39 protein-coding genes, 2 tRNA genes and 1 pseudogene (1 of these 42 running past the window's edge) are annotated in these 57671 nt (G+C 47.4%); 27 read left to right on the top strand and 15 right to left on the bottom strand.

Translation table 11 applies throughout. The features are described from left to right. Together FVR03_RS05190 and FVR03_RS05185 are read left to right on the top strand one after the other, a co-directional pair. A protein-coding gene (locus tag FVR03_RS05190; protein ID WP_147920700.1) for an amidohydrolase family protein crosses the window boundary here: on the top strand, positions 1-439 show its end. 2585 nt of this gene lie to the left of the window's left edge; only the last 439 of its 3024 coding nucleotides appear in the window; the start codon falls outside the window, past its left edge; it ends in the stop codon at positions 437-439. 228 nt (positions 440-667) lie between these two features. Then, the gene (locus FVR03_RS05185) at positions 668-1972 is read left to right on the top strand and encodes an amidohydrolase family protein (RefSeq protein WP_147920699.1); all 1305 of its coding nucleotides are present in this window, start codon (positions 668-670) and stop codon (positions 1970-1972) included. A gap of 620 nt (positions 1973-2592) precedes the next feature. Here the strand turns inward: FVR03_RS05185 and FVR03_RS05180 are convergent. Further along, positions 2593-3606, bottom strand: a complete 1014-nt coding sequence (locus FVR03_RS05180; protein ID WP_147920698.1) for a hypothetical protein — start codon at positions 3604-3606, stop codon at positions 2593-2595. 826 nt (positions 3607-4432) lie between these two features. Here FVR03_RS05180 and FVR03_RS05175 point away from each other — a divergent pair. The 10 genes from FVR03_RS05175 (at position 4433) to FVR03_RS05130 (ending at position 20650) form a co-directional block, all read left to right on the top strand. Further along, the gene (locus FVR03_RS05175) at positions 4433-7222 is read left to right on the top strand and encodes a TonB-dependent receptor (protein ID WP_255474066.1); all 2790 of its coding nucleotides are present in this window, start codon (positions 4433-4435) and stop codon (positions 7220-7222) included. Between the two features lie 508 nt (positions 7223-7730). Then, a complete protein-coding gene (locus tag FVR03_RS05170; RefSeq protein ID WP_147920697.1) occupies positions 7731-8576 on the top strand; it encodes an MBL fold metallo-hydrolase in 846 nt (281 codons plus the stop codon). A 505-nt stretch (positions 8577-9081) separates the two neighbouring features. Further along, the gene (locus tag FVR03_RS05165) at positions 9082-10428 is read left to right on the top strand and encodes a hypothetical protein (protein WP_147920696.1); all 1347 of its coding nucleotides are present in this window, start codon (positions 9082-9084) and stop codon (positions 10426-10428) included. Between the two features lie 2 nt (positions 10429-10430). After that, the gene (locus tag FVR03_RS05160; protein ID WP_147920695.1) at positions 10431-10844 is read left to right on the top strand and encodes a hypothetical protein; all 414 of its coding nucleotides are present in this window, start codon (positions 10431-10433) and stop codon (positions 10842-10844) included. Between the two features lie 3 nt (positions 10845-10847). After that, a complete protein-coding gene (locus FVR03_RS05155; RefSeq protein ID WP_147920694.1) occupies positions 10848-12299 on the top strand; it encodes a hypothetical protein in 1452 nt (483 codons plus the stop codon). A gap of 263 nt (positions 12300-12562) precedes the next feature. Continuing rightward, positions 12563-12859, top strand: a complete 297-nt coding sequence (locus FVR03_RS05150) for a GIY-YIG nuclease family protein (protein WP_147920693.1) — start codon at positions 12563-12565, stop codon at positions 12857-12859. Between the two features lie 255 nt (positions 12860-13114). Continuing rightward, complete coding sequence (locus FVR03_RS05145; RefSeq protein ID WP_147920692.1) at positions 13115-16549, top strand: hypothetical protein; 3435 nt, start codon at positions 13115-13117, stop codon at positions 16547-16549. Between the two features lie 460 nt (positions 16550-17009). Then, positions 17010-18002 (top strand): hypothetical protein, encoded by a 993-nt coding sequence (locus tag FVR03_RS05140; protein WP_147920691.1) that lies wholly within the window; start codon positions 17010-17012, stop codon positions 18000-18002. Positions 18003-18187: 185 nt separating this feature from the next. Next, a complete protein-coding gene (locus FVR03_RS05135) occupies positions 18188-19978 on the top strand; it encodes a hypothetical protein (protein ID WP_147920690.1) in 1791 nt (596 codons plus the stop codon). 12 nt (positions 19979-19990) lie between these two features. Beyond that, positions 19991-20650, top strand: coding sequence for an OmpA family protein (locus FVR03_RS05130; RefSeq protein WP_147920689.1), 660 nt, complete (start codon positions 19991-19993; stop codon positions 20648-20650). Positions 20651-20936: 286 nt separating this feature from the next. Here FVR03_RS05130 and FVR03_RS05125 read toward each other — a convergent pair whose 3' ends face one another. Then, positions 20937-21092 carry a transposase gene (locus tag FVR03_RS05125; protein WP_147920688.1) on the bottom strand — a complete coding sequence of 52 codons (156 nt, stop codon included), beginning with the start codon at positions 21090-21092 and terminating at the stop codon, positions 20937-20939. 532 nt (positions 21093-21624) lie between these two features. Here FVR03_RS05125 and FVR03_RS05120 point away from each other — a divergent pair. Together FVR03_RS05120 and FVR03_RS05115 are read left to right on the top strand one after the other, a co-directional pair. Then, a complete protein-coding gene (locus FVR03_RS05120) occupies positions 21625-22419 on the top strand; it encodes a hypothetical protein (protein WP_147920687.1) in 795 nt (264 codons plus the stop codon). 46 nt (positions 22420-22465) lie between these two features. After that, complete coding sequence (locus FVR03_RS05115) at positions 22466-24310, top strand: DUF5723 family protein (protein WP_147920686.1); 1845 nt, start codon at positions 22466-22468, stop codon at positions 24308-24310. A 266-nt stretch (positions 24311-24576) separates the two neighbouring features. Here FVR03_RS05115 and FVR03_RS05110 read toward each other — a convergent pair whose 3' ends face one another. Then, on the bottom strand, positions 24577-26622 hold the full coding sequence (locus FVR03_RS05110; RefSeq protein ID WP_147920685.1) for a M13 family metallopeptidase: 2046 nt from the start codon (positions 26620-26622) through the stop codon (positions 24577-24579). A gap of 307 nt (positions 26623-26929) precedes the next feature. Beyond that, positions 26930-27487: pseudogene (cysC, locus tag FVR03_RS05105) on the bottom strand (adenylyl-sulfate kinase). A 178-nt stretch (positions 27488-27665) separates the two neighbouring features. Here cysC and FVR03_RS24920 point away from each other — a divergent pair. The 3 genes from FVR03_RS24920 to FVR03_RS24275 all read left to right on the top strand — a co-directional run bounded on the left by FVR03_RS24920 (position 27666) and on the right by FVR03_RS24275 (position 28362). After that, positions 27666-27794 carry a hypothetical protein gene (locus tag FVR03_RS24920; RefSeq protein WP_255474065.1) on the top strand — a complete coding sequence of 43 codons (129 nt, stop codon included), beginning with the start codon at positions 27666-27668 and terminating at the stop codon, positions 27792-27794. A 97-nt stretch (positions 27795-27891) separates the two neighbouring features. Then, complete coding sequence (locus FVR03_RS24280; RefSeq protein ID WP_187270046.1) at positions 27892-28068, top strand: hypothetical protein; 177 nt, start codon at positions 27892-27894, stop codon at positions 28066-28068. 78 nt (positions 28069-28146) lie between these two features. Further along, entirely contained in the window at positions 28147-28362 is a 216-nt protein-coding gene (locus tag FVR03_RS24275; RefSeq protein WP_187270045.1) for a hypothetical protein, read from the top strand. A gap of 173 nt (positions 28363-28535) precedes the next feature. Here the strand turns inward: FVR03_RS24275 and FVR03_RS24915 are convergent, their stop codons facing one another. The 10 genes from FVR03_RS24915 to rlmD all read right to left on the bottom strand — a co-directional run bounded on the left by FVR03_RS24915 (position 28536) and on the right by rlmD (position 44982). Further along, positions 28536-28703 carry a hypothetical protein gene (locus tag FVR03_RS24915; RefSeq protein WP_255474064.1) on the bottom strand — a complete coding sequence of 56 codons (168 nt, stop codon included), beginning with the start codon at positions 28701-28703 and terminating at the stop codon, positions 28536-28538. Between the two features lie 157 nt (positions 28704-28860). Next, positions 28861-29010 carry a hypothetical protein gene (locus FVR03_RS24910; protein ID WP_255474063.1) on the bottom strand — a complete coding sequence of 50 codons (150 nt, stop codon included), beginning with the start codon at positions 29008-29010 and terminating at the stop codon, positions 28861-28863. Positions 29011-29040: 30 nt separating this feature from the next. After that, positions 29041-29568 carry a GreA/GreB family elongation factor gene (locus FVR03_RS05090; RefSeq protein WP_147920684.1) on the bottom strand — a complete coding sequence of 176 codons (528 nt, stop codon included), beginning with the start codon at positions 29566-29568 and terminating at the stop codon, positions 29041-29043. Positions 29569-29768: 200 nt separating this feature from the next. Further along, complete coding sequence (gene hrpB, locus FVR03_RS05085; RefSeq protein WP_147920712.1) at positions 29769-32324, bottom strand: ATP-dependent helicase HrpB; 2556 nt, start codon at positions 32322-32324, stop codon at positions 29769-29771. Positions 32325-33175: 851 nt separating this feature from the next. Then, the gene (locus FVR03_RS05075) at positions 33176-34705 is read right to left on the bottom strand and encodes a pectate lyase family protein (protein ID WP_147920682.1); all 1530 of its coding nucleotides are present in this window, start codon (positions 34703-34705) and stop codon (positions 33176-33178) included. Positions 34706-34904: 199 nt separating this feature from the next. Next, positions 34905-36251 carry a DUF3826 domain-containing protein gene (locus FVR03_RS24270; protein ID WP_187270044.1) on the bottom strand — a complete coding sequence of 449 codons (1347 nt, stop codon included), beginning with the start codon at positions 36249-36251 and terminating at the stop codon, positions 34905-34907. A gap of 260 nt (positions 36252-36511) precedes the next feature. Continuing rightward, the gene (locus FVR03_RS05065; RefSeq protein ID WP_147920681.1) at positions 36512-38545 is read right to left on the bottom strand and encodes a RagB/SusD family nutrient uptake outer membrane protein; all 2034 of its coding nucleotides are present in this window, start codon (positions 38543-38545) and stop codon (positions 36512-36514) included. Positions 38546-38568: 23 nt separating this feature from the next. Continuing rightward, positions 38569-41880, bottom strand: a complete 3312-nt coding sequence (locus FVR03_RS05060) for a SusC/RagA family TonB-linked outer membrane protein (protein ID WP_147920680.1) — start codon at positions 41878-41880, stop codon at positions 38569-38571. A 1104-nt stretch (positions 41881-42984) separates the two neighbouring features. Next, the gene (locus FVR03_RS05055) at positions 42985-43353 is read right to left on the bottom strand and encodes a hypothetical protein (protein WP_147920679.1); all 369 of its coding nucleotides are present in this window, start codon (positions 43351-43353) and stop codon (positions 42985-42987) included. Between the two features lie 204 nt (positions 43354-43557). Beyond that, a complete protein-coding gene (gene rlmD, locus FVR03_RS05050; RefSeq protein ID WP_147920678.1) occupies positions 43558-44982 on the bottom strand; it encodes a 23S rRNA (uracil(1939)-C(5))-methyltransferase RlmD in 1425 nt (474 codons plus the stop codon). A gap of 414 nt (positions 44983-45396) precedes the next feature. Here rlmD and FVR03_RS05045 point away from each other — a divergent pair, with 414 nt between their 5' ends. Further along, positions 45397-46209, top strand: a complete 813-nt coding sequence (locus tag FVR03_RS05045; protein WP_147920677.1) for an SDR family oxidoreductase — start codon at positions 45397-45399, stop codon at positions 46207-46209. 309 nt (positions 46210-46518) lie between these two features. On the opposite strand, the gene FVR03_RS05040 is transcribed toward FVR03_RS05045, so the two are convergent. Beyond that, positions 46519-47211: an SH3 domain-containing protein gene (locus FVR03_RS05040; RefSeq protein WP_255474062.1), complete on the bottom strand. Its 693-nt coding sequence runs from the start codon at positions 47209-47211 to the stop codon at positions 46519-46521. A 116-nt stretch (positions 47212-47327) separates the two neighbouring features. On the opposite strand from FVR03_RS05040, the gene FVR03_RS05035 reads away from it, so the two are divergent. The 9 genes from FVR03_RS05035 to FVR03_RS04995 all read left to right on the top strand — a co-directional run. Continuing rightward, positions 47328-47400, top strand: a tRNA-Lys gene (locus FVR03_RS05035). Between the two features lie 158 nt (positions 47401-47558). Continuing rightward, positions 47559-47631: transfer RNA gene (locus tag FVR03_RS05030), tRNA-Lys, on the top strand. Positions 47632-47804: 173 nt separating this feature from the next. Then, positions 47805-48761, top strand: coding sequence for a TolB family protein (locus FVR03_RS05025; RefSeq protein ID WP_147920675.1), 957 nt, complete (start codon positions 47805-47807; stop codon positions 48759-48761). A 420-nt stretch (positions 48762-49181) separates the two neighbouring features. Then, positions 49182-51149: an ATP-binding protein gene (locus FVR03_RS05020; protein ID WP_255474069.1), complete on the top strand. Its 1968-nt coding sequence runs from the start codon at positions 49182-49184 to the stop codon at positions 51147-51149. A gap of 4 nt (positions 51150-51153) precedes the next feature. Next, positions 51154-51780, top strand: coding sequence for a response regulator transcription factor (locus tag FVR03_RS05015; protein ID WP_147920673.1), 627 nt, complete (start codon positions 51154-51156; stop codon positions 51778-51780). A gap of 310 nt (positions 51781-52090) precedes the next feature. Continuing rightward, the gene (locus tag FVR03_RS05010; protein ID WP_147920672.1) at positions 52091-52567 is read left to right on the top strand and encodes a DUF4126 family protein; all 477 of its coding nucleotides are present in this window, start codon (positions 52091-52093) and stop codon (positions 52565-52567) included. 339 nt (positions 52568-52906) lie between these two features. Then, positions 52907-53557, top strand: a complete 651-nt coding sequence (locus tag FVR03_RS05005; protein WP_147920671.1) for a DUF4403 family protein — start codon at positions 52907-52909, stop codon at positions 53555-53557. Positions 53558-53805: 248 nt separating this feature from the next. After that, a complete protein-coding gene (gene hemN, locus FVR03_RS05000; protein ID WP_147920670.1) occupies positions 53806-55176 on the top strand; it encodes an oxygen-independent coproporphyrinogen III oxidase in 1371 nt (456 codons plus the stop codon). A gap of 485 nt (positions 55177-55661) precedes the next feature. Next, the coding region (locus tag FVR03_RS04995) for a heavy metal translocating P-type ATPase (protein WP_147920669.1) at positions 55662-57671 on the top strand (2010 nt) is incomplete at its 3' end.

Genomic DNA, 57671 nt, shown 5'->3' with positions numbered 1-57671 from the left:
GGCCATTAATTCCGATGATGCCGAAATGGCACGCCGCCTGAACCAGGAAGCCGCTAAGAGCATTAAATACACCGGCATGTCGGAAGAGGATGCCTTGAAGCTGATTACTTTGAACCCTGCCAGACTCCTGCACCTCGACGAGCGCATGGGTAGCCTGAAACCAGGCAAAGATGCCGATGTGGTGCTTTGGAACGAGCACCCGCTTTCTATTTACGCCAGACCCGAAAAGACTTTTGTAGACGGTATCGTTTATTTCGACGCTGAAAGGGACCTGCAACTGCGGGCAGACCAGGAGAGGGAGCGGATGCGCCTGACGCAGAAGATGTTGGCAGCCAAAGCCTCCGGCGAAAAAACGCAGACCCCAGCCAATAAAAAAACTACCGTGCTGCATTGCGAGGAGCATGAGGAGGAAGAAGGCACTTCTTATTTGGCTTATTAAGTGCATGTAAGTTTTTATGTTGAGTGGTGAACCAATTATTCAAATGAAAATACCCTTCAGAAGGATTTTTATCAGCATTTTGCCAAGGGTCTACTCAACCAGTTTTTTGCATGGAGTTAGTATTACGCCAAATTCAAACATCAGAAAATAATAAAATTATAGCTCAGCTTATTTCAATCTTAGAACCATGCTGAAATACTGGGTTTAACAATACAAAAAATGCAACACATGAAATATTTAGCAGCTTTTGTAGGCTTACTTTTAAGTATGCCTGCGCTGGCCCAGGTGCCGGCTCCCGGACAATCGCAAAGCAAACCTATATTGCTTTCTGGTGCTACCTTGCACGTTGGCAATGGCACTGTTATAGAAAATGCTGCCGTAGGCTTTGCCAATGGCAAAATTACCTATGCAGGCCCTAAAAGTGGTGCCAGCTCCGCCAGCTACGAGGTGGTAGATGTAACGGGCAAGCACATTTATCCGGGCCTTATTCAGCCAAACACAACGCTGGGTCTGGTCGAGATAAACAGTGTGCGCGCCACCATCGATACCCGCGAGGTAGGGGAACTGAATCCTAATATAAGATCGGTAATCGCCTACAATACGGATTCCGATATCATCCCGACTATACGGGCAAATGGTATCCTGATGACGCAGCTAACGCCGGTGGGTGGCACCATTTCCGGGCTTTCGTCTATTGTGCAGCTCGATGCCTGGAACTGGGAAGACGCTATTGTGAAAGCGGATGAAGGCATACACCTGAACTGGCCCACCTCGCTGCTGCCCCTCGACAACATACCGAACCCCCGCTACGCCGAGATGAAGCAAAAGCGGGAACATACCCTGTTGGAGTTGCAGCAGATGCTGCGCGATGCTGCTGTGTATAAAGCTGCGAAACCAGAGAAAGAAAACCTGAAACTAGCCGCCTTGGCTGGTTTATTCGATGGGTCCAGAAAGTTGTACCTGCATGCTAATTTCGCCAAAGACATACTGGAAGGCGTGAATTTTGCGAAGCAGCAAGGGGTGAAGGAAATCGTGCTGGTGGGCGGAGGAGATGCCGTAGCCGTAACTGATTTTCTGAAAACCAACAATATTTCAGTTATCTACTCCGGGGTGCACCAGCTGCCGAACCGCGACGACGATGACATTGATCTGCCGTACAAAACGCCTTTTCTGCTGCAGCAGGCCGGTATTCCGTTTGCCCTCGATTATGACCTGAGCATACATGGCATCCGGAACCTGCCTTTTATTGCCGGTACTGCCGTAGCCTATGGCCTTAGTAAGGAACAGGCGCTAAGCTCTGTTACCTTAAACACAGCCCGGATTTTAGGTATTGCCGACAGGGTAGGTTCTGTGGAAGTGGGTAAAGATGCCTCGATCATCGTGTCGAATGGCGATATACTGGACATGCGCACCAACGATGTAACGCATGCCTTTATCCAGGGCCGCCAGGTAGACCTCAACAACAAGCAGAAGTACCTCTACGACAAGTTTAAAAACAAATATGAGTCGGAAGCGAAGCAGGTGCTGAACTAACTTTACCCTTGGCCAATGAAACAGTTTTTTCCTTCGGAAGGCTGATTTCATTAGAATAATTTGATTGCTGGTTATTTAATACAAGAATGTGAAGATGAAAAACAGGCAAATTGAATATGTGATGGAGAGGATGAATGGGAAAAACTATTTCATAATTACTGATGTTAGGCACTAATGCGACCAGCAAAGAAATAGTATTCCCAGAGCAACTCGAGACATTAGCTGGTGCTATAGTCTCAACTAAGAGCATAAATTTCCAGTTCTTGGGTTGAGGGACTTTGCAGGTTTCCGGTGCCGCAGGCAGCCTGAGCGGGAGCGAGCCTAAAAGGGGCCCCTGCACCCCTGGCAGGAAAGATGCAGCAGCGCGATGCCCGAGAACGAGGCCCCGCGGCCTTAAGCGCTCGGAGCTAAACAATGGAACATGCAGGGCTAAGGGCACCGGATGAAACTGGTACCAAATGTATTAGAACCAACTAACAGGAGACTTCCTGATAAATGTGCGTAACTTCAGTTAATTTGCAAAAATCTAGTATCTAAAATCTGATAGTAGATCTGACAAAAATAAAAAGGGAAGCAACAACTGCTTCCCTTTTTATGTTTGTACTTTAGTACTTCAGCTATTACTGCAGCAGCAGCGGCATGCCGGCGCCTGATCTAACTTCAACTAACTTAAAGTTGCCGTACTGTTTCTTAAGCGAAGTCGGGCCGTTGCAGGTCATCGGAATCGTTTCTTTGTCTTTGCGTTGGGTTTCTACTACCAGCGCTTCGCCAAAACCTGCAGCATTTTCGAGCTTAAACATGGTACCTGGTTTCACGCCTTTTCCGCTGTAAACAACTTTGGAGGCTGCCCCCTCTTTTGCTTTTACGGTTATGTTGGCCGGGTTGGAGCCTGTGTACTGCATCCACACAGAGTTGATGCTCTGGAAGCAAAAATCATCTACACCTTCACCTTCAATACAAAGCTGCAAACGAGCTATAGCACCAGAACCTGATTTTTGGCGCTCATAGCCAAATGTTACAATTACTTTGGCTACACCTGGTACGTTATCAAAAGAAACAAAACCTAAGCCTTTATCTCCTGTTACCGGCAATGGTTTTTCGTCGAGTAGCTGACCGGTGCTGCTGAAAAGCTGCACTTTAGAACCTGCCTCAGATTCTTCTATATCGGCTACAACCAGTGTTTTCATGGTAACAGAACTCACCGGCGTAAAATCCAGAATAACGCGGCCGCCGGTTTCGTTGGCTGCCAGCCCAGATTCGTCGCCAACGGTAAGCAGACCATAAACGCCAGCCATTTGTGTATCGAAGGGGTTAAGTAAATTAGTGGCAGGGTCTTGCGGATCGAGTAAAACAGCCGAAGTTTCGTTCAGATACTTGCCGTTATGGCCTCTGCGCTGCGCCTTAACCGTGAAAATGGCTCTGTTTTCTTCAATTACATCTACAGCACGCGGCAACTCGCCTGTACCGAAAGACTGAATTAAATTACAGGTAGTGGGGTCGAAACCAACCAGGTCAGACTGTTGCGAAACTTTTAAAGATTCGTTTGGCGACAGTTCTTCGTCTTGTTGGGTACAGCTAAAAAGTGACAGGCAGGCCACAGCTGTAGCCACAGTTGAGTTGAAGAATGTTTTCATAAGCTTGGGAATTGTACAAGAGGAATTAAAGAGGTAAGTAAAAATATTTTCTGAATGGTTATACTACGACTCCTTTTACGCAACAACCATTATTTGTTTTTCCTTTTTTGGGAATTCTCCTTAAAAAAAGAAATAAAAAGAACAGGGAACAGCCCGAGAAAAGGCCGTGTTTCTGCTAAACTTCATCTAAACCTCAGCAGCTCTTTTAGATTTTGCAAAGGCATAACTTAGAGAATTGTGATCTTCTAACACCTATCATCATCCTTCCCACAGGTGTATAAGGATAAATTTTAACAACTGCTTGTTGATTGGTAGTCAGAACAAAGAACATGCTGTGCCGTGGGTGGGGCAAACAATTTTAAAGCCTGGTTGTAGACCAGAGGTTAAACAACTGGCCGTAAAGCTGCTAGTTAGAAACTCATAGTAAATTATTAGAATGAAATAGCCCTTCCAAAGCTTTTATAGCCAGTTTGCCTCAAGGGTAGATCAGGTTACAGAGAAGGCCTAAAACTATAAATTAATGCAACTCATCGCCTAATATTCTTTCGCTTTTTCACCACCAGTTCCTGCTGCAAGGTTCAAATGCTGCATAATTTTTAGTTCTTTAATATTTGTTTATATTGATAAAAAATATAACTTTAGTAAAGCTGCCGGGAATCTTTATTTAGTGCGAAAAGCTCCTTTTATAAGAGATATAGATTTTCAGGTAAGACTTTTCATATTGATTATACAGTAATTTATATCACCTCTACGCTTCCTGTTGCATCTGCTTTCCTGTTGCTTCTCCTCTTGTAGTACTTGCAGATTTACCTTAACCAAACAGCTTATGAAACATATGTTACACTGGCACCTTATCCTGTTTTTTTTCTCTTTAGCTTCAGCCTTTAACCAGGTATCAGCCCAGGCACCTGTTACCATAGCCGGTCAGGTAACCAATGCCAAAACAAGCGAAAGACTGGCAGGCGTTAATGTGTATGTAAAAGGCAAAGTAACCGGCACCAGCACCGACTCCCGTGGCGCCTTCTCGCTTACCACAACTACTGCCGCGCCTTTTGCACTGGTGTTCTCCATCGTAGGCTTTACTCCACAGGAGGTCGTTGTTTCAGAGAGTCGCAGCAACCTGAACATCAGCTTAAGCGAGGCAGCCTTACTCGGCTCCGAAGTGGTGGTGTCGGCATCGCGGGTGGAGGAGAGTATCCTGCGGTCGCCGGTAAGCGTGGAGAAACTCGATAGCAGGGCGATTCGTGAAACACCTGCCGCCAACTTCTACGACGGCCTGCAGAACCTGAAAACTGTGGACATGATTACCACCAGTCTCGGGTTTAAGATAGTAAACACCCGCGGGTTTATGAGTACCAGCAACAACCGGTTCGTGCAGTTTATTGATGGCATGGATAACCAGGCGCCAGGCCTGAACCTGCCGCTCGGCAATTTGGTTGGCCTTTCTGATCTGGATGCCGAAGGAGTAGAGATAATTCCAGGTGCTGCCTCAGCTCTCTACGGCCCCAATGCCTTTAACGGTGTGCTGTCCATGACAAGTAAAAACCCGTTCGATTACCAGGGCTTCAGTGCTATGGTGCGACTGGGCGTAAACCACATTAACGATTCGGAAGTGGCGGCCAAACCGATGTACGAGGCTATGTTTCGGTATGCAAAGGCGTACCGGAACCGCTTTGCCTTTAAAGTGAACCTTGCTTACATGACGGCACACGACTGGCATGCCAACAGCACCGAGAATGTAGATCCGCTCACGTTCCGGCAGCCAGGCACCCCGGCCACGAACCCAGCGTACAACGCCCTGAATGTGTATGGCGATGAGGCTGTAACCAGCTTACCTATTGGTGCGGGAGGTGCACCAGTACGGGTAGCCCGAACAGGCTACAACGAGCGCGACCTGGTAGATTACGATACCTACAGCCTGAAAGCTGATGCCGCCCTGCATTACCGGCTGTCAGAAAAAGCCGAGGCTATTTACCAGTATAAGTTTGGGGCCGGAACATCGGTTTACCAGGGTGCTAACCGTTATGCTATCAAGAATTTCAGGTTGCAGCAGCACAAGCTGGAGCTGAAGGGGGCACACTTTTTTGCCCGTGCCTACGCTACCCTCGAAAATGCCGGCGACTCCTACGACTCCCGTTTTCTGGCGCTTAACCTGAACCGCGCCTGGAAAAGCGACCAGCAATGGTTTCAGGAGTATGCGGTGGCATACCTTGGCTTATTTGAGCAACAGGGCATTACCCCTGGCGACCATGCCGTGGCCCGTAACTTTGCCGACCGTGGCAGGTTAGTACCAGGCACCGCCGAATACGACCGGGAACTCACCCGCATTGCCGGTACCCCCGATTTCAGGGTGGGAGCGCAGTTCAAAGACCAGACAAAAATGTACCACACCGAAGGGCAATACGACTTCAGCCAGTACACCGGCAGCCTGCTCGATGTGCAGGTAGGTGGCAGTTACAGGCTCTATGACCTCAATTCGGATGGCACCATTTTCAGCGACACCACCGGCAACGATATTACCATGTACGAATACGGGGCCTATGTGCAAGGCAGCAGAATGCTGCTGAAAGACAGGCTAAAGATTACAGGCTCGGTGCGTTACGACAAAAACGAGAACTTTGACGGGCGCTTTACACCACGTGCATCGGCTGTATTCTCGCTTGCCGAAAACCACCATTTCAGAACCTCTTTCCAAACCGGATTCCGCAACCCGACTACACAGGATCAGTTTATTTTTCTGAATGTGGGGCAGGCCATTCTGGTAGGAGGCGTACCCTCCAACAGCAGCGGCTTAAACTTGTATGGGCCAGGCTCCAACAGCATTGGGCTATCGGCGGTGCAGCAGTTCGGAACCAGAGTGGCGCAGGCAGTGGCCAGCGGTGCCGGTAGTGCTGAGGCGGTGCTGCAGAATACGGCAGTTTTACAGCCTGCCACAGTGGCTTATGTGCAGCCGGAGCAGGTGCAGGCTTACGAAATTGGCTACAAAAGCCTGCTGTTCAACAAATCGCTACTGGCCGACCTGAACTACTATTACAGCACCTACCAAAACTTCATTCTGAGCACCACCGTGGTGCAGACGCAAAGTGATATCCGCACGGAACCACAGGCCGCTGCCTTCGATGTGGCTCTAGGCCGCTACCAGCCTTACCAACTCTACACCAACGCTGCCCAACGCGTGTCGGCACAGGGAGCAGCCATCGGGCTAACTTACTCCTACAAAGGGTACAGCCTTGGGGGCAACGCAAACTGGAACAAACTCGACCTGGGCAAAAACGTAGATCCGGACCAGGTGCCGGCCTTCAACACACCCGAGTGGAAATACAACCTGCTGCTGAGCAACCGAGATGTTTACAACAACATTGGCTTTGCACTTACTTACCGTTGGTCTGGCTCCTACAACTGGCAATCGGCTTTTATTGCAGGCATAAACGAAGCCATTATCCCCAGCTACTCCACCCTCGATGCCCAGGTGAGTTATAAAATGCCTGCGCTAAAATCTATTCTGAAAGTAGGAGGCTCCAATGTTACCAATAAAAGGTTCAGGCAAGTCTATGGCGGCCCTACCATTGGCGCGCTTTACTATGTGTCCTTTACTTTCGATGAGTTGCTAAACTAGTGCTTCGCCAAATTAAAAATTAGAAATTAGAAATTAAAAATTAAAAATTAAAAATAATCATGGCGCGAGCGTCCTCGCTCGTGTCTGTTATTCAAAGGCCTCTGGCCGTTAAAAAATTCAAGTTTAATACATCTTCTTATAAGCATCAAAATGGAGGTGCACTAGCCGCGAGCAAATTATTCGAATGAAAAAAGGCTTCCAAAGCTTTTTGGTACTTTTTTGGTCAAGGCTATAGTTAGATTAAGGAAGCGCCAGATTTCCAGGCGAGTTGCGACGGAAAGTTTTTTCAGATTTTTTTTGACTTCTATCGCTTTGAGAACCAGCATAGGAGCCGCTAGATCCGGTAAATTTTACTACGAAATCGCTTGCTGTACCTCCCCGGAAGGTGAACTTTAGCTATAGGGCTGCTTGTAGTAACTTCACAGGGGCAGCCGCAAAATCCCGTGATGCTAAATTGCGGCCGTGCCAGGTTGAATTAAACCTGAAAATCAGGTTACTTTGTATTTCTATGGAATTGTACATCACATCGCTAAACTCGGGAAGTAACGGAAATTGCTATTATGTAGGCAATGCAGAGGAGGCTGTTTTAGTGGATGCAGGTATTTCGTGCCGCGAAACCGAAAGACGCATGGCGCGGCTGGGACTGAGCATGAGCAAGGTAAAGGCCATTTTTGTATCGCATGAGCACTCTGACCACATTCGGGGCATCGAGGTGCTGGCCAAAAAACACAGCTTACCAGTATACATCACCCACGACACAGAGCGCTTTTCCAGGCTGAACCTGAGCAGCGTACAAACCATTCCGTTCAGAGCCTATGAGCCGGTACAGGTAGGGGCGCTATCGGTTACGGCCTTTCCTAAGTTTCATGATGCTGCTGATCCACACAGCTTTATCGTTAGCTGCCAGGGGGTGAAAGTGGGCGTGTTTACCGACATCGGCGCGCCCTGCGATCACGTTATCGCACATTTCCAGCAATGCCATGCCGCCATTCTGGAAGCCAACTACTGTGAAACCATGCTCCAGAACGGGCACTACCCTTACCACCTGAAGCGGCGCATCAGCGGCAACAAAGGCCACTTGTCGAACAAGCAGGCGCTGACGCTTTTTACCGGCTACAAGCCCTCGTTTATGAGCCACCTGTTGCTCGGCCATCTCTCCAAAGAAAACAACTGCCCCAAACTGGTGGCAGAGCTTTTTGCCAGACACGCCGACGGAACCGAAATAGTAGTAGCCTCCAGGTACGCAGAAACACCTGTTTATACCGTTCGCAGCTCCGGTTTCACCTCCACAGCACCCATTGCCAAACCTGTAGCAGCAGCAGTAAGCGTTTCCACGCAGCTTTCGCTGTTTTGATATTTCCCATCTGAATTCCTGCTGTTGGTCCGAATCACGGATTACCTGGATAACGCAGATTACGCGGATATATAGCCGGTTTTTTATCTCTCTATAAATTCTGTGTAATCACGAACTTCTATGATTCAGATAATTAAGCAACAGGGACCAACAAACATCCAGCAGCAATTTTTCTAATGAAAATAGCCTTCCGACGCTCAAATGCAGTCTCAGGTATCAAGGCTTTTTCTGGTTAGATGTATTATAAGGCATTGATTTGTAAATCTTTAAATAGATTGTCTTCATAATATATAATAGCTATTGTATCTAATCGTTTAAGAAATCGTTCATAGGATTTCCTGAAAGTGAAAAACAAGCCGGAAGGAAGGCCGAATAAACTTCTGTGCATTAGTAGATCAGATTAATTTTGATAGATTTACAAAGAGGAAATGTGTTGCTGAGCGGAAACTAGCTTTTTAACACAAAACAAATAATGTCCAGCATCTAACATCTTACTAAAAAATAAATGCCTATAACAAAGTCTGTAAGCAGCCTTTATTTGCTGCTGAGCCTGCTGCTGGTTGTTTCTGGTTGCTACAAAAAAGAAAGTAGCGGCGAAGAAACCGGGGAGGCTACTGCTACAGTTGAACAGAAAGACGAGCCGCGCACTACGACTACGGCGCCAGCCGAAAGTTCTAAAGTAGATGTAAACCTGTACCTCGAGGTATCGAACGGCATGAAAGGCTTTATGCCACCTGCCGAAGCCGGAAGAAAACCCACCGAATTTCAGAGCCGCTTAAATAAAATGATTTCTGAAGTGCAGGACGGCATTTATGTGGATTCTAAAAGCTATTACCTGGCTAAGCAAGACAACCAGGGCCGCCCGGTGCTCGACAGCGTTTCTTACAGCACGCTGAAAAGCACAGTCGTGAGCGGCATTAAAGCCAATGTACTGGGCACACCCTTACCGGCCATGTTACAGGCCGCCCTCGAAAAGTCGGTGGCACAAAACACTGTCAGCATCATCGTATCAGACTTTATTCATGGTCCCGACCCACGCGACCAGGGACAGTTTATTTCCCTGGACTCCGACATCAGGAGCAGCCTGAAACTGGCCGAGCACAAAGGGCTGGTGGTGGCTGTACTGGCCGATGCTTCTTCGTTTTATGGTTCTTACTATCCGGCCGTAAAGAAACCGGCTGTCAGCAAAAAACTCGATGGCGAGGAAATACCGTACTACATCTGGGTAATCGGCAAGCAGCAGGAAGTACAGGTGGTTACAAATAAGGTGCTCCGGAACCTGCCGGCGCAGCAGGCTTACTTTGGCTTCGGCTATACTACATTGCCTTACTCTGCCGTTTTAAAGTCGAAACAGTTCAGACCGGCTGGCGTGGTGTACTGCACCTCCCGCACTGCCGAAACCTGTACTTCCGTAAATATACAGCCGCAAAAGGACGAGCCGGTGTCGTTCACTATTGGTGTGGACCTGAACACGCTGCCTGCCTCTATGCAGGAGCTGGCCTACCTGAAGCGCAATCTGAAACTGGCAGCAACCGGCTGCCGGGCAACTATAGGCGACATTTCAGCCGCAACGGAAGACACCAAGGCCATACCTGAACTGGCTGGCTATACGCATTTTGTGCAGGTAAACGTGCCGGAGCTAACCGCTAACAAAGGCACACTGGCCCTGCAACTGCAGCAGGTGGTGCCCACCTGGATCGAAAACTGGTCGACCGAAAACGACAACGATCCGGCAGCAGACCCAAAGAAAACCTACCAGTTCAACAAAATAATAGATGGCGTTCAAGCCTTGTACCGGGATCAGCGTAAGCACGTATTCAGTTTAACCATGGATTTTAACAAAGCAGATTAAGTATGATACAGAACTTTTTCGCGGGGCTTTATGAGCTCATTTTAGGCCGGCCTATGCCTGCAAACTTCACGAACGACTACCGCGAGGTGGTTTTTCCGAACACAGGTTTGCAGCTTTTTATTATCTCGCTGGCGCTGGTGGTTATTTATTATTATGTGCTGAACCGCATGATGAGTACAGGCTTTTACAAAACCCAGCATTGGGTGCTTTTTCTGGTGCTCAATGCTATCATCGCGTTTATCATACCTATTGTTCAGGTTAACAGCAATGGCATCGAATCGCACTCCTATACCTACATGTTTGCCTTTGTGAACATGGTGTATAGCCTGATTTTATTTTTCCTTTTCTCCATTCTCCTGAAAAGAGGCTCCGTGCAGGCATGGACAACCCCCATGAAATGGCCTCATAAACGATAACCTATGGCAAAGCTTTTTGTATTCGGAATTGGCGGCACAGGCTCCAGAGTTATCCGCTCGCTGGTGATGCTGATGGCCGCTGGTGTCAAGATTCAGAACTGTGATAAAATAGTACCGATCATCATAGACCCTGACACGCAGAACGGCGACATGAACCGCACGGTCGAGTTGCTCAAAACTTACAAGCACCTGCACGACGGACTTGGCAGGAGAGAAGAAGGCTTCTTCCATACCGATATCAGCACCCTCTCCAGCATTGCCGGCGATGGCACAGGCAAGATCAGAGACAGTTTTGTGTACGACTTTGGCGGCATCAACAAACCGTTTAAAGACCATGTGGGCTACAACCAGCTCGACATAGACAGCCAGGCGCTCGTGGACCTGCTGTTTACGCCTGAAAACCTCAGCAACAGCCTCGATGTGGGTTTCAGAGGCAGCCCGAACGTGGGCAGCGTGGTACTCAACGAGATCATCGACTCGCCGGAAATGCGCTTTTTCGCCTCTAACTTTCAGGCCGGTGATCGTATTTTCTTTGTGAGTTCTATTTTTGGAGGAACTGGTGCAGCCGGTTTCCCGCTGCTGCTCAAGAACTTTAAGGATGTGCATACCACGCTTCCCAACGCGGCCAGCCTGAACAGCGCCCTGACTGGTGCTATGGTGGTACTGCCTTACTTCTCTTTAGAGCAACCTGCAGCCGGTGTTCAGGCCGATTTTATTGACTCCAACGCTTTCACGACCAAAGCCAAAGATGCGTTGTCGTACTACCAGCACCACCTGGGCGGCGTAAATGCTGTGTATTACATGGGCGATACGCCTGATAAACCGTTGGAGAACAACCCAGGCCGTGCCAGTCAGAAAAACGATGCGCACCTGGTGGAGCTGCTGAGTGCCCTGGCGATTGTAGACTTTATGGATTACTCCGATAATGAGCTGTCGGGGGCGGAGGTGTACCATGAGTTTGGCCTGCGCGAAGACGTGAGCCATGTGCAGTTTTCGCACCTCGACCAGGAAACCCGCGACCGGGTTGCCAAGCAGTTGATCCGCTTCCACTACTTCGAACGCTACTACACAGCCCACATGCCCGACGATGCACAGGCGGCTTATGCCAAAGGCGTAGACCTGACCAGCGCCCTCCGAAACGAGCCGATCTTTAAAGAGCTGAACAAGTTCCTGACGCACCCCGATTTTGGCTACCAGACCTGGCTAAAAGAGCTGAACCGGAAAGACAGAACTTTTGCCGCGCTCAACATAAACGAAACGGACTTTAACCGCATGGTGGCCGACAAACAGATAGAGACAGGTTTCCTGAACAAAGGCATTCACCAGGGCGCCTTCGTGAAAGAACTGAACCGCGCCTCCGAATCCATCTCCGACCGAGATGCTTACAAAGCGACAATCAAAGCCTTTGAAGCTGCTACGGAAGCATTGGTAGACAGTAAGCTGAAATACGCTTAGGTCGCGCTGCGCTACTCCAAATTAGAAATTCAAAATTAGAAATTATTCGACCTGAGGGCAGCCGGCTCAAAAGACCTCGCAGCGTCTTCCAGACCTGCGAGCGTCTGAGGGAAGTACAGATGCGAAGAGGACTTTTACTTTCTTTAAATTGTCATCCAAAAAGGATCTTGTGGGCGAGAAACAGAAATGTTATCTATAATCACACATTCTCTCCCATTGTCATCCTGAAAGGATCTTGTGGGCGAGATGCATGAACCGGAGCTATGAAAGATCACAACTATTTCGTTTACATCATGACAAATCCTGGTAAAAAGGTGCTGTACGTTGGTGTAACGAATGATCTGAGCGTAAGACTGGAGCAGCATAGGCAGAATCGGGGAAAGCCTGACTCCTTTGCCGGACGCTACTATTGCTATAAGCTGCTGTACTACGAGCGTTACACTCACGTACAACACGCGATTGAGCGGGAGAAAGAGATAAAGCTTATGAGCAGAGAGGACAAGCTGGATTTGATAAAACAGGAGAATCCGTTGCTGATGTTTCTGGAGGTACGGCAGTAGCTATCGTTTTCGGATCTCGCTCACAAGATCCTTTCAGGATGACAAAGGCGGGGAGCAGTATTCTGCTATAGGCTTAAAGTCTACAACCTAAAAAAGCCTTCGGAAGGCCATTTTCATTAGAATAATTTGTAGTAGAAAGTGAAAATTAGCTTCAATTTACGAAGTTGGATAAAGATCAGTAGCAGAAGAAAGATAGTCTTATATCTTATGTACTGATACTTGTGTCCTTTTATAAAATACCTAAACAGACTCAATATGCCGAAAGTACTTCGTCTTCATAAAACCGGATCTAACGTAGAAGGTTGGGCTAAAACAAGCCAGATAACCAGTACCGAAATTAAAGATATAGTAGATGGTGCAGGTGGCCGGGCTCAGAAGATAAATGCCTCCATTCCGACTCCTTTTGCCCGCATGCACCTCTTCGAAACAGCTTTCGAATTTGTGCGGCAGGGGGTGGCCGATACTAACAGCAGCATCTACCACAAAATGGTAACCCACTTCTGGGACCTGTGGGAGCTGCTCTACAACCACGAAAGTTACGCCCAGGCCGGCAACAAAATTATTGTCAGGCGCTGGAACAAGCACCAGCAACTGGCAGCCATGAAAGCGAACACTGGCACGAACCTGCTGGGCAAAACGCTGGAGCTGTTCCTGAACGACAGGCGCTTCCAGGGCATCGAAGATATCTTCCTTTTTTACTTCGAAACCAGCAACCGGCACATGCAATTGATAGGCGGAACATCACCGCTTACCTTCCTGTTTGTGTCGCCGAGTGTGCAGCCGCTTTCTATTAACAGGGCGCAAAATGGTGGCACTTACTTCGATAACCGCTATGTGGGGCTACAGGAGCGGGCACATGATTTCAAAGAATATGTGCATAAACTCTTTGCTTCCAATGCAGCTTATATTCAGGCTTTTCCGGCAGTGTATGGCTCACTGGACGAAGGCATGCTCCGGAGCCTGGCTATGTCTGGGGCAGTAGGAACCAATGCATTGGCAGCTGACTTTGCGCCTCTTGTAGATTATCAGCAGAACCCGGTGCATGTGGGGCACTTAACGTTCCTGGTGCGAAAAGACCAGACAGCCGTTACGAGCAGCGACCTGTTCCTGCGGCCTACGAACCCGGCTTTTGCAGGCGAACGCCCTATTGTGCTGAAACCGGATCTGCGGCTGGCACCAAACGTGAAATACGTGAACAACCTGGCCTGGCCTGCCAACACCAGCGTAGGCTATTCCGATAGCAAAGCCATTCCGAACCGCTCGTTACCTGGCGTAGGCTTTAACTACCCCTACATCACCATAAACGACCTGCTGCAGGAGACGTTGGTGCAGGTGCCTTACGAGGTAAACACCGACCGTTTCTACAGTGGCACGGTGGTGTACCAACCGGGGGTTACCGAAAAATCATTCAATTACCTGCTGCCCATCACGAGCCTGTATTTTGAGTTTTTTACGGCGCAGGACCTGGCCAACCACCTGACTTTTTACATTGATGTAAACCATGTGCGGGTTACGCTGCAGGTGCCAACGGAGAGTGGCAGCGTGGTGTACGAGCGCAGTTATTACGATAATCCGCTAAACCCCAAAGATGCCAACGGGGAATTGATACCGGAGAAAGGACATATTCTGAAATCAAGGGTAGGGTTGGGTATTTTCCCGTTCTACAAGTTTACCGACGCCACCGCTTACAACGACTTTTATAAGGTGATGCTGGTAGATGAGGACATCGATCCGCTGTTGCTGAACCGGAACCACGATCTGTCGTTTTTTGCGGGCGGCAAGCAACTGGAGGCTGGGGGCGGCATTATATCTGCCACAGCACATCGGCGTACCAAAAAGAGCAACAGCAGCGCCGGCAGCACCTATTACGAAATTAAGGGTACACACTTCGACTTTGCCGAGTTCACACACGCAGGCGTAGACATTTCGGGAAGAGCCCTGATCGTGCCGCGTTTCCAGGAAGTGCAGCAGGGGATACAGAACTTTACTTTTGCTGTGGATTTTGGAACCTCCAACACCCACATCGCCTACACCTCCGGTGCGAACCAGGCTCCGAAAGAGTTCTCCATTACGGCCAACGATCTGCAACTGGTTATGCTCAACAAGCCATCCGACGACCCTTCGCTCACCGATTACCAGCGTTTCCATAAGCGCGGCTTCGGCAGGTTGTTTGCCGTGGAAACACTGCTGAAGCGGGAGTTCATTCCGCTGATCATCGGCTCCGGTGGCTCCTTGTATTCCTTCCCGACCCGCACGGCTACCTGCGAATCGATTGATTTTGAGAACCAGATTCCGAATTTGTTCGGGAATATCAACATTGGCTTTTCTATTAATACCGAAGGCACACACCAGGACCAGTACAAGCAGACCTACCATACCGACCTGAAGTGGAGCGAAACGCTGACCAACACCGGCAAACGGCGCATCGAAGCGTTTTTTACCGAAATTATGCTGCTGCTCCGCAACAAGGTGGTGCTGAACCATGGCAACGTGGCCAATACCAAAATTGTATGGTTTGCGCCGCTGAGCTTCGATGAATATTCGCGCAACATGTTCCAGAACGTGTGGGATGGCGTGTACAACAAAGTATTCCGCAACGACAGAACAACCGTGTGCATCACCGAATCGGTGGCACCTTATTATTTCCTGTCCAGAACGGGTGCTGTGGTGCCAAGCCAGGATGAGAACCTGATAAACGTGGATATAGGCGGTGGTACTACCGACGTATTGCTGTTCACCAACCGGAAACCTTCGCACAGCTCCTCCTTCCGTTTTGCCGGCAACGATTTGTGGGGCGATGGTTTTGCTACCGTAAAAACCAGTAAAGACAATGGCTTGCTGCAATATGGCGTGGCGCATGTGCTACGCATTCCGCTCACCGAAGAAGGCAAAGAGTACCGCAAGTTCCTCGAAACAGCCTTAGATAACCCCGACTTCAGCTCTGCCGATATTACCAGTTTGCTGTTCAGCTACGACAAAGAACTGCACTACAGCTCGCAGCTGTTGCAGGCCCGGCAGCTGCGCCTGATGTTCTACCTGCACTTTGGCGCGCTGATGTACCACCTGGCGCAGCTTGTGAAGCAGCTCGATGTGCAGACACCTCGCTACATCTGCTTCAGCGGGCAGGGCAGCTTGTACATTAAACTGCTGAGTGCCGGCAACAACCTCTCAAATGTGGAGCGCTATGCGAAGCTCGTGTTCAGGAAGGTAACAGGGCAGGAGCCACCGGCCAACTTTAAGCTCGTGTTGGTCGATAACCCGAAACAGGTAACGGCTAACGGAGGCGCTATGGCCCTGGAAGGTACCAACCTCTCCGACCTCACCGACATTCCGATTATTCGTCCGACTGGTGCTGCTACCGAAGAAGACGCGCTGAAGCCGGTAAACAAGAGCCAGATCACCGGCACGCTTCGCCAGGAAGTGCTCGACAACGTAATGGATTGCCTCCAACTCCTGCTCGACGATAACGATGTGGCACCGCTCATGCGCTCTATGGGCGTGGAGGTAGACCCGCTGCAGGTGCTGGACTTTATGAAAGCCAACATGCAGGACAGCCTGACCATGGTGCTGGAAGACACACTCCGAGGCCTGAGCGACCGGGAACTGCTGCCGGAGACGATGTTCTTTATGCCGCTCAAGCAGTCGCTTTACCTCTTGTCGAAAGAACTGTACCAGCAGCAGCAACACTAGCTTTTTAGATGTTAGATGCTAGATATTAGATAATAGATTTTTTTGAACCTGGTTTTGATGTCCGATCTGCTTCGGCCAGACACTCGCAGGAGCTGCGCTCACTGCGAGGTCTTTGCTGCTCATTCTCATGTTAACCATTTAACAATCAGATTATTCTAATAAAATAGGCCTTCCGAAGGTTTTTTTGAGACACGAGGCTGAGGGTGCTTACTGGCAAAGGCTGCTCCCTAAGCTTTTCATTATTTTTAATTTCTAATTTTGAATTTGGCGTAGCCCACTAAATTATTCTGATGAAATTGACCTTCGGAAGGAAATTTGCCGAAAATGGCTCAAGGGTAAAAAGCCAATTTAAATAACGACTTTTGTAAAACGAACCGGCACGAGTGGCAACCAGCTAATTGGTAGCGCTTTCACATGTGGCCTTTTTAGAAAATAAACTTCATAACTAAGCAAGTGGTGTATGGAATACGCATCGATTATAGTGAGCATTATAGCTGTTTTAGTGGCTGTTGTAGCCTTACTCAAAGTAAATACTTACAACAGAGCTTTATCTGGTAAACTGGAGCGGCTGAAAGACCGCAACAGTATTCTGGAGCATCAGCTGAGCGAGATCCGTGGAATGGCCAGCAGAGGGGGTGGCAAGCGCCAGGAGTCTGCTCCTGCGGCTAAACCTGTACAGCAGACTTCACGCGTGATGACAACCGTTCCTGGCAGAACCGCTGATGCGCAGCAGGAGACACAGCAGGCCCGACAGCCCAAAAGACGCAACGAGTTTAAAAAACCGCAGCAAAACGACCAGCCAGAGCAGCAAGCACCGCAACAGCGGTCACGTAGTGTGGCAAGCGATGAGCCTGGTGCTGCAGAAATAAATATTGCCAGTTCTCCAAGGGCCCAGCACAGAGAACAGCGCGAACCACGCGAACAGCGGGAGCCAAGAGGGCAGCAGGGCGAGCAGCGGGAACGAAGAAACCAGCGGGAGCAACAGCCGGACCGTACAGAGCCGGAGTTGGAAAGGCGAAACCAGCGGAATCAGCAGCAGGAGCGGGCAGAGCCGGAGCTTAGAGACCAGCGGGAGCAACAGCCGGAGCGTAAAGAGCAGCGGGAGCAGCAACAGGAGCGCAAGCCGGCAAGAGCCACCAGGCAATATGCCATTATTCCGGAAGACGGTGTTATAAAGCAGCACCAACTGCAGCAGCAACCCGACTCCGACAGCTACCTGGAAGTAGACACGCCGCAAGATGGCAACAGCAACACTACCCGTTACCGCTTCAACCTGTCAGGTAACCAGGCCTTCGTTATCTCTCAGGGAATTGACCGGCTGGAGAATGCCTTCAGCTTCGAAAAACCCTCTAACCGCAAAGTAAGCCAGGTGGTACTGCAAGACGATGGCATTCTGGCCAGAGTCGGTAATGGGTGGAGAATTCAGGAAAAAGCAAAAATCGATTTCAGATAAGACACTTCGTTTTAATTTTGAATGAGTGGATGAGTGAATTACAACTTTGAAAGAGTGATTAAATGGATGAATGAATTCTTACATTATGAAAGAGTAGAGATGTGATTTGAAGATTTAAGAATTTCCAAATCTTCAAATTTTCAAATCTAATATCCACTCATCCACTCATTCAAAATTTAAAAGCCATGGAAGGTATATTTCTCATTGAAAGTATTTTAATCCTGATTATTCTGGGGTACCAGTTGTACGTGTACAAAGGGAACAAACTGAAGATCAGGGCGATTGAGGAGCTGTACCCTTCGGAGCACCAGTTGGCTTTAAAAGAAAGTGTGTTTACGCCAGGCGAAGGTGCTGGCGCTGTGAGTGGAATCTCTGTCAATCAGCAGTGGGAAGAACTGCTGGCGGGCAAGCCGTTTAAAGAATACTCGCTGCTTAACCCGGTGCTCATCAGGGCAATTAAAGTTGAAAAAGATGAAGTCCGGATTGATGCCCGGAACGGGGAGGCGGTGCAGCAGTACAATGTGGCAAAAGACAGGCTGCGGAAGCTGCTCGAAGATGGAAAGATTCTTTTCCCGGATGCTACCGGTCAGCAGCCTCCAACACCCACTGAGGCAGCAGGTCTTAACCAAGAGCCAGTCGCCTTCGATTTGCTGGAGGTAAGCAACCCATCACCTACTTTCAGCAAAATTATCAGGAGCACCAACGAGTACTTGAAACGCAACAAAGGAGCCGCCGCTGATTTCGAAATATTGAAAGATGTGTCGGAGCGGCACTCGGAGTCGTTGGATGCAGAGGTACAGGCTACAATTGCCACACCGTTGTATGTAGGTTTGCTGGGTACTTTTTCGGGGGTAATCATTGGCTTGTCGAGCCTGGTATGGAGTGGCCTCCGGGCACCAGAGGCAGCAGAGGGTGTTGAAACACTCTCTCCTTTCATTACAGATCAGAACATTCCGTCGTTCCTGTTTGGTGTGTTAATTGCCATGGCCGGTAGCTTTCTGGGGCTTCTGCTCACGCTGATGGGGAACCAGGCGCTCAAAAATGCCCGCAGCAAGCGCGACATGCAGAAAAACACCTACTACACCTTTCTGCAGACCAACTTGCTGCCCAAGCTCAACTCCGACATGGCCGCCAGCCTTGGCAACCTGAAGTCGGTACTCGATTCGTTCAACAAAGATTTCCTGGATAAAATTTTAGGTTTCCGGCCCATTGTAGATAGCCTGACCGAGAACATCAGTGTGCAGAAGGAGTTTATTCAGAAGCTGGATGAGATTGGCTTTACGCAAATGGCAAATGCCAACATGATGGTGTTTGATAAGATTAAGGAAAGCGAAAAGCTCTTCATGAACTTTATGAAATACCAGGAGGCCCTGAATCAGTCGGTGGAGAAAGGTGCTGCGCTCACGAACAACATAGAGCAGGTGCTCTCGCGGCTCACAAGCCTGCAGGATGGCTTTGACCAAGTGCCGGGTTACCTCCAGAAACACGACGAATCCATACAGCGGCAGATCAACTTTTTTGGCAGGCACGAGCAGGAACTAACCGACATCGCCAGCCGCACCGAACAGTATTTCGATAAAGCCGCTCTTAAACTCACCGACCTGATGGAAGCGCGCCTGCAACACCAGGAGCGGGATGCACAGAATGCCTACGCCAAATGGCAGGAGCATTTCAGGCTGCTAAACGAAGACAACGTATACCAGCGCATTGTAGATTATATGCGGCCTTTCGAAAACCTGAACCAGCAGCAAAACAACCTGAACACCCAGCAGCGGCAGCTTTCCGACAATATTGGTGTTACAAACGAACGACTCCTTCAGAAACTGGAAACTGACTCCCAGGTTCAGCAGCAGATGCTCCAGCAGCTACGGGAACTGAATGCTTTCCTGGTGAAAAGTGCAGAACCAGGACCAGTGAAGGCTGCTTTCCAGAAGATTTTTGGAGGCAACAGCAGCAGCAATCGCAGAGTTGGTTAACCAGGCAGGCGCATGAGCAAAGAGAACAGAGACTTTTTCTGGCCCAGCTACGTGGACCTCATGACGGTGCTTTTCATCGTAATGCTGGTGCTGTTTGTGCTAAGTTTTAAAATGTTCCAGAGCAAAGACTACGAAAACCGCAACACGCTTGCCCGCCTGGAGGTACAACTGGAGGAAAAGAAAAAGCTCGATGAAATTAAAGCCGCCCTGTCGCGCCTCGATGCCAAGTATTTTCAGTACAACGAAAAGTACAAGCGTCACGAGTTGCTGGTAAACGTGCTGTTCGAGCCTAGCCGCGCCGAAATACCGCAGGTGGCGCTGGCACCTTTGCGCCGAGCAGGAGAGGAACTGAGTCAGGTGCTGAACTCCATTGAGGATGACGATGTAAAGTACCTGATCGTGATTGACGGCCGCGCTGCCAGCTACCCTAAAGGTGACCTCCGCAACATAACCGAGCGCGACTATGCCCTGGAACTGAGCTACCGCAGAGCCCTTGCGCTGCTAAAGTTCTGGCGCAGTGCCGGCATTAAACTACCCGAAGACAAGATTGAGCTCATCGCCTCCGGCAGTGGTTTTGAAGGAGCAGGCAGAACAGGCGACGAACGCGACCGCCGTTTCATCATCCAGATTCTGCCCAAGGTGGGAACACTGGATGTGAAGCAGGTAAAATAGCAGAATTCAGGCCACTGGACCCTTGAGGCAAAACAGGCTGAAATACTTTTGAAGGCCATTTTTATTGGAATAATTGCTGATAGCTTACATGGTTTATTTGTTGTTCTGCAGAAGAGCAGCAAAGACCTCGCAGCTCCTGCGAGCGAATTATGGGCGTCGCAGAAGAACAGTTTAGAACCATTTCAGGAAAACCAGCAACTACCCTTGAGGAATTGCAATGTTTTTCGGAGACTTTTTTAGGCAGCCACAGCTTGGTCGAATAACAGGTTTTCATACTGGCAAGGTGTCAGTTACCTGATGGCGAACTTTCCTTCTGCCGCCATTTGCTCAGCCGGGCAGGATCGATTCCTAACTCCTCGGCTACCTCTTTTACTGATCCCATCGCATAGGAAAGGTCAATCGCCATCCGTTTGAAGGAGGCGTCAAATATACGTCGTTCCATCTTAGTCAAATGTAAGTATTAAATTAAATCTGCCTTAAAAAGGTCTCCAAGCAAAGGTAGTAACTCCACGTCTAACCTGTAACAAGAGGTAAGTATATGGAGTCTGATCAGAAACTTAATTCTAAGCTCTTCCTGTTTAAAACAATTTAATATTGAAAATACCCAGAACTGGGTATTGTAGTAGCCAGCAATAATTTAAATATTTGTACAAAATATTTAAATTATATAATAATTAAGAGTCGTTGACTTGCTCAGTATATTATTAAGGCCGGAAGTTTAATAACCATCTTTCAGAGTAAATCAATAATGAGCTAAATCAATTCGAAGCCCTCTTTGTATAGAAATGTATTGCTGCAAGCCTCTAAACTAGAATTGCAATGGGCTTTGCTGTTTCTAAGTAATTGGGAACGGCTCTTAGATACATTTAATCCTCGATATGCTAGGTTCTTTATAAGAACACGGCAGGTATAAGAACTACAAAATAACTCATAACAGCATCTCCAAATTAATTTACAATACTTATAACTTCTTCATGAAACAAAATTTACATTTTTTTCTTCTTTTCGGACTGCTCATGTTGCTTACAGCTTGTGAGGAAGGTGTTTTGGGGCCTCGGCAAACTGTTTGTCTTGAGGTAAGGCAGGAAAATAATTCTGGTTCTACTATCGATAGGCAATATAACAACCAGCAGCTTTCTGAAATATATGTACTTCAAAATGGAAATATCCAGTATTACAACCAGTTCTTTTACAACGACAAGGGCCAGGTTATAGAAAACCAATATTACAACCTGCAGAATTCCAACGAGTCTCCACCTGAAATTATAAGCTATAACGAGAAAGGGAATTGGATTAAGTCTTCTTCTACCTACGCCAATGGTGATGAAATCTATTACATAATTGAATATAATGCACAGAATCAGATGAAGAAGCTAACCTCTTCTTCTAGAAGGTCGGGTGCAGTTACATTAAACTTTACGATTGAGTACGAATGGGAGGGAAGTAATAATGTTAAACGCACGTATGTTTCTTCTGCCATGCGGCAGGTGATTGTGTACGAGTTTGACCTGAACCGGCAAAACAAGCGGCGTAAGGAGCAGGAAAAAATTGCGTTTATGTCGTTAACTGTGGCTCATAACAGGAACATGTACCGAAGGCAGACCACTACCACCACCGACATTGCCTCCGGAAGAGTTACAGAAACGGTATCGGACTTTTTATATGAATACAATAGCCAAGGTTACCCTTTGCAGCTAACCCGAACCAGTACCACAAATGCTGCCGCGCCTGTTACCAATACCACTTCATTTTATTACGACTGTGAGTAGTTTTCGATTGCTCATGTATCCTACTCAACTTCATAAGCCGCGTTATATGATTCGATATATACTTTTTTCGTTAGTACTGCTGCTGCCTTCCTTCCGGATGCAGGGCCAACACACACTAGGTATGGCAGGCAGTAATTTTGCCGGTAGCCATGCCACCTTCCTTAATCCCTCCGCTATTGCCGACTCGCGATATGGTTTTCATCTTAACCTGGCAGCTGGCCACCTTACATTTTCAAACACTTATTTTTATAATACCGGACCCAATGTGCAACTCAAAAGCCTTCTACTGCATGGTGGGAAAAAAGTAGTAGAGGGCGATGAGCTGGGTAGTCAGTCTTATTTCCAGGAGCGGCTCGACGGGAAACATAAAATGGCGCACTACGGTATAGAACTGCGTCTGCCTTCGGTTATGCTCAAACTCGGCTCACGCCACAGCATCGCCGTAACAAACAGGTTTAGAAGAGCTGCGCACGCTAATAATGTTTCTGAAGACCTTGCCCGGGCTATCGGGTTTGGCATAGGAAATAGTGCATTACAGAACACTCCTTTTACAAACAGCGAAGCCTATTTTAACACCAATGCCTTTACAGAAACAGGCTTTACCTATGCCCTTGTTCTTCATTCGCAGGAGCAACGGTTTCTGAAGGCAGGCGTTACTATCAAAAAGTTAACAGGTATGCATACAGCACACCTGCTGGTTTCGGAGGCGAACTACAATCTGCAGCGAACACAATATGACGAGTCTGTTATGCAGTTTCAACAGGGGAGAGCCAGCCTCGGCTACTCCGGCAGCAATTATAGCACAAAAGTCAGAGACTTAGTAGATGCATTTAAAGGAACCAGCATGCCTGGCTCTGGCTGGGGAATGGACGTTGGCTTTACGTATGAGCACCGGCCTGATTATGCCGCCTATCAATACACAGTTAATGGAAAAGAGCGAACTGACCACGGAGAGAATAAGTACAAATACCGCATTGGAGCCTCTTTGTTAGATGTTGGCAACATAACCTACAAAGAGCCGGGGGTGCGCCTGTATGAAGTTGCGCGTCAGAACTTAACAATAGGCAGCTACACATTTGAAGGTGTAAACGTGAACCAGCTGGGGCCAGTATTAGAGGAGGCTCTTGAAGTGCAGGCAAGTGAGCGTAAAACAGAAATTGTATCGGGCCTGCCTACTGCTCTTCATCTCAACTTCGACTACCGGCTAACGCGTAACGTGTTTGTAAATACTGCTGTTCTTCAGAACCTCAGGGGTAAAGAGGCAATAGGGATGCGCCAATACTCTGTGCTTGCCGTTGCGCCACGCCTGGAAGGGCGAAAACTGGAGTTAGCGCTACCTGTCTACCTCACCAACAACTACCGCGACCTGGCACTTGGCGCCATGGTACGTTTTGGTCCGTTTACTGTTGGTTCCAATAACCTGAATGCACTTCTTTCGAGCAATAAAGCTGTAGGCCCGGACCTCTACTTCGGGATGGGTTTTGGCATTGCTACTGGCGGAAAGCGGCAACGAATAGAAGATAAAGCCAGGAAAAGGGCAGCAAAGGAGCAACGGAAAGCATCTAAGGCCGGTCTGAATTCTCCTGCTGTTCCGACTCCGGGTTCACCTGCCGAGCCAATAAAAACCGCTCCTGCTGACTCAGTTTCAGGTGTAGAAAGGAAACAGGTTAATGTGCCGGTGGAGGAGCCCCTTACCATCCCAACGGTAACGCCGTCAGAAACTGAGAATATGAAGGCCATACCGGAAGCAGCTCCAGAACCTGAGTCAGTTCCTGTGCCCGAGCCTGAGCCAGTTCCGGTTATTAAAATTGAGAACAGCAATGAGTCTGAAACGGTAAGCAGCTTAGATGCTACACTGGTAGAAACACCAGATTCCAGGACAAGCTTTTGAAGCAGAGTAGCAAACAAAACCTATCGATGATTACACAACTCATTTTTCCTTTCTGAGAAGGGTAATCGAGGATAAAAATTCTACTTATAAAAAAAGAACCTGTTCCATTAAGAACAGGTTCTTTTTTTATAAGTACCAGCACAATTTATATTTATACAATCTTATAGGATCTGTTTCATTTAAAACATTGATAAGCAGAGCAATGAATTAATATAAATCTTGTGTCGTGATACTTGTGTCCTGTTATTTAAGCTGATAAATAATCGTTACCAGATCTTAACGCGCTTCTCCGGAGCAAGGTAAAGCGAGTCGGTTGGTTTAACATTAAAGGCCGTATAGAATTCCGGAATGTTGCGGACGACACCATTTACCCTAAATTCGGCAGGAGAGTGCGGGTCGGTGTTTACCTGGTTGCGTAGCGACTCTTCACGGGCTTTGCTCAGCCATGCCTGGCCCCAGCCAATTAACACACGTTGCTCTCCAGTATAACCATCCAGAACCGGGGCCTCTTTACCATTCAGGCTTTTTTTGTAGGCTTTCATGGCAATGCTTAAACCACCCAGGTCGCCAATGTTTTCGCCTAAAGTAAATTCTCCATTTACGTTCAGGTCATCAAAAACCTTGAACTCGTTGTACTGAGACACCAGAGCACCGGTTCTCTTTTTAAATTCCTGCTGGTCGTTTTCTGTCCACCAGTTTCGCATTACGCCATCTCCATCAAAGGTGCTTCCCTGGTCGTCGAATCCGTGCCCAATCTCGTGGCCAATTACGCCGCCAATGGCACCGTAGTTTACGGCATCCTCGGCGCTCATATCGAAGAAAGGAGGTTGCAGAATGGCAGCCGGAAACACAATCTCATTTAGTGGTGGGTTATAATAGGCATTCACCGTTTGTGGCGTCATCATCCATTCGTCCCGGTCAACTGGTTTGCCAAGCTTGTTTATATTGCGCTTGTACTCAAACTCGGTAGCACGTTCCATGTTGCCATACAGGTCGTTCTTGGCCACTTTAAGGTCGGAGTAGTCGCGCCACTTGTCTGGGTAACCGATTTTAGGCGTAAACTTGCTGAGCTTGTCCAGCGCCTGCTTTTTAGTGTCTTCGCCCATCCAGTCAAGCTCCTTAATACTCGATTCGTAAGCTTTCAGCAGGTTGTCGACCAGCGTGAGCATACGTTCTTTGGCTTCGGGCGGAAAGTGTTTTTTTACGTAGACTTTACCTACAATCTCACCCAGGTTGTTGTTCACCTCATCTACCGCACGTCGCCATTGCGGACGTTGCTCTTTTGTGCCATACAGTGTTTTGTTATAAAAATCGAAATGCTCCTGATCCAGTTCTGAGTTAAGAGCTGTGGCAGAACTGTGCACCAGGCTCCATTTCAGGTAGTTTTTCCAGGTGTCGAGTGGCGTGCTTTTTACAATGTTGTTAAGTGCCTTTGTATAATTTACCTGTGTAATCACGATGCTGTCTACCTGCTGCACCTCTGCTTTTTGCAGCATGGTATTCCAGTCAAAATCAGGCATCAGGGTTTTCAGGTCTTTGGTCGCATACTTGTTATAGAGGCCTACAATGTTGCGGGTTTCCTCTTTTTTCATGTGCTGGGAGGCGAGCTTGGTTTCCAGGTCCAGAATCTGCGAAGCCTTCGTAGCACTGTTTTCGATGCCGGCAATCCGGAGCATATTATCCACGTGCTTCACATATTTTCCCCGGATGTCTTTCGATTTAGCATCGTTCTGTAAATAATACTCCCGCTCCGGTAAGCCCAGGCCGCCTTGCCAGGTGTAGAGCATATATTTTGTAGGATCTTTGAAATCTTCCATTACGCCAATGTTGAATGGAACCATATTGCCCGAACGGTTAGCATAGGCAAAATAGTCGGCCAGTTGGTTCTGATTGGTAATGGCATCGATCTTACTAAACTCAGCTGCGAGAGGGGCTAAGCCAATAGAATCCCGCACCTTGGTGTTCATATAAGATTCGTAAAAATCGCCTATTTTCTGCTCGTCTGAGCCATCGGTAAAATTTCCGGAAGCAGCTTCTTCAATTATAACTTTTACATCTTCCTGAGCCTTATCGTTCAGCATATGGAAAACTCCAAAAGACGATTTATCAGCTGGAATCTCGGTATTTTTGGCCCAGTTGCCGTTTACAAACGCCGTAAAGTTGTCGCCTGGGTTTACGGTGGTATCCATGTTGGCTACCAGAATACCGGACTTCAGTTCCCGGCTGGTTTCTTTTGAATTGTTACAGGCCGTCACCCATAACAAGGAGGAGGCCAGTAGCGGAATCCCGTAGGATTTTTTGATTTTTAGCATAGTTTATGATGAATGTTTTAAACTTAGGTGAAGCTACTTTTAACATGGCTTTGGTTTGCCCTGTTCAGATAGTATATTAAGAGTCTAATATAATCAGAATATTACAGTTTTCTAAAACCAGCACCTTAAAATTAAGAACGAGGTGTGAGAGGACTAATACCCCAGACTGTTGCCGTAGCTCCAGCCTTAAATCGTTATGTAGGGAAACACTAAAGTCTTTCTTTTACCCTTGGCAGTTTTCTTATTAAAATCCTTCAGAAGGCCATTTTCATTAGAATAATTCACCCACTCATTCACTCATTCAAAATTAAAAAACCGCCTGTGGCAGTTGCAGGTGCCTGAGTTGTGGCTCCACATGCCGAATGAGCTTCTGTAGCGATTCCTCTATCGATTCGGTATCTGTCTGCAGTTCCAGGTCGGATGCTGTAGGTGCTTCGTAAGGGGAGCTGTTTCCGGTGAAGTGCGGAATAAGACCGCTCCGGACTTTCGCAGAAAGGCCTTTGGTATCGCGCTGCTCGCATACTTCCAGGGAGCAATCTACAAACACTTCTGTTACTCTGATTTCTCAAGCAATCTGTTTTATAAGGTTTCTTTCTTCTTCGTAAGGCGAAATAAAGGCGCACAATACAATTAAACTAGCATCGAGCATGAGTTTAGCTACTTCTCCCACACGCCGCAGATTCTCTTTCCTATCCTGTTCCGAAAAGCTGAGGTCTTTGTTTAACCCGTTTCGCACATTGTCGCCATCCAGCAGATAAACTTTGTACCCTTTATGGAACAGGTAGTACTCCAACTGCAAAGCCAAGTTGCTTTTACCCGAACCCGATAGCCCTGTGAACCACACCAGCCGGGGCTCCTGTTGCATCCGTTGCTTTCGCTTTTCATAACTAACCTCCGATTGTTGCGGGAAAAAGAAGTGCATGGGCGTTACGTTTGGGTTTACTCATGAATAAAGATAGCTTCTGAATGAAATATTGCCTCCTTGTACGCCAAAACCCGGCAAGAAGTCGTATAGGAGGCAGATAATATTTTAGTCGTACTCTATGAAAATACTGCAAGGCGCCTCCCCAAGTGCGGCAACTTCTGGCTGTAACAAATACTACAGCAGCTATTTCAGACAACCGGCCACGACACCACCAGCTTTATTCAACGGCAACCAATTTATGAGCTAGCCAAAACCTGGGACCTGAACTCCCGAGCCAGGCCGACATCGATGCGCTGGACATAGCAGACCTGCACTACAGCTACCGCATCAGCAGTATTTTCAGGATGCCGGTAGAGAACCTGAAAAGTTACCTTTCTCAAACCAACCACGTCTGGACACGCTCGCCCATCTGCAAAAGTAGCGGAGAACTGTTCAGCCACTTCCACAAGAAAGTATACATTCTGCGCGACCGTGCCCTATCGGCGGCTAAGTATTACACCTCGGCTTATATGCTGAAATAGTACCCACAGGAGGAGAAAGATCCAAAAGCTTTTCTGAAGAAAAACTTCGATAAACTGCTGCACGAGTGGGTATGGCACGTGTACGATCACCTGCGCCTGAGTCAGCCCTACAACATCCACATCGCTTTTTACAAAGGTTTCCTATTCGATTTTAAGGAGGAGCTGGACCGGCTGTTGCAGCACCCTGGCGTTGAGCTAAGCCAGACCGAGCGGCAGGAAATGGAGAAAGCCATACACTTCGACACGCTGAAAAAAGAAAATCCGAAGCACCTTAAAAAAGGCGCCTCCGGCTAATGGATGGATCAGCTAACGCCAGAGCAGGTAGAGAAGGCCGCAGACCAAACGTTCCACAACCAAAGCTAACGGTTCTCGCCCCCAAGATCTTTACATGATGACAAACTAAAAGTGGGAGGGGAAATTTTTGGGACATGATAAATACGCTGTAGTATAACACCTTCATGCAACTTTTACCATACCCCCAGCTGCCGGCCAACTGTTTTTAACTGCCCGATGTGGTAGCTGTTGTGGTGAAGCGCCGTCATGTCAGCCCAGGCAATGGTTTTGCCATTTTGATGCACTTCAAACAGCTGCTGTTCCGGGTTCCGCACAACAGCTATAATTATCCTGAAGTTCATTCTCGAAGTCCCTGATGGCCTGTTGCCACTCCTCATCGCTGGCAGGTTGGTGGTTTTCGGGCCAGTGCACATCAAGCCAGACTTCCTGGTTTTGCTGCGGGTTCTGCATGAACCGGAGCAGGGTTTGCTGCCGTGTCCGCAAGTGGCCCAGTAAGATTCAGGCAGAAAAATGAAGCCCATCTAACAGAATAGCGGCTTTTTTATAATCAAATGCACGGAGCAGGATCACGTTTGGAGCGAATCCGCCAGTTAGCAGCTCCACCAGGTGCTCCCGCAGAAGGGTATCGGGGTGAGTTCGGGTTGTCATGTAGTTAGGTACATAAATCTGAGGTTAATATCAAGCCTGTTGTTCGTAGGCAATAGCGGTTACTTGCACTTCTTCTTCGGAGCGGCCAAGCCGTAACGTAACTGTCTGGCCTACGCGTGCGCCGGAAACTGCTTTTGCAATGGGCGCAACAAATGCTATTAAGCCATCTGTTACAGAAGCTTCGTCTACGCCTACAATCTTAAATGTTCGGGTGGTGCCGGGTTTGCCCCCTCGTATGGTTTTAAGAGAAACGGTTGCTCCGAACCGGACTGCATCGGGTTGCTGCTCCTGTGGCTCAATTACTTTTGCGCTGGCGATGCGGGCATTTAAATCGCTCCGCCTGCCGTTCAGGATGCTCAGTTGCCTGGATCTGTTGGCTTCGTCTTCGCGGTTTGCTTCTACTTTTGTCCGCTCTGTTTCCAACTCCTCCAGCTCCTTTCTGAGTAAGGCCAGGCCACGCGGTGTTACATAGTTTGGTATGCCCGCTGGCAATGCCGCTCGCGGTGGGATCAGGGGCGGTTCTCCTGCATCATCTTCTTTTACAAATGCTCTGCTCATAGCCTCTAAAACGAGGCACTGCAGGTGCAGGTTGTTCTAGCCTGAGAAGCATAATAAGTCTTATGATTTTTCTAATGATTTTGCCCTCCAGAAGCATTTTGTCTGATTTTATGCTAAGGGTGCGAGCTGCAGAAAAAGTACCAGCTGAAAAAGGCAGAGTAGCGACATCAACTTTTAACTCATAACTCATAACTCTTAACTCAATTAAGCGGATTTGGTCTTTTCTTAGTACCTCGGATGGGTGTGGCAGAAAGTGGATCATCGGGCCAGTGGTGTTTAGGGTAGCGGCCGCGGAGGTCTTTGCGCACGTCGAAGTAGCCGGTGGTCCAGAAGCTGCGCAGGTCGCGGGTAACCTGTACAGGGCGGGAGGCAGGAGAGAGCAGGTGAATGAGCAGTGGTACTTTGCCACCGCCAATCCGGGGCGTGTCGAGCATTCCGAAAACTTCCTGCAGGCGCACCGCCAGCACTGGCGTGGTAACATCAGAATAGTCGAGGGCGATGCGGGAGCCGCTGGGCACCTGCAGGTGCGATGGCGCAAGCCGGTCCATTTCCTGCCGCTGCTCCCAAGATAAATCAGCCAGCAGCATCTCATTAAAATCTAGTCTTGCCACCTGCTCCAGCGAGCGCAGGCCCAGCAGGTGCGGCAGAAGCCAGTCCTCAGCAGAAACCACCAAAGCTGCTTCCGATACATCGGGCCAATGCTCCGGTGCCAGCTGGTGCAGGAAAGCCAGCCGCTGTCGGGTATTTTTTGCCAGCTCCGACCAGGGTAGCCGATCAATTCCTTTTTCCAGCAGGGCTTGCAGCAATGCTATTGCCACCAGTTCCTGGTCTGGTTGAGCGAGGGCAGTTTCTTCTAAAACCAAGGCACCTAATCGGGTAAACTGCCTGGCAACCACCCGTTCTGTGGCAGCATCCCAACGGACTTCCTGCAGCTTCTCCAGTTGCTGCGCGAAATGGGTCAGGATGTCGGCTTTGGCAACAGGGGCAGCCAGCAGCACACGTGGCTGCCTGCTTAGGTCGAGGTGCGCCACGGCGTAAAAAGTTTCTTCGGCAAAGAGCTCTGTTGGCAAAGCAGCCCGCTGACCAGTTATAAGCCGCAAACGCCCGGATGATTCCCGTTGTGCCAACCTGTCGGGGTAGGCTAGGGCGGTGAGGAGCCCTACCGCCTCCGGCTGCGACGGGCTATCCGGCAGGCGCATGCGCTGACGCAGATTACGTGCCTGCTCCCGCACCCGCCGTAGCGTGTTCTCATCCGCCGTGAAGCCTGGTGTATGCGGTCGCTTACCTGCCAGTAGCTCCAGGCGCAGGTGTAGGTCCGGTAGGCCGTTTACGTTTGAAAAATCCATGGGTTTTAGAACATCGCGTTCCGAGAGCAAGGCAGCCAGGTTACAGGCGGTGGTACCGAAGCCAAGTTCGTGCCCGCGCATAACCAGGTGGCCCAGGCGCGGGTGCAAGCCCAGCGAAGCCAGCGCTTTGCCATGTGCCGTGGGGTTGCCAATCGTGTCAATGGCTTCGAGGCGGCGCAGCAGGTCTTGTGCCAGCGCCATGGCAGCTGCAGGCGGTGTGTCGAGCCACTTCAGGTCCGATGCCTCTTTTGCTCCCCAGAGTGCCAGTTCCAGGGCCAGGCTGCTCAGGTCGGCTTCGCAGATTTCGGGGTCTTGCCGGAGCGGCAGCTGCTGCTGGTCGGCCAGTGTCCAGAGGCGGTAGCAGACACCGGGCCCCAAACGCCCGGCACGGCCACGACGCTGGTCGGCAGCCGCCTGCGAGACAGGTTCTGTAACAAGCGTGGTGAGGCTGGTGCGAGGCATAAATTTAGGCGCACGGGCAAAGCCGCCATCAATTACAACTTTTACACCTTCTATGGTTAAGCTTGTTTCAGCAATGCTGGTAGCCAATACGATTTTGCGTCTGCCTTTAGGGGCCGGTTGTATGGCAGCTAACTGTTTCGAGAGGCTCAGGTCGCCGTGCAGCAGGTGCAGATCGGTGTTGGTCGGTAATTTTTCTTCCAGCTGCTCTGCCACCCGGCGCATTTCGCCCATTCCCGGTAAAAAGACTAAGATATCGCCTTCCTGTTCTTTTGCTAGTGCTTGCCTGATGGCTTTCGGTACCAGGTTGGTCAGGCGTTGGGCAGGTCTTGTGCCGGCAGCAGCCACTTCGGCAGGAGAGAGGTATTGCGTTTCGACCGGGTAAAGGCGCCCCTCGCTCCGGATAACGGGTGCTTCTAGCCAGTTGCCAATGGCGGCGGCATCGAGCGTGGCGCTCATAACGAGCAGGCGCAGGTCGGGGCGCAATACGGCCTGCGCATCGAGGGCCAGGGCCAAACCCAAGTCGGCGTGCAGGCTCCGCTCATGAAATTCATCGAAAATGATGGCGGCAACACCTTCCAGTGCCGGGTCTTCCTGCAGCAGGCGCGTCAGGATGCCTTCGGTTACGACTTCGATTCTGGTCTTTTTAGAAACGGCACGTTCCATACGAACCCAATAGCCTACTGTTTGACCAACCGGTTCATTTAGCAAGTCGGCCATGCGTTGTGCCGCGGCTCTGGCAGCCAGCCTTCGTGGCTCCAGCACCAGTATTTTTCCATCGTTTCGCCAAGCCGACTCCAGCAGGGCCAGCGGCACCAGGGTGGTTTTACCGGCACCCGGAGGCGCTTCGAGCACAGCACGTTCGGTGGTGTCGAGCGCCTGCAGCAGCCGGGACAGGGCTTCTTTTACGGGCAGGTCGGGCAGGTTCTGGAACAGGTCTGAAGTTGGCATCACACCTCAAAAATCGGAATTCTTTTTGAGATTTGCTTGGTGGTGGGAGGTAAGGACCATGCAATTTTGAGAGATTTTCACAGTCATTCTGAGCTGGGGGCGGAGGTTTTCGATTGTCGAAGAATCTATTTCATGCCGTCTTGTACTTACTAAGTCATCAGTTAAAAATAACTGCCTGGTTTAATCAAGCTACCTAACTGCAAAAGAACAAGCAGATAGGCTTCGATACGCTTTTTTGCCGACTGTGAAATCAGACACTTTTTATCATGATTAAATACATTCAAGTAAGTCTTGTCGGATTAGGATAAGAAGATGCAATTGATTAGAATTCCGAATTATTTTAGTAGAAACCGGCCTCCGGATACATCTTCTGCTGCTGCTTTTGCCGAGATATTTTTTGTCTGAAATTTTAAGTAAGCCCTTACCTCAAGGATTTTTAGGATGGAAGGATCAGTAAGGTTTTTTGAATTAGAAGCGAACTTTTTGCTGAGGAATTCTTTTCTGATTTTTGTTTAATCTTGCCAATTATTCTAATAAAAAATGCCTTCCGGTGCAGGCTTAGCTGTTGCTGCAATGGTTGAAACACACTTTGCAGAACATAATAACGATCCATCATAAGAATATGAGAGACCTGTATCCGCAGAACTATATGAAACTAATTGAGGCCGCTAAGGCGTGGTTAGTCGGGCGGATGCCCCGCAGCATGATACATTTCTTGGTTCTTGGTAATGACAGGGTTGTATCTTAAGGCAAAGCCCAACCTCTTTTTGAGATTGAGCTTGCTAAGCTGTCTAATTCAGAACATTCTTCTTCAAGAATTTCTGGACTCTGATTTTTTCAAAGTAAGGTGCTTAACTAATCGTATCGACGTTGTTGCCGAGATTGCGGTAATTGATTTTTTCCTGAGGATTAGTACCATTCAGGTATTCTTCAACATTGGTATATCCATCGCCGTCAGAATCTATCGCGCCATCTTTGGGATTTTTAGGATCAAGCTTGTATTTGATTTCCCAATCGTCAGGCATGCCATCGCCATCGCTATCAACAGGTACCTTGCCAGGATCGTATGTCAGGTTTGGATAACCTCCGACTTCGGATACGTCTTTAATGATACCGGTTTTAGTCATCGGTTTTCCAGTGCGCACCATTTCTGTAACCCGGGTGTCCACAGCATCACGTTTGGGTAAAGTAGCTCCGGCCTTCGCTAATACAGACTCAAAAGCGACTTCGGCTGTCTGGTGTGGTGCCACTGGCCATCCTTCGAACGGGGTATTCACACGGGCGAGGTTCTCGGGTCCGCGCATACCAGCCCAGTTGTTGTTGGTTACATCTTTGTTGTCGTGCATCGTATTGCCGGCAGCATACCATTTGCCTGGGCGGTTGGCTGCTTTAGCGTACCAGTCACCTTCGGCCCATGCACTACCGGGAGAGTACATACTACGTTCTTCGATGCGGGCAAAGACCGCGCGCATATTTTCATTTGTAGCAGGCCCCGGTTTGAAATAATTGTTGATGAGATTGACCATAGAAGTTTCGTCTCCACCATCTATTGAACGGTGCTGCCAGTTGAAAACAACATTGTAGCGGAAATCAAATGGCCCTGACATACCTATCGATGGATTCCGAGCCGTGTTGCTGGCGAAGAGGTTGTGATGGAAGGTAGAGGGGTTTCCTCCCCAGGTGCCACCGAAAGCATGGCCTCTGGCATCGAGCGCTTCGCTGGAAATAGTCCATTGAACGGTAATATGCTCTGCGGGATCTTTTATTCGCGTGCTGCCGTCCAGCGATGGTCTCATGTGCCGGTAAAGCGAAATGTTTTCGTCCATTCCCCAGCTTGTAGAACAATGGTCGATGATGATATGATGGTGCGGATTCCCTCCTATATTATCATCCCCTTGTCCTCCGGAAGGAATGCCACGGCGCACACGCAGGTGGCGGATGATCACATTGTGCGTGTTGATATTTAGTGTACCGGCAATACAAATACCATCGCCCGGAGCGGACTGGCCTGCAATGGTGATGTCAGGATGATCGATATTAAGATCTCCATTGACTTTGAGCGTGCCAGCCACACGAAATACAATAATACGTGGCCCTTTTGTTTCTAATGCAGCACGCAGGCTACCCGAACCGCTGTCGTTGAGATTTGTGACGGCAATAACTTTGCCTCCGCGCCCTCCGGTGGTAAACATGCCTCCTCCCCATGCTCCTGGAAATGCAGGAATAGCAGCTTCGGGCAATCGCGGTGGGTGTGGAGGTATTTGTCCGGGTTCAGATTGCCCGGCGGCAATCTTGCCTTTCTGCGCATTTGCGTCTACACCTGGAAATAAAGAAGCAAGTAAAAGCAAGCTCGCGGTGGCAATTTGGTAGGATCTTTTCATTTTCGTTTAATTCTTAACAGAATGTTCCATTAGTTTATAAATTTTACCTGTGTATAATAAAGCCATCTAAACCGGGCAACATTTACGCTTAACATGGTATCCCCGGAAATGTAAAAAACATATAGAATAATCAATTATGTTGTTTGTAGGGCTGATACGGCTATTGACAATTGTGAGGTGTGCTGCTTCTTCGATTGCTTTATTGCTGCCCTTCCCTTTCTACAAAAAGCCTTTTTTCCAGATCCTCCGTAGCCTTCCGCAGGTTGTATCCCTCTCTAGATAAATAGTTGTTCGCTCTTCCCCTGAACTTTATGAACCAATTAAGTCTGCCCTTCTCGTCTAACACATTCATGGCATTGTCCCGCGCTTCCAGCAGGTAACTATAAACCTGCTTCTTCTGGTCATCTTTGAGGCCAGGTAATAGAGCCAAAAAATGCGAATACTCCTCCTGCAGCCTGTTATCTGTCATCTCATTTTTCACGGTTTCAACCTGACTGGAGTCAATAAAAGCGGAAAGAGTCTGAAAAAATAAATTACGTTGGCTAGCAAAGTAAACCTGATACTTAGCCCAAATATCAGCAGCTTCTTTATCCCTTTCCTCCTTGCTTTTCGGAAGCTGGGTTGTGGCATCCATTTTAGCATCCCTTTCCTCTTGAATCTCCTGTACCCGTTGATACTGAAGGGCAATCAAATTCCGCACATGTTCTTTCTGAATGTCGTCTGTAAGGCGCAATGTTCCGGCAACACGATTGGATTGGGCAATTTCCAAGACATCTGAATTTGTATTCCTGCGCTCGGCCCAGTTGGCTCCTTCTTTCTTCAGATCGAACCCCTGCGCGGCTAGATAGTTTGTTATTTTGCCTTTGTAATTTCCAAACCATGCATGCTTTTCTTTGGATGATCCACCATCCATGGCGTATTCCCTTGCCTCCACTAGGAAGGATTTGATCGTCTCCTGTTGCTCACCGGATAAATAGGGCAGCATCAACAAATAGTTGCGGTAGGTGATAGGAACAACATTATAGGTCATCCCATCTTTCACCTGCTCTACCTGCTCAGCAGAAAGTTCAGCAGACAGCCTTGACAAGTATTTGGTGTGCAGTCTGGCTATTTTGGCATCGGTCTTCTGTTCTATTGCTTTTGTGCGTTTAGCGGTGGCCTCTTTGTTATCGCCAGCTTTTTTTTTTGCTTTTTCGATTTCGGCGTCACGGCTGCCCTGGATGTCTCGCAGGTTGCGGTACTGCTGCGCTATAATATCCCGTACACGAATGCCCTGGGATGGGTCAGTAACTCCCAAAGTAACTACTATTTTTTCAGCGCGCTCCTTTACCACTTCAGTGTAGGCGGCTTCCTCTTCTTTCGCCTTCTGTTTGTCTTGCGCCAAAGCAGGTACTGTTAATAGGAGCATCAGTCCCATCATAAGTGCAAAGCCGTTCGAGTGCCAATTCTGTTTATTCATCAGTTTTTTGAATTTCTGTACTAATTTATTTTTGTGCTGAGCAGGTAGAACCTCTACTGCAATTACCGCAAAACTGAAAAGGAGCAAGATCTATAATGTAAAGTTGTGGGGCAGCTATTGTATGCGGTTCCCCACGTTCCTTATCAATCTTGTTTAGAATTGAATTTTCAAGCTTAGTGTTTTTTAGCAGTTTTACATGCCACGTTAGCCAAGAAGATTAATAGCGGTAATTATTTATTTTTTTATCAGGTAGAACATGTTCTGTAAAACAATGGGCAACTACCTGTTGGAGGTTTAGCTCCTCAAGATATTGCCCATTGCTATGCTTCCACAAGTGAGGATTTGTGTTACCTCAGAGGATCAAAATCAGTATTTCCGGTTAAAGCTGGCCAACCTTTTGTTTGTTGAAGGTGGGGAGAAGAAGTTAAAATATTTTGGTGAATTCCGAAGAAATAGTATTCATCGTACCAGGTAAACTTCCAGTTGTTGTTTGTAGGGTCTAAATTATCTCTTTCTTTCACAACAAAGTGGTTGTCATAGAGGTAATCAAGGTATTCGTCTTGGTTTGAAATACCTGCAGGATAGGCAGCTGGCTGGCGATCTATAACAGGAGCACCGGTGCCAGTTACTACTAACGGATTAGTTGTACCTACATGTGGTGTGCCATCTGCTTTTTTTACATAAATCCAATAACCTGTTCGTCGGGTACCGTTTAATGGTTTCATTCCTAATCGCGCCAAAGTATTTACTCCCGGGTAATTGTCGAATAACATCCAGCGTCTTAAGTCCCAGAACCTTTTACCTTCATAGGCAAATTCAATTTGCCTTTCGTGCAACACTGCAGCAAACATTTGATCGCGGCTGGCCATAGCACCACTTAAACCGTAAGCACCATCTTGATTTTCGATGCCTGCCCGTTCTCGTATCTGTTTAATTCCTTCTAAACCTTCCGCTAAACGGTTGGTACCAATAGCAGCCTCGGCCAGGTTCAAAACAACTTCGGCAAATCGCATTTCCATATAGTCGGTCGTGCTGAGGGCAAAGTTGCCATTAGCATTATTTGCCGCCGGGTTAGTAGCTTTGCGTAAGTAAATTCCGGAACTGTTCGGGTTGGTTTCTGTATAACGGTCCGGCTCTAGTGTATTAGCTCGGGCTGCAGTACTAAACCAGGAGTAAGTCCATGTTCTATAATTAGGGTTGCCACTGTATGGCCATAAGGAACCATTGTATGCAAAAGTTTTATAAAAGCGCGGATCTCTGTTTTTATAAAACTTCTTTTCATCGTAGGTGTAAGCAGAAGTAGGATCTCCCATCATTTTGCCGTCTTTCATCGGGAAAGCATCTACCATCTGCTTTGTTGGTGAAATAGAACCACCTCCAAGTATTTCTCTTGGGCGGGCAGCTTGCTCGTGACCATTGTTCCTTCTGGTAAGGTCTGATGTTAAGTTATTATAATTATATACTATTACAGCCTCAGGGTTATTGCTCTGCACAAACCACATATTTTCCCAAGCCTGTCCGGTGGCAAGGTTGCCTTGTTTGAACAAACTTTTACCAGCTACTTCCAGCATCTCCTTTGCCTCCATGTTGGCAACATACGCTCTTTCCCAGCGTTGCATATCATCCGTGCGGTTAAACAGCGGGCTTGCCCATGTTAGCAGCACCCTACCTTTGTAGGCTGCAGCGGCTCCTTTCGTTATTCTGCCCCAACCATTGCTAGGCCAGGCATCCGGTAGCATAGTCTGCGCATCATCCAAATCTTTAATAATCTGTTCTAATGTTTCGGAGGATGAATTACGAGGCAAAGCGTTCGGATTATTACCTTCTCCAAGGTAGGGGCTTTGAGCAGTTAAAACGATCGGGACACCACCATAGAGCTTGAGCAGCTCAAAGTACTGGTACGCTCTCCAGAACAGCACTTGCCCTTTTAACGGGTTGGTAATTTCGGGCGTAAGTCCATGTTTATCTATTTCATCCAAAAAGAGATTAATTTGCCGCAGCCTCGTCCAGGTGTTATTCTGAGTACCCGTTCCCTGTACTCTTTCCCCGAAGTACTGAAGCGCATGGTTCTGATTAATAGCAATGGCACCCCACAACCTATTAATGTCCGTTTCACCGGCCATTTCCTCAGTAGTTTTAGTATACATATCCGTAAACTGACCTCTAACTCCTGTCTGGTCGTGAATAAATGGTTGCCCGTTATTATCAGGCTGAAACATAAAGTAGATATAATCTACATAAGCTTGCGCCGTTACGGGTTGCTCAAATACCTGCTCATTAATCCCTGTCAAGTCTCTTTTTTCCTGTAAAAAATCGTCTTTACAGCTGGCAAGAGCAAGCATGCAAAAAATGAGCGCGTGTATAATATTATATTTTTTCATAATAATAGTTAGCCAACAATGAATTAAAGTGTAAGGTTTATACCCAAAGAATAGGTTCTTAATACCGGGTAATTATCCCAGGCTCCCTCGCTGTTTCTGTAGGTATATGGATTATAAAAATTAATAGGATTGATGCTTGTAAGTACAATGCGGGCTCCTTGCACATGCAGCGCTGAAGCCACATTCTTCGGTAAGCTATAATTTAAGTTAAAGTTGCCCATACGTATTCTGAATGCGCTTACACGCCAGAATGCAGAAGTAGGCGTTGTGCTAATAGCAGTATGAAAAGGGTTTGGTAAGCTACCTGTTGGATTTAATTCCGGATCATAAATGTCGTTCCAGTATCCAGGAGCGTTTTGGAATAAATTGCTGATGTCGCCTTGTATCGCACTTCTGCCATCTATCTCACTCCAACCACCGAAAGAACCTACTAAAACTGCATCGAAACTAAAGCCTTTATAACCGGCTTTTAGTGTTATACCAAAATTATAATTACTAGAAGCTCTTCTTAATAATCGAATCTGGTCATTATCATCTATAATACCATCTGGTTCTGCAAAGGTTCCGTCACTTTGCAGCGGCCCTCGAACATCACGGTAGTAAAGCATGCCAGGTCGTAAGTTGGCTACAGGCTGGCCAAATACTTGGGTTACGTTGTACTCCTGCACATAAGCTGCAATTTCTTCCTGGTTTCGGAACATGCCCAGGTGGTCGTATCCCCAAGTGCCTATATCAAGAGATTCTCCAGGTCGTGGTCCTCTCCAGGGGTAAAGTAAATCAGTTTCGTTAAAGTCATGTTTAAGTACCTTGTTGTCATACCAGGCAAATCGTGTGTCAATACCATATCTGAAGTCATTGCCTATAGTAGCATTCCATCCTACACTTACTTCCGTTCCATAAGTATTTATAGCAGCAAAATTACGTGCAGCTGGTGTGCCTCCTTCAGTTACCGGTATATTACTGCTAACACTCCTGAACATGTCAGTAGCTCTATTATAAAAACCTTCGAGTGTAAGCGAAAGACGGGAGTTCAGGAAGCTGGCATCTATACCAAAATTTTGATTAAACTCGTCGGTCCATTTGGCATCCGGGTTTGGCGTTACTTCCATTTTTATACCGGTACCTTTTGGATCATTGTCGCCAAAAACAGGGGCTTTGCCTCCCTGAAAGGTGTAGCGCTGGCGCCATTGCCAAGGATTGGTATCATCTTTCCCAATTAAGCCTACTGAATAGCGTATTTTAAGTAGGTTAACTGCTTCAGAACGAAAGAAATTTTCTTCTGAAATTACCCAACCTGTACCCAATGAGTAAAACTTACCCCAATAATTTGCAGGAGCAAATTTTGTAGAAGCATCGCTTCGGAATAAGAAGTCTGCCAGGTACTTGCCATCGTAGTTGTAGTTAACGCGGCCAATGTACCCTAATGTACCGGATTCGTATCCGTTGGTTCGCCCATCTATAGCACCAAAAGCCGTATTAAATTGGCCATTAGTTCCTAGCACCGGGTCTTCTTTCCAAACATCTTCCATCCATGATTCTGACTCGGCACGCTCTGCGGTAGCAAAAGCGCTGATAGAGTGTTTTCCGAACTGCTGGTTGTAGCTAAGAGAAAAGTTGATTTGATTTGATGAAGCCGTATTATTTGCAAAACGAACACGGTTATCGTTGGTGAACCTGGTGGCTACCGGGTTAGTGGCCCCTTCGTAAATATGTCCGCGGGAGCCGGTTTGGGTAAAATTGTATAAAAAGTACTGGCTTCCGATCATGGCACTTCTCTCATTTGTCATGTTCCTGGCATAAGTACCCCTGGCTTTTAGACCTTTCAGAAATGGCATTTCGTATTCCGCATAAATATTTAACATAGTGCCCTGGCCACTAATGTCACGGTAATTATCATTATTATTCATTTCAAAGAAATGATAGGCCGATAAGTTATTACCGCTACCGGGTAACCTCACAGGCAAACCATCCATGTACATGGGTACGTAACGCGGCGCTCTAAGCAGGTTGCGGTAATCGTTCTCAATGTTTTCTCCACCAATCTTGCTGTTCATGGTATGAGAGTTCTGGTAGTTGCCGGAAATTTGTAAACCAGCCTTTAATCCTGCTGTTACATTTACATCGGCTCCAGCTCTAAATGTCCATTTGTTGTAGTCTAATTTCCCGATGTTACCGTCTTGCGTATAATAAGCTATGTTGGCAAAATAAGTAGCTTTATTAGCCCCACCACTTACATTGAGTGTATGTCGCATGTTATAAGATGGTTTCCAGGCGGCATCTAACCAATCGTGGTTAATTGTTCTGAAATGTTCCAGCTCATCCTCTCCAAAAAAGTAGCGGTTATCTGCAATGGGTCTGTTAGCCCCATTAGGACCATTTAATATATTTATATACTGACCTGTTTCGTATGCGCTTAACATTTTAGTTCTGTAAGCCTCGTCGTTAACTGCATAAGAGCCGCTGTAGGTAATCCGCGGAGGTCCTAACTTGCCACGTTTGGTAGTAACTATAATTACACCATTAGCTGCTCTGGAGCCATACATAGCAGCAGAAGCGTCTTTTAGAATTGATATACTCTCAATTTCAGAAGGGTCCAGGGTGTTAAAAAAGGTAGCATCCGGCGCACCTTGTGAGGTAACCTGAATCATATCATCAATTACATACAAAGGACTCGTATTAGGACTGTTGCTAATAGACACCGGAGCCCGTACAGTTAAGTTTGCTTGTGACCCAGGCCGCGCTGTACCACCACTTACACCTAGCCCCAGTACACGACCTGTTAAGGCAGCGCCCAAATTACCTAAAGGTAAATCTTCTATTTCTTCAGCTCTGATAGCATCTATTGCTCCGGTAGTCGCACCTCTTGTAGTCGTACCACCATAGCCTGTTGCTATAACTTCCACCTGCTTTAGTTGGTTATCTGCCGCACCCAATGTAACAGCTATAGTCGCTCTGCCGTTTAAAGCAACTTCTTGTTTCTCAAATCCCAGAAATGAAAACAATAATACAGCTTTGGGATCCTTTACAGTTAAAGAGAATTTTCCTTCCGCATCAGTTAAAGCAGCGTTGGGAGTGCCTTTCTCAATTACTGTAACACCCGGTAGTGGAGCACCACTTGCATCAGTTACAGTACCAGTAATAGTGTTCGTCTGAGCTTGCTGGAGGGAGGTAGCTAGCGCAATTTTTCCTTCCTTAATTGGTACAAACGAATTTGCGCCAATATCATAACTGTAGGCATGTGCACCTGTTAGCAACCCAAAGGAGAGGGCTGCCTGTAACAAGGTTGTGCGCCTTAACTGTCTTAAAAAGACATGGCTCTTAAATTGTGTCTGCATTTGTTGTAAAATTTTGGTTCATATAATTTATTAGAAACAGGAGTCCTGTGTTACTCATTGGATGAGTATCAAATTTTGTAGTTTACAGTAACTCATTTCTGCCAGTTATCACTCACAGAAATGAGTTATTATAGGAGTTAGATTCGGGTGGTTATAGGCAATGGGTTTTAATTGTTTTTACTAGATAATAAGTTTAAAAATGCTGCATGTGCTGCGAACAAAGTTTGGCGCTTTCTATCATAATCTGAATAGCTTGAATTAGCTACTTAATTGTATACTTTATTATTCTTACTGATAGAAGTATGCATTTGGAACTAGTAACAATCATTTGTTATTTTTCAATTCATAAATGTAAAAACTAAACATCGTTTGTTAGTATATAATGTTGGCAAATCATTATACAAAATTATCTTAAATCAGAATTTTCTCCTGGAAAAACTGCAATTTCCACAGATTGAAAGAATAGAATTTGGTTAATACAGGTAAATTGAGAATTTATATATAAATCATTTTTGAAAGAAAATAACATCAGTTTACAGAAGAAATGATCGGGAATTAAGGGACTCCTTACGTGCTTTTGCATCCATAAAAAGATCAGAATATTATCTGCCATGCAAGCTTCAGGAAACTTTTCATTAGTTGTTCCCAACATTCTTAAAGCTTCATGTCTGACCTGTCATGTTGGATAGCCTTTACAGGCTGGGCACTAAAATCAGAAGGACGCAAAATACTGTAAACTAGGCTTTATATCTGCTCCTGTTGGAGCAGATGCTAACCATAATAATTTAGGTGCCTGGAGGTAGTGTAGGCAATTAGAAGCAAGTTCGGGCATTCTAAATTCATAGTATTACTTGCAACAGGTCGAATACGTTATGAGGAATGAGGAAGCCTACCTGGTCGCTTGCAAAAAAGCAGAAATGTTGGCAGGAGGTGATTAGAAAAGGGGGGAGAATCTGTCAGCTATTACAGGAGAACGCCGGAATTGGCAAGTGAAGGTTCCTGCGAAAAATTATTCTAATGAAAATGGCCTTCCAGAGGTAATAGTAGGCACCAACTGCCAAGGGTAAACAGTTGGTGCGAGTTATGAAAAGATTCTCTGAAAACTTAATCTTCCGGGAAAGGAATAAATACAAAATTTGTAAAATCTTCGTCTACCACAAACAGGCAGCAGAACTCGTCCGGGTCTCTGTAGGCGGCAGTAAAATCTTCTATTTTATCTTCGGCCACGAGCTTTCGTTGCACAAAGTCTTCGAGGTAAGAAGCTGAAATATCCCACTCCAGCGCCAGTTCCTCCTTGGCCAGAAACAAAGAACCTACCGGCACCTGGGTGCGGCTAAACACAAAAATCGGGTACTTGGATATCTGGCGTTTACGCACCTGGTACGAAGCCTCTCGCAACGTTTCGGCCACCAACACAAAATTCTGGGTGATGGTGCCAAGGTATTTTCCATTTAATTCCGGATCGTTTTCCATGTTTTTTAGACAATAGATTGTAGATGTTAGATGCTAGACTTTTGTATCCCCGATGTACTACAGGGGCTGCTAAAATAAGGAGTTACTGCGCGAAAGAATTAGAAGGTTATATTTTCCACCTTGTTTACGCGCTTCTCGCCTACATGATTCTTTCCAGGATGACGATGTTGCTACTACTAACTCTAAACTCATAACTTTTTACTCTTAACTAGTAAACGGTTTAGCTTTCAGCAACACAATATTTTCTACGTGGTGTGTCTGCGGGAACATGTCTACGGGTTGTACGCGTAGTACGTCGTATTTGTCGGAGAGCAGCTCCAGGTCGCGGGCTTGTGTGGCCGGGTTGCAGCTTACATACACAATGCGGTCGGCATGTACCTGCAGCAGTTTCTCTACCACATCGGGGTGCATACCGGCGCGCGGCGGGTCTGTAATTACCACATCGGGCCGGCCATGGCGCGCAATCAGCTCATCCGACAGAATGTCTTTCATGTCGCCGGCATAAAACGTAGTGTTGGTGATGCTGTTGATTTCTGAATTGATCCTGGCATCTTCTATGGCACTGGGAACATACTCAATGCCTATAACTTGGCGGCATTGTTTTGCCACAAAGTTAGCGATGGTGCCGGCACCAGTGTAGAGGTCGTATACCAGTTCGCTGCCGGTGAGGCCGGCAAACTCGCGGGTTAACCTATAAAGTTCATACGCCTGCTCCGAGTTTGTCTGGTAAAACGATTTCGGGCCAACGCGGAAGCGGATACCTTCCATGTCTTCATGAATATAGGGAGAGCCTTTGTAGCAGATTACTTCCTGGTCGTGGTAAGTATCGTTGAGCTTAGGGTTCACGACATACTGCAGTGAGGTAATTTCAGGGAAACGCTCATGCAGCATGTCCAGCACGCCAGAGATAACCTCCGGTTCGTCCCATTTCACGAGCAGTAGCACCATCAGGTCGCCAGTGTTGGCAGTTCGAATAACCAGGTTGCGCCAGAAACCTTCCTGCTTCACGGCATCGTAAAACGGCAGGTCCAGCGCCAGTGCATAGTCGCGCACCGCCAGCCGGATAGCGTTAGACGGGTCGGGCTGCAGGTAGCAGCGCTTGATGTCGAGAATCTTATCGAAGCGCCCTGGTATGTGAAAGCCGAGTGCGCGGCGCTCAAATTCCTGGCCTGAGTTTATCTGTTCGTTGGTGAGCCAGCCATTCCAGGAGAAAGTAAACTCGAGTTTATTGCGGTAATACCTGTCTCTGTCGTTGCCCAGAATCGGGTCGAAGGGCGGGAGAGTAACTTTACCAATACGCTCCAGGTTATCCTGCACCTGCTTTTGCTTGTAATGTAGTTGCGTGTCGTAGCTGAGGTGTTGCCACTTGCAGCCGCCGCACACGCCAAAGTGCTCGCAAAACGGCTCCACACGCAAGTCGGAGTAGCTATGAAACTGCACAGCACGGCCTTCCATAAAGCTTTTCTTCTTTTTGGTAACCTGAATGTCCACCACGTCGCCGGGAGCCACGCCGCCTACAAAGATCACCATATTGTTGTGGCGCGCCAGGCACTTGCCTTCCGCCACCATTTCCTCTATCCGGATCTGTTCGATGAGTTCGAACTTCTGCTTTTTCTTCTGTTTTCTCACGATGGTGCAAAATTAGGGAAAATTTGGGAGGAGTGTTTAAGATTTGAAAATTTGGAGATATGATGATTTGGAAATGATTGGAGCAACAGCAGCTTTGGAAGGCAGAATTATAGACGGCGACATAATTTATCGGAATCCGAAATGGTATTGCTCCTTAAAAAAGGACACAAGTATCACGACACAAGACTTTTTTTATCTTTTGGGTGAAATGAAAATAATATGAGCTCAAATTCCAGCAAGAACTGTCACTGTCTATATATAGGTCCAATTACTGTATGAAGGGAACTGCCAGGTGCCTGCTGCTGCTGAATGGGTGAGGTAGATTGAAAGGAAGCAAGGGGCTTTCACTGTTCCTTTCAGCATAAATAATAACTTTGCAGAAGCAGGTTTAACTGCTGTTAAATTTTGGTCTGAATGAAAAATAAAGTAATACTTGTAACAGGCGGCACCTCCGGCATTGGCAAAGCCTGTGCCTTTGCGTTTGGCAGGGCAGGAGCGAAGGTAGCCTTTTCGGGAAGAGATGAAAAGCGGCTTCAGGAAACGGCGCAGGAACTTGAAGCCGCTGGCATTGAGACCATTGCCATTAAAGCCGATGTGGCGGTAGAGCAGGAGTGCGAACGTATGGTAGCCGAAACAGTGGCCAGATTCGGCAAGCTCGATGTGCTCATCAACAATGCTGGTATCTCCATGCGGGCACTGTTCCAGGACCTGGACCTGGACGTGATCCGGAAAGTGATGGACATTAACTTCTGGGGCACCGTGTACTCCACCAAATTCGCTTTACCCTATATTCAGGCTGCGAAAGGGTCTATCATTGGTATTTCGTCTATAGCCGGCTATCGTGGGTTGCCTGCCCGCACCGGTTACTCCGCCTCCAAGTTTGCCATGCACGGCTTCCTGGAGACACTGCGCACGGAGCTGTTGCACTCGGGGGTACATGTGCTGATCGCCTGCCCAGGATTTACGGCCTCCAATATTCGTAACTCGGCCCTGGCCGCCAACGGGCAGCAGCAGGGCGAGACACCGCGCGAAGAAGAAAAAATGATGAGCGCCGAAGAGGTGGCCGACCGGATTCTAAAAGCAACGCAGCAACGCAAACGCGACCTTGTCATGACACTACAGGGGAAGATGGCGGTGTGGGTGAACAAGCTTTTCCCGAGCCTGGCCGATAAGCTGGTGTACAATGTTATGGCGAAAGAAAAAGATTCTCCGCTGAAGAAAAAATAGCTTTTCGAAAATTTGAGGTAAAGCCAGAGAAGATGCCACAATTTTTCTCTGGCTTTTATTTTGCCTTCAGAAGCAGCGGGAGATGGTGCTTTGACCCTTGAGGAGCAAAAGCCTAAAATGCCTTCGGAAGGCCATTTTCATTTGAATAATCCGCTTCTGATTTGCTAATGGTTAAATGGTTTAACTGTTAAATTGTTGATTTGAAGGTGAAGGGATGGCCCCGATAACAGACCTTCTTTAGCAGTTAAGTTCTAATCCTTAACTACTAAAGAAGGTCTTGTGTCCTATGATTTGCTACCTGTGTCCACTTTAAGGCAGCTCCAGAATGTTGGTCTTCCGGATGTAAGCCACTTCTCCTTTCCACCGGATTTCATACCAAATGTCCTGTTCCCCTCTAATCGGCACTTTGTGGCCTTGTGAGGCAGTAGCCAGCCAGGCTGAGCCAGCAGAAGGTGCCGACATAATAGCCACATGGTTGTTTTTTATAATGCCGGCATCTCCGAGGTTCAGGAAATTTACATAGTAGAGAATAAACAGCAGGTACAGCGTAAAGCCAATTTTAAAGGTGTTGCTGAACCTGCGGCCTTTGCGCCAGCTCAGGAACATAATCGTAACGGTCACGACTGCTGCAATTAGCATCAGCTCGAGCATACGCATGTAATGTTTGCTGAACTGTGTTTTAAAAAAATGCAGGTCGCTGTATTCGTAGCCGGTTAAGCGGTGCGCGTGCGCCAGCTCTTCCATTTTTTTCAGGACGGAACGGCTCGGTTGCTTTACATAAAACAGATGCAGGTAATACATGGCGCTGGTGTAGTCGCGCAAACCCTCCTTTATGTAAGCCATTTTAAGTAGCATTTGTGGGGAGTAATGTTGCTCCTGCTCCAGTATCTGCTCGTAAATAGTGAGGGCATCGGTATATTCCTGCTTTTGGAAGAGAGAATCTGCACGATCAAGTGAGAATTTATATGGTTGACTGTAAGTGGGTTCGGCACCGAAGCCCAAAAAAAGAATTAAAAATAGGGATATTTTGAACCAAAGACTTTGCATTTATTCAGATTGCTGTTAATTTTGCATCGCAATTCAGGGAGACGCCCAATGAGAATGCAAATTAGTAAAAAGATTCTGTAGCTCAGCTGGTAGAGCAATACACTTTTAATGTATGGGTCCTGGGTTCGAATCCCAGCGGGATCACACGATGTGAGCAGAAGCCTTTTCTTAAGGAGAAGGCTTTTTCTTTCTTACACTTTTGATGTCTGATTCAGAGAAGATTGAAAAAAGTTAAAATTAATTTTTGATAGTAAAGCAAAAAGATTACTTTTGCACTCCCTTTCAGGGAAACAGTTAGTACCGATTCTGTAGCTCAGCTGGTAGAGCAATACACTTTTAATGTATGGGTCCTGGGTTCGAATCCCAGCGGGATCACAAAAGCGCACTTCTGGTGCGCTTTTTTTATTTGTATTAAGGCCTTGTCACTTTGTCTCTTCAGGCTTTTACCTCTTCCCGACTCTTGCTCTACTTAAAAATACTGGTTTTCGTGGATTGTGCCTCCTTTGTGAGATAGCTAATTTTGTTGCATGAACCAACAAAATAAAACTATGAAAAACAGCCTCATTTATCTTCTGTTTCCGCTCTTTATACTTCTTCTTGGTTGTTCTAATGACGACGATACAGCCGTTGCTCCGGTTACCACTAATCCAACCCACCTAAAGGGAACATTATTTTTTGACTGGGCGACCGAAGGGACTTTGGCATTTAACACTGAAACAGCTATAAAACGAGAGTTCCTCTCTTATAACTCGAAGCGCAACAACTGGGACATCTCGCGAGACAACGAAATATTGCTCACTGTCAGTAAAAACGAGATCAGTTCAGATGTTATGACATTTACGATGAGCAAAATGAGTGATGGCAGCATTGCAAACCAGTTTGAGTATACACCACTTAATGGCGGCAGTGCGTTTAATTCCGGTAAATTGTCGCCAGATAAATCGCTGGTTGCCGTAATGCCAACCTTTAGAGAAGGCCTCGTGTTACTGAAAACCGATGGGACAGTGGTAGCTCACCTGGAGGATGTGAACGGGGAGAAATTAGACCGTAGCGAGCAAGTGCAGTGGTTGCCAGATAACGGAATACTTCTAACACATAAAAATTATATTATTAAGATAGCTCCGCCCTATACCAGCGGCAGTTTAGTAAAGGAAATGAATTTTGAAGATTGGGGAGATATGGGTGTAAACCAGCAGGGAACAAAAATAGCTGTTCGGGTAACGAATCATATCCATATGATGAATATAGACGGGAGTGATTTTGTGCAGGTAACCGAAAGCAATTCAAAAGAAGCTTACCCAACTTTTTCTCCGGATGGAAAATACTTGCTCATCGGCACAGATTATAAACCCGTAGCCCCCATGGGAGCGATCTGGTATTTGAAAATAATTCCGGCTGATGGGAAAAAATATAATGTAAGTAATGACAGTGAGGGTGTGATACCGGTCATGATAGATAGAAACAACAGTCTGCAGACAGCTAGTGGTGCTATGTTGTGGCGGTAAACAGTACCGGAAAGGCGTTATAATGCCATAGGCGCTGCTTCTCCTGTTGCTGCGTAAAACATCAACTAAAAATAGTATCTTTCTACTGCTGGCTCAGCTTTTTTGCCATGTTCAACCCTTGACGGAATTCTGATGAAAAACCTTCCGGAGGCTTTTTTCATTAGAATAATTTGTAAGCAACTATTGCAGTAAAAACAGATTATCTGCCAAAACAAACTTGCCTGTAAAAAGTTATTCTTTCAGTTAGTTTGTAATCTTTAATTTGGCGAAGCGTTAGTTCGTATAACCTAAACCTGGATGCTGAAAGCAGCAGGAAATAACCTTTTGTTTGCAATTTGTCTGGTTAGCTGGCGAAGCACTTATAAACGTAGGAGAACACCTGAAAAAGAATATTAATTGAGACGCTGGCTATTCTTCTTGATGGTACTTGTTGTAGCGATTCCGGCACATTGCCAGGAAGCAAGTGAAGTGCGGTATACAGACAGCCTGCTACAACTCCTGGAGACGGCACCAACTAACAGTGCCAAGATAGACCATTTGCTGGAACTGAGCAATTTTTGGAGCGACCGGGATACGACCAGGGCTTTCAGTTATGTTCGGAGGGCAGAAAAACTGATGGGCAGCAGGCCCGGCAATTATCAAAAAGCCTTGTTAGAGCATTTTACCTCCAACATTATTTTTGCGCATCACATCGAAAGGGCAAAAGCTGGGTACATGGCTGCCGAAAAACTTTTGTCCTCTGAAAAAACACCACAAGCCTACACCATTCGGAGCAAAGCCTGGAACAACTATGGCATATTGCTACAGCTGCAGGATAGCGCCAGCAAGTATCTAACCATCACTATAAACCGGGCCTTGCCTTATGCAAGAATGGCAGGCGATAGTGTATTGGTCGGTAATTATCTGCACAATATCGGCCTGATGCTGATGAATGTGCAGGACTACCACAAAGCCGATACTTATTACCAGAAAGCGCTGCTTACGTTCTCTAAGTTGCCGGGAGCGTATGAGAATAAACTGGAGGTGCTGGTAAACCGGAGCAGAAATGCCTTGTTTTTAAAACAGTATGATGTGGCCTGGGCCAACCTGCAACAGGCAGCCACACAATTAACATACGTGCCACATTCTACTCTTGCTGCTGCCTTCTACAGAACCCAAGGCACTTACTTCAGGCACATCCGGCAAAAAGACAAAGCAATCCGGAGCTTTCAGAAAGGACTTGAGCGGGCAGTGGCGTTAAAAGATGGTTATGCCACCCAGGATATTTATTTTGAGTTGTACGCCACCTACCGCGACTTTGAGGAGTACAGCCAGGCTAAGAAATACCTGCTGCAGGCCAACCAGTATGCCGCTCTCAACACTGCTCACAACCGTTTGCTCTTACAGCGTGAACTGGCCCTTGTGGAGTACAAATTAGGGCATTACCAGGAGGCTTACAAGCAACTGGAGGTGTATGCCCTGGCTAAAGATACGTTTCAGGAAGAAAATATGGCACTTAAAATTCTTGATCTGGAGAAAAGGTACGAAAGTGTGGAAAAGCAGAACGAAATACTGAAGCTCCGTGACGAGAACCAGAAGCAGGAACTGGCAATCGTCCATATCCGCTGGTGGACCTATGGCCTTGGCGGCGGGCTTCTGCTTGCGCTTACTATTGCCTGTTTTTCCTGGATGCTGGTGGAGCGAAACCGCAAACTTATGGTGCAAAAGGAGCAACTCTACCAGGAGGAGCTACGATCTATGAAACAGCGTGAGCGCCTGAAGCAGTACGATGCCGTATTGCGGGGGCAGGAGCAGGAGCGCAACAGGATGGCCCGCGACCTGCACGATGGCTTAGGTGGTTTGTTAGCTGGCATTAAACTGAAGCTATCGGCTATTGTGAGCAGCAAAGAACAGGTACTGGCCAAAGACAAACCGGACATGCTGGAGGTGGTGGAGCAATTAGATTTTTCTGTTGATGAACTGAGAAGAATATCGCGTAATCTGATGCCCGAGTCTCTGCTGTTGATGGGACTGGAGCCGGCACTCGCTGACCTTTGTATGTTTATGGATACACCCCAGACTGCAGTACGTTTTCAGCCACTGGATATCGGAAAAAGCTATCCCAAACCTTTGTTGGTAGCCATTTACCGTATTGTGCAGGAGTTGTTAACCAATGCTGTAAAGCATGCCTGTGCCAGTGAGGTTATTGTACAGTGCAGCCAGCTGGAGGAGGTGTTTTTTCTGACCGTAGAAGATAACGGGAAAGGCATGCCCACGTCACCAGACGCACCTGCTCAGGGCTTAGGGCTTTCGAACATCCGGAACAGAGTAGCGTTGCTGAACGGCAGCCTGGAAATTCTGTCGCAGCCAAACCAGGGAACATCTTTTAATATCCAGATACCGCTTTAGATCCGTGGAAGATAAGAAAATACAGCTCGTGCTTGTAGATGACCATCCTGTTGTGCTGCAGGGGTTCGCATTTATGTTTAAAGATGTGGCTACGATAGAACTGGTGGCCACTTTTTCTGATGCTGATGCTGCCATAGCTTATGTAGAGAAGGCAGCTGTGGATATTGTGTTGCTCGATATTAACCTGCCAGGCCTTAACGGTATTGATGCCTGCAGCCTGATTAAAAAGAAAAAGCCGCACGTCCGGGTTATCGCCATCAGCAACATAAATGAGTTCAGCATAATTAAACGCATGCTTTGTTCCGGAGCAGCAGGCTACTTGCTGAAGAATGCCGCTCAACAAGAAGTTATTTCCTGCATAGAGCAGGTTTACCAGGGCGAAACAGGTTTAAGCGAAAGTGTGAAGGAAATACTGAGCCGCCACCAAAGTGGCCAGCTGCCTGTTATAACCAAGCGAGAGAAGGAGGTGCTGGCGTTGCTGGCAGCAGGTTTAAGTTCTGTAGAAATCGGAGATAAAATCTTTATAAGTCCGCTTACAGTAGAGAGCCATCGGCGCAACCTGTTACAGAAGTTCAGGGTGAACAACGTGGCTGCCCTCGTGCACAAAGCCACAGAAATGAAGTACATTTAAAAGCCTGTCTTTACAATTTGGCCTATTGACCCTTGACACCTATCTGGTGAAAAACCTTCTGGAGGCCATTTTCATTAGCATAATTTAGGATCTTGAAAGAAAACAAAGGGCAAAGTATATCTAGAACTCTCTTACTTCTACTTCGCACCCGTATTGAAGCAGGTTAGGGAAGATCAGTTGGTTTCTGAAGACCCGGAGCTTTACGTTAACCTATTAACAACAGTAGCACCTGTTACTTTTATAGTAGCATAAAAATAAAGATGTTAGTTGCGCTTTCCGTCTGTTTCCGTATACCCTAAAAAACATAGCTATGATACTAACAGAGAAAAATACTATTTTACAAGCAATAGGCATGGGGGCTATAGCAGGAATGCGTGCCATGTCGGCTCCTGCACTTATAAGCCACCAGCTACACAACAAACCATCCCATTTACTGGCCGACAGCCCCTTGCGCTATTTGCAAAACGATTGGGTTGCCACCGGTTTAAAGGTTTTCGCGGCTTCAGAACTGGCCGGCGATAAAATGCCACAGGCTTCCGATCGTATTATTCTGCCATCATTGCTGACCAGGGCAGCATCTGGAGCTTTGGTAGGAGCCACTGTTTTTGCCACGCAAAAGAACAAACCGCTTGTAGGTGCTTTGGTTGGTGCGGCAGCGGCTATCGGAGCTACCTATGCCAGCTTCTATGGCCGGAAAGCGCTTTCTGCGTATCTGCCCGATACCGCCTGTGGTGTTATAGAAGATATTATAACCATCGGGGCGGGCTGGGCCATTGCCCGGCAGTAGGGGCACCTGCAGCTGCTACAATACAAACACAATGAGCTTTATAAGCTGCTCCGGGTGCGGCCTGGGGCAGCTATTTTTATTAATTACCAGCGGTTGTAAAGTAGGTTTTTCAGAAAAGAAAACAGCTTGAAAGTGAGATTAGCAGAATATTTTTTTGATAACTTGTAATTGATTGACAGTTAAATTGATAGAAAGCGTATAGCGGCTGGTTTACCTGTGCTGCGGAAGCCCCGAACTTAGTTTGAGGCTTTTTTTAGTTACATTTACGGCCAACAGCGCCTTGCAGTGGCGCAGAAATAGAGCACTTTTCAGCTTTTTGCACCCTACTTTCAAGAACCCATGGAAAACTTAATCAGCATACAACTTCCAATAAAAATAGCTTATGCTGCTGTAGAAGGATTATTAAAAAAGCAGCTGGTGGGGGAGTATATTCCGAAACCCGAAGCCGGAAAAGAAGAAAGTCCTTATGCGCAGATACTGGATGTAGGAGTGGCAGGAAGTAGTGCAGGAGAGGGCACCATTTTTCTGCATGTGAAGCTGAGAATACTCCGGACGCTTATGAAACGGGACCAGGTAGATTTATATGTAGTGGCTTCGGTGGGCTACGATAACGAGGCGCAGTATGTATTTGTGAAGAACTTTAAGGTGGAGTCCAGAACGCGCAGCACCTTTTATAACAAGGCGCTGGAGGTGCTGGTAAACAAAGTGGCTTATAACCAGATTATACAAAAAGCGAACGTAAATTTGCAGGCTATCCTATCGGTGCAGCTTCAGAAACTGAATACCCAACTGGCCGAAGGGCTGCAGGTAAAAGGTTTAAAACTGAAAGGTGCTGTAAGCGAAGTAGCCGTACAAAACATACTTCCGCAGCCAGATAGAATTACACTTTCCGTTGAAGTTAAAGCCGCTTTGGAGGCCGAAGTTTTTGACCTGCTAAGCTTAATGCCGCCACAAGCCCCCGCTGATGCCGCTGTGGAGCAATTGGAGTAAAAGTTGCAGCAAGTGTTTCTATTTGACTAGCCCACACCAGCCCTTGACACTTTTTCTTTAAAATAGCTTTTGAAGGGCATTTTCATTAGCATAATTTAATCTGGGTGCTCATATTCAGCTTTTAAGGTGAAGCAGCAGGCTGATGAAGGTCAGTGACTTTTCTGTTAAATGTCATTTTTATCCTACCAGTTCCGGCCGAATTTTGCAGTGTTCAAAATCGGATAAAAGTACAAAGTTCGAAGCCGGAGATGGAAATACAGAAAGAAGACCTTATCAGAAAATACAACGTGCCAGCCCCTCGTTACACAAGTTACCCCACGGTGCCTTACTGGGATACCGACGTGCCCGAAGCCAGCCAGTGGATGCAGGTGGTGAAGCGCACGTTTTCGGAGTCTAATGCAGAGAAAGGAATTAGCCTGTACCTGCACCTGCCTTTCTGCGAAGCACTCTGTACCTACTGTGGCTGCAACAAGCGCATCACTAAAAACCATGGGGTAGAAGATCCTTACATCAAGGCCATCCTGAGTGAGTGGCGGCAATACCTGGCGCAGTTTCCCGAAAAGCCAATTATCAGAGAGTTGCATTTGGGCGGTGGAACACCTACGTTCTTCAGCCCTGAGAACCTGCGCCTGTTGCTGGAGCAGCTATATGCCGATGCTGAGTTGCACCCCGAAAAGGAGTTCAGCTTTGAAGGCCACCCGAACAACACCACCACCGAACATTTGCAGACGCTTTACGACCTGGGCTTCACGAGAGTGAGCTACGGCATCCAGGATTTCGACGAAAAAGTACAAGTCACCATTAACCGCATTCAGCCTTACGAAAACGTAGAACGGGCTACCAACGAAGCCCGCAGAATCGGGTACGAATCCGTTAACTTCGACCTGATTTACGGGCTGCCTTACCAGACCCTGAAAAGTGTGGGCGAAACCATAGACAAGGTGGCTCAACTCATGCCCGACCGGATCGCTTTTTACTCCTATGCGCACGTGCCCTGGGTAAGCCCCGGCCAGCGCAGCTACACCGAAAAAGACTTGCCCGATAATGCTGAAAAACGTGCCCTTTATGAACTTGGCTTAGAGAAATTCAAGGCACTGGGTTACACCGATATCGGCATGGACCATTTCGCGCTGCCGCAGGATTCCCTCACGCTGGCGCTGCAGAACAAACAGCTGCACCGCAACTTTATGGGCTACACCACCTGCCAAACCGATCTGCTCATAGGCCTGGGAACCTCCTCTATCAGCGATGCCAAGTATGCCTACATGCAGAACCTGAAAAAAGTAGAGACTTACAAAGAAAGTGTTCTGGCTGGTGAAATGGCCATTTTGAAAGGCCATTTTCTGACAGAAGAAGACTTGCTCCTAAAAGAAGCCATACTCGATATTGCCTGCAAAGGGGAGCTGTACCTGACCGAAGAAATTATGAAAACACTGGACACCGATGCACTGGTGGAGCTGGAGAATTTCGAAGCAGAGCAGCTGATAGTAAGAACCACTAACTTATTGCGAGTTACAGACCTGGGAAAAGCGTTTACCCGAAACATCTGCAAAGTGTTCGACCGGAAACTGAAGCAGGTAGTAAAAGACAACGAGCAGGTGTTCAGCAAAGCGATTTAAGGACACAAGTTTATTTGAAAAAGGTATGGGCTTATGAGCTAAACAGCTCATAAGCCCATACCTTTTTTATAGCGTTGCCCTGATGACCACTATTTTAACAACCTACTGAACATTCTCTAATGCTGTTAACTTCTGATGCAGCCAAATGTAGCCTCAGCCCTTGCGGCTGATCATGACCCCAAACCAAAGGAAGGCTAATGCATCTCCGGAAGGCCAATTTCATTAGAATAATTTGGTTGATGAATGGTTAGATGGCTAAATGGTTAATTTGGAGATGTGAAAATTTGGAAATTTGAAGATGGAGCATGTAATAATACCAAAAACACAAATCAACTTTTAACTCATAACTTTTAACTTTCAACTTTCAACTTAGTAAAGCCCTGTGTCCAAACAAAGTGATATAGATCACTTTTCCAGCTGACTTCCATTCTTCTGCCTGCCGTGGCATCTGGGTACTTTTGTGTATCAACTAAAAGAAAATTGAGATGGAAGCCGCACTCCAAACCAATATTCAGACTTGCTACCATTGTGGTGACGACTGCAACGATAAACCAATTGTTTCGCATGAGAAAAGCTTCTGCTGCGATGGCTGCAAAACTGTTTACGAACTTCTCGAAGAAAATAACCTCTGCACTTATTACAACCTGGAGCAAAGCCCGGGCATATCTGGCAAACAGTCACTTGCCGAATCGCGTTTCGGTTACCTCGACGATGCCGGGGTAGAGGCGCAACTGGTGAACTTCCGCAGCGATACCATCAGCAAACTGACTTTCTATATTCCGCAAATGCATTGCAGCTCCTGCATCTGGCTGCTCGAGAACCTGTTTAAACTCAACCCGGGCATTTCAGAATCTACCGTGAATTTCATGCGGAAAGAGCTTTCACTCACCTACTTTAACGGGCAAACTACGCTTCGTGAGGTGGTGCAGCTGCTGGCACGCATTGGCTACGAGCCAGCCATAACCCTGGCCGACACCGACGGCAAGAAAACGACAAAGTACAGCCGAACCATTATTTACAAGCTGGGTATTGCTGGTTTCTGCTTTGGCAACGTCATGCTGCTGGCCTTCCCAGATTACCTGGCCGTTACAAACAGCCTGCAGCGCAGCTTTGGCTCGTTCTTCGGTTACCTGAGTTTAATCCTGTCAATTCCGACCTTGCTCTACAGTGCCCGTGGCTTTTTTACTTCTGCCATAGAAGGCATGAAGCAGCGCATGGTCAACATAGACCTGCCTATTGCCACCGGTTTGCTGGCGCTGTTCTTTGTAAGTGTGTACCAGGTTTTAACAGGTTCCGGCCCCGGCTACCTCGACTCCTTTACAGGTTTGGTGTTTTTCATGCTGATAGGAAAATATTTTCAGCAGAAGACCTACGATACCCTTTCCTTCGACAGAGACTACACCTCTTACTTCCCGGTATCCATTACGGTGCTGAAAGACGACCAGCAGGAAGAGTATATACCTGTGCGTAACCTTAAAGTAGGGCACCGCATTCGTATCCGGAACCAGGAGCTGATACCTGCTGATGCTATTTTGCTGCGAGGAACCGCTATGATCGACTACAGTTTTGTGTCTGGTGAGTCGGAGCCGGTAGAAAAGGTGGTAGGTGAAATTATTTATGCTGGTGGCCGCCAGGTAGGAGAGAGCGTGGAGCTGGAAGTGGTAAAAGAAGTATCGCAGGGCTACCTGACACAGCTCTGGAACGATAGTGTTTTTTCGAAGCAGGAGCAGGCACAGAGTGTAGGCACTTACGCCAACGCGGCAGGTAAATGGTTCATTATTGCCATTCTGATTGTGGCGGCTGCCACACTGGCTTACTGGGTGCCACGCGACCTTACGATGGCTGTAAATGCCTTCACCTCGGTGCTGATTATTGCCTGCCCTTGCGCCTTGTCTCTGGCAACACCTTTTGTGCATGGCCATACCTTGCGCGTGTTCGGTAAAAATAAGTTTTACCTGCGCAACACAGCCGTAGTAGAAACACTGGCTAAAATTGATACGGTGGTATTCGATAAAACCGGTACGCTTACAGAGCCAAGTGCTGCCGAGGTAACTTATACCGGTAAGGTGCTGACACAGGAGCAGGAGCGAGTAGTTAAATCTATTCTCAGCCACTCCACACACCCGCTGAGCCAGCGTATTTTCCAGAGCATGCCCGGCGAAACAAGTACTGTATACAATTTTCAGGAGTTCGCTGGTAAAGGACTGCTTGGCGAAGTAGACGGGAAACTGGTGCGTGTAGGATCTGCTGCCTACCTGGGCGTGAATACCATAAAAGGGCACGACACGATGCAGACAGCCGTGTATGTGTCAGTAGATGGTGTTTTGCTGGGTTACTATACCTTCTTCAACGTGTACCGCGATGGTTTACAGGATATTCTGCAAGGGCTGGAGCATAAGCACATCTCTGTCTTATCCGGCGACAACGACCACGAACTGGTGCGCCTGCGGGAGTTGCTGGGCGATAAGGCATCTTTAAATTTTAACCAGTCGCCG

It is taken from the genome of Pontibacter qinzhouensis, from assembly GCF_008017455.1.
GTDB classification, from domain to species: Bacteria; Bacteroidota; Bacteroidia; order Cytophagales; family Hymenobacteraceae; genus Pontibacter; species Pontibacter qinzhouensis.
This window is presented reverse-complemented; position numbering and strand designations above follow the sequence as displayed.

What these genes read in the sequence shown, in the direction of transcription:
- FVR03_RS05185 (WP_147920699.1), top strand. Translation starts at nt 668, where the DNA reads ATGAAATATTTAGCAGCTTTTGTAGGCTTACTTTTAAGTATGCCTGCG.
- FVR03_RS05180 (WP_147920698.1), bottom strand. Translation starts at nt 3,606, where the DNA reads ATGAAAACATTCTTCAACTCAACTGTGGCTACAGCTGTGGCCTGCCTG.
- FVR03_RS05175 (WP_255474066.1), top strand. Translation starts at nt 4,433, where the DNA reads ATGAAACATATGTTACACTGGCACCTTATCCTGTTTTTTTTCTCTTTA.
- FVR03_RS05170 (WP_147920697.1), top strand. Translation starts at nt 7,731, where the DNA reads ATGGAATTGTACATCACATCGCTAAACTCGGGAAGTAACGGAAATTGC.
- FVR03_RS05165 (WP_147920696.1), top strand. Translation starts at nt 9,082, where the DNA reads ATGCCTATAACAAAGTCTGTAAGCAGCCTTTATTTGCTGCTGAGCCTG.
- FVR03_RS05160 (WP_147920695.1), top strand. Translation starts at nt 10,431, where the DNA reads ATGATACAGAACTTTTTCGCGGGGCTTTATGAGCTCATTTTAGGCCGG.
- FVR03_RS05155 (WP_147920694.1), top strand. Translation starts at nt 10,848, where the DNA reads ATGGCAAAGCTTTTTGTATTCGGAATTGGCGGCACAGGCTCCAGAGTT.
- FVR03_RS05150 (WP_147920693.1), top strand. Translation starts at nt 12,563, where the DNA reads ATGAAAGATCACAACTATTTCGTTTACATCATGACAAATCCTGGTAAA.
- FVR03_RS05145 (WP_147920692.1), top strand. Translation starts at nt 13,115, where the DNA reads ATGCCGAAAGTACTTCGTCTTCATAAAACCGGATCTAACGTAGAAGGT.
- FVR03_RS05140 (WP_147920691.1), top strand. Translation starts at nt 17,010, where the DNA reads ATGGAATACGCATCGATTATAGTGAGCATTATAGCTGTTTTAGTGGCT.
- FVR03_RS05135 (WP_147920690.1), top strand. Translation starts at nt 18,188, where the DNA reads ATGGAAGGTATATTTCTCATTGAAAGTATTTTAATCCTGATTATTCTG.
- FVR03_RS05130 (WP_147920689.1), top strand. Translation starts at nt 19,991, where the DNA reads ATGAGCAAAGAGAACAGAGACTTTTTCTGGCCCAGCTACGTGGACCTC.
- FVR03_RS05125 (WP_147920688.1), bottom strand. Translation starts at nt 21,092, where the DNA reads ATGGAACGACGTATATTTGACGCCTCCTTCAAACGGATGGCGATTGAC.
- FVR03_RS05120 (WP_147920687.1), top strand. Translation starts at nt 21,625, where the DNA reads ATGAAACAAAATTTACATTTTTTTCTTCTTTTCGGACTGCTCATGTTG.
- FVR03_RS05115 (WP_147920686.1), top strand. Translation starts at nt 22,466, where the DNA reads ATGATTCGATATATACTTTTTTCGTTAGTACTGCTGCTGCCTTCCTTC.
- FVR03_RS05110 (WP_147920685.1), bottom strand. Translation starts at nt 26,622, where the DNA reads ATGCTAAAAATCAAAAAATCCTACGGGATTCCGCTACTGGCCTCCTCC.
- FVR03_RS24920 (WP_255474065.1), top strand. Translation starts at nt 27,666, where the DNA reads ATGAAAATACTGCAAGGCGCCTCCCCAAGTGCGGCAACTTCTGGCTGT.
- FVR03_RS24280 (WP_187270046.1), top strand. Translation starts at nt 27,892, where the DNA reads ATGCCGGTAGAGAACCTGAAAAGTTACCTTTCTCAAACCAACCACGTC.
- FVR03_RS24915 (WP_255474064.1), bottom strand. Translation starts at nt 28,703, where the DNA reads ATGAACTTCAGGATAATTATAGCTGTTGTGCGGAACCCGGAACAGCAG.
- FVR03_RS24910 (WP_255474063.1), bottom strand. Translation starts at nt 29,010, where the DNA reads ATGACAACCCGAACTCACCCCGATACCCTTCTGCGGGAGCACCTGGTG.
- FVR03_RS05090 (WP_147920684.1), bottom strand. Translation starts at nt 29,568, where the DNA reads ATGAGCAGAGCATTTGTAAAAGAAGATGATGCAGGAGAACCGCCCCTG.
- hrpB (WP_147920712.1), bottom strand. Translation starts at nt 32,324, where the DNA reads ATGCCAACTTCAGACCTGTTCCAGAACCTGCCCGACCTGCCCGTAAAA.
- FVR03_RS05075 (WP_147920682.1), bottom strand. Translation starts at nt 34,705, where the DNA reads ATGAAAAGATCCTACCAAATTGCCACCGCGAGCTTGCTTTTACTTGCT.
- FVR03_RS05065 (WP_147920681.1), bottom strand. Translation starts at nt 38,545, where the DNA reads ATGAAAAAATATAATATTATACACGCGCTCATTTTTTGCATGCTTGCT.
- FVR03_RS05060 (WP_147920680.1), bottom strand. Translation starts at nt 41,880, where the DNA reads ATGCAGACACAATTTAAGAGCCATGTCTTTTTAAGACAGTTAAGGCGC.
- FVR03_RS05055 (WP_147920679.1), bottom strand. Translation starts at nt 43,353, where the DNA reads ATGGAAAACGATCCGGAATTAAATGGAAAATACCTTGGCACCATCACC.
- FVR03_RS05045 (WP_147920677.1), top strand. Translation starts at nt 45,397, where the DNA reads ATGAAAAATAAAGTAATACTTGTAACAGGCGGCACCTCCGGCATTGGC.
- FVR03_RS05025 (WP_147920675.1), top strand. Translation starts at nt 47,805, where the DNA reads ATGAAAAACAGCCTCATTTATCTTCTGTTTCCGCTCTTTATACTTCTT.
- FVR03_RS05020 (WP_255474069.1), top strand. Translation starts at nt 49,182, where the DNA reads ATGGTACTTGTTGTAGCGATTCCGGCACATTGCCAGGAAGCAAGTGAA.
- FVR03_RS05010 (WP_147920672.1), top strand. Translation starts at nt 52,091, where the DNA reads ATGATACTAACAGAGAAAAATACTATTTTACAAGCAATAGGCATGGGG.
- FVR03_RS05005 (WP_147920671.1), top strand. Translation starts at nt 52,907, where the DNA reads ATGGAAAACTTAATCAGCATACAACTTCCAATAAAAATAGCTTATGCT.
- hemN (WP_147920670.1), top strand. Translation starts at nt 53,806, where the DNA reads ATGGAAATACAGAAAGAAGACCTTATCAGAAAATACAACGTGCCAGCC.